Source organism: Campylobacter sp. MG1 (assembly GCF_026616895.1).
Lineage (GTDB): Bacteria > Campylobacterota > Campylobacteria > Campylobacterales > Campylobacteraceae > Campylobacter_E.
On record NZ_JANYME010000003.1, the window covers coordinates 173,015 to 230,685 of the forward strand.

Annotated in this window: 52 protein-coding genes, 2 pseudogenes and 1 riboswitch (2 of these 55 running past the window's edge); of the genes and pseudogenes, 9 read left to right on the forward strand and 45 right to left on the reverse strand. The window is 26.6% G+C overall.

Features of this window, described 5'->3' with window-relative positions:
* The 6 genes and pseudogenes from NY022_RS03855 to NY022_RS03880 all read right to left on the reverse strand — a co-directional run.
* Window positions 1–267, reverse strand: partial view of a tyrosine-type recombinase/integrase gene (locus NY022_RS03855; protein WP_267523669.1) — the start only. It extends 873 nt beyond the left edge of the window; 267 of the gene's 1,140 nt are visible here — the first part of the coding sequence; its start codon is at window positions 265–267; its stop codon lies off the left edge, out of view.
* Between the two features lie 134 nt (window positions 268–401).
* Window positions 402–806, reverse strand: a complete 405-nt coding sequence (locus tag NY022_RS03860) for an SDR family NAD(P)-dependent oxidoreductase (protein ID WP_267523671.1) — start codon at window positions 804–806, stop codon at window positions 402–404.
* A 9-nt stretch (window positions 807–815) separates the two neighbouring features.
* Window positions 816–2,075, reverse strand: a complete 1,260-nt coding sequence (locus tag NY022_RS03865; RefSeq protein WP_267523673.1) for an MFS transporter — start codon at window positions 2,073–2,075, stop codon at window positions 816–818.
* A 21-nt stretch (window positions 2,076–2,096) separates the two neighbouring features.
* The gene (locus NY022_RS03870; protein WP_336607079.1) at window positions 2,097–3,257 is read right to left on the reverse strand and encodes a UxaA family hydrolase; all 1,161 of its coding nucleotides are present in this window, start codon (window positions 3,255–3,257) and stop codon (window positions 2,097–2,099) included.
* Window positions 3,258–3,356: 99 nt separating this feature from the next.
* Window positions 3,357–3,614, reverse strand: a pseudogene (locus tag NY022_RS03875) (UxaA family hydrolase); the annotation flags it as partial.
* Entirely contained in the window at window positions 3,611–4,507 is an 897-nt protein-coding gene (locus tag NY022_RS03880) for a dihydrodipicolinate synthase family protein (RefSeq protein ID WP_267523675.1), read from the reverse strand. The gene NY022_RS03880 and the pseudogene NY022_RS03875, both read right to left, overlap by 4 nt.
* Before the next feature lie 228 nt (window positions 4,508–4,735).
* On the opposite strand from NY022_RS03880, the gene NY022_RS03885 reads away from it, so the two are divergent.
* A complete protein-coding gene (locus NY022_RS03885) occupies window positions 4,736–5,599 on the forward strand; it encodes a helix-turn-helix domain-containing protein (protein ID WP_239803594.1) in 864 nt (287 codons plus the stop codon).
* A gap of 62 nt (window positions 5,600–5,661) precedes the next feature.
* Window positions 5,662–6,492 (forward strand): ATP-binding protein, encoded by an 831-nt coding sequence (locus NY022_RS03890; RefSeq protein ID WP_214120273.1) that lies wholly within the window; start codon window positions 5,662–5,664, stop codon window positions 6,490–6,492.
* A gap of 49 nt (window positions 6,493–6,541) precedes the next feature.
* Here NY022_RS03890 and NY022_RS03895 read toward each other — a convergent pair whose 3' ends face one another.
* The 14 genes from NY022_RS03895 to NY022_RS03960 form a co-directional block, all read right to left on the reverse strand.
* Complete coding sequence (locus NY022_RS03895) at window positions 6,542–7,123, reverse strand: response regulator transcription factor (RefSeq protein WP_267523678.1); 582 nt, start codon at window positions 7,121–7,123, stop codon at window positions 6,542–6,544.
* Window positions 7,123–8,418 carry an HlyD family type I secretion periplasmic adaptor subunit gene (locus NY022_RS03900; RefSeq protein WP_267523681.1) on the reverse strand — a complete coding sequence of 432 codons (1,296 nt, stop codon included), beginning with the start codon at window positions 8,416–8,418 and terminating at the stop codon, window positions 7,123–7,125. The genes NY022_RS03895 and NY022_RS03900 overlap by 1 nt, the downstream gene beginning before the upstream one ends.
* The gene (locus tag NY022_RS03905; protein WP_267523683.1) at window positions 8,415–10,547 is read right to left on the reverse strand and encodes a type I secretion system permease/ATPase; all 2,133 of its coding nucleotides are present in this window, start codon (window positions 10,545–10,547) and stop codon (window positions 8,415–8,417) included. Before NY022_RS03905 ends, NY022_RS03900 begins: the two co-directional genes overlap by 4 nt.
* Before the next feature lie 4 nt (window positions 10,548–10,551).
* Entirely contained in the window at window positions 10,552–12,579 is a 2,028-nt protein-coding gene (locus NY022_RS03910; RefSeq protein ID WP_267523685.1) for an EAL domain-containing protein, read from the reverse strand.
* On the reverse strand, window positions 12,576–13,241 hold the full coding sequence (locus NY022_RS03915) for a transglutaminase-like cysteine peptidase (protein WP_267523687.1): 666 nt from the start codon (window positions 13,239–13,241) through the stop codon (window positions 12,576–12,578). The genes NY022_RS03910 and NY022_RS03915 overlap by 4 nt, the downstream gene beginning before the upstream one ends.
* Window positions 13,242–13,252: 11 nt before the next feature.
* On the reverse strand, window positions 13,253–15,055 hold the full coding sequence (locus NY022_RS03920) for a TolC family protein (RefSeq protein WP_267523689.1): 1,803 nt from the start codon (window positions 15,053–15,055) through the stop codon (window positions 13,253–13,255).
* A gap of 125 nt (window positions 15,056–15,180) precedes the next feature.
* A complete protein-coding gene (locus tag NY022_RS03925; RefSeq protein WP_267523691.1) occupies window positions 15,181–15,666 on the reverse strand; it encodes a hypothetical protein in 486 nt (161 codons plus the stop codon).
* Window positions 15,663–16,577 (reverse strand): type II secretion system protein, encoded by a 915-nt coding sequence (locus NY022_RS03930; protein ID WP_267523693.1) that lies wholly within the window; start codon window positions 16,575–16,577, stop codon window positions 15,663–15,665. The genes NY022_RS03925 and NY022_RS03930 overlap by 4 nt, the downstream gene beginning before the upstream one ends.
* An 11-nt stretch (window positions 16,578–16,588) precedes the next feature.
* Window positions 16,589–17,281 (reverse strand): type II secretion system protein, encoded by a 693-nt coding sequence (locus NY022_RS03935; protein WP_267523695.1) that lies wholly within the window; start codon window positions 17,279–17,281, stop codon window positions 16,589–16,591.
* On the reverse strand, window positions 17,278–18,354 hold the full coding sequence (gene serC, locus NY022_RS03940; protein ID WP_267523697.1) for a 3-phosphoserine/phosphohydroxythreonine transaminase: 1,077 nt from the start codon (window positions 18,352–18,354) through the stop codon (window positions 17,278–17,280). The genes NY022_RS03935 and serC overlap by 4 nt, the downstream gene beginning before the upstream one ends.
* On the reverse strand, window positions 18,354–19,877 hold the full coding sequence (xseA, locus tag NY022_RS03945; RefSeq protein ID WP_267523699.1) for an exodeoxyribonuclease VII large subunit: 1,524 nt from the start codon (window positions 19,875–19,877) through the stop codon (window positions 18,354–18,356). The genes serC and xseA overlap by 1 nt, the downstream gene beginning before the upstream one ends.
* Before the next feature lies 1 nt (window position 19,878).
* A complete protein-coding gene (gene ubiE, locus NY022_RS03950) occupies window positions 19,879–20,571 on the reverse strand; it encodes a bifunctional demethylmenaquinone methyltransferase/2-methoxy-6-polyprenyl-1,4-benzoquinol methylase UbiE (RefSeq protein WP_267523701.1) in 693 nt (230 codons plus the stop codon).
* A gap of 7 nt (window positions 20,572–20,578) precedes the next feature.
* Window positions 20,579–21,373 (reverse strand): hypothetical protein, encoded by a 795-nt coding sequence (locus tag NY022_RS03955; RefSeq protein WP_267523703.1) that lies wholly within the window; start codon window positions 21,371–21,373, stop codon window positions 20,579–20,581.
* Between the two features lie 35 nt (window positions 21,374–21,408).
* Entirely contained in the window at window positions 21,409–21,819 is a 411-nt protein-coding gene (locus NY022_RS03960) for a Fur family transcriptional regulator (protein WP_267523704.1), read from the reverse strand.
* A 165-nt stretch (window positions 21,820–21,984) separates the two neighbouring features.
* Here NY022_RS03960 and NY022_RS03965 point away from each other — a divergent pair.
* Window positions 21,985–22,194: pseudogene (locus NY022_RS03965) on the forward strand (Rdx family protein); the annotation flags it as partial.
* Window positions 22,195–22,204: 10 nt separating this feature from the next.
* On the opposite strand, the gene NY022_RS03970 reads toward NY022_RS03965, so the two are convergent.
* From NY022_RS03970 to NY022_RS03995, 6 genes are all read right to left on the reverse strand, one after another.
* Window positions 22,205–23,233, reverse strand: a complete 1,029-nt coding sequence (locus NY022_RS03970) for a cytochrome-c peroxidase (RefSeq protein ID WP_214117524.1) — start codon at window positions 23,231–23,233, stop codon at window positions 22,205–22,207.
* 212 nt (window positions 23,234–23,445) lie between these two features.
* Window positions 23,446–24,141, reverse strand: a complete 696-nt coding sequence (locus NY022_RS03975; RefSeq protein WP_267523707.1) for a transporter substrate-binding domain-containing protein — start codon at window positions 24,139–24,141, stop codon at window positions 23,446–23,448.
* Window positions 24,142–24,150: 9 nt separating this feature from the next.
* The gene (locus tag NY022_RS03980; RefSeq protein WP_267523709.1) at window positions 24,151–24,852 is read right to left on the reverse strand and encodes an ABC transporter substrate-binding protein; all 702 of its coding nucleotides are present in this window, start codon (window positions 24,850–24,852) and stop codon (window positions 24,151–24,153) included.
* A 283-nt stretch (window positions 24,853–25,135) separates the two neighbouring features.
* Window positions 25,136–25,600: an ankyrin repeat domain-containing protein gene (locus NY022_RS03985; RefSeq protein ID WP_214120329.1), complete on the reverse strand. Its 465-nt coding sequence runs from the start codon at window positions 25,598–25,600 to the stop codon at window positions 25,136–25,138.
* Between the two features lies 1 nt (window position 25,601).
* Window positions 25,602–27,029, reverse strand: coding sequence for a catalase (locus NY022_RS03990; RefSeq protein WP_267523712.1), 1,428 nt, complete (start codon window positions 27,027–27,029; stop codon window positions 25,602–25,604).
* 89 nt (window positions 27,030–27,118) lie between these two features.
* The gene (locus tag NY022_RS03995) at window positions 27,119–27,718 is read right to left on the reverse strand and encodes a YigZ family protein (RefSeq protein WP_267523713.1); all 600 of its coding nucleotides are present in this window, start codon (window positions 27,716–27,718) and stop codon (window positions 27,119–27,121) included.
* A 50-nt stretch (window positions 27,719–27,768) separates the two neighbouring features.
* Window positions 27,769–27,868: riboswitch (TPP riboswitch) on the forward strand.
* Here NY022_RS03995 and NY022_RS04000 point away from each other — a divergent pair.
* The 3 genes from NY022_RS04000 (at window position 27,856) to NY022_RS04010 (ending at window position 30,225) form a co-directional block, all read left to right on the forward strand.
* Complete coding sequence (locus NY022_RS04000) at window positions 27,856–28,590, forward strand: ABC transporter permease (RefSeq protein ID WP_267523715.1); 735 nt, start codon at window positions 27,856–27,858, stop codon at window positions 28,588–28,590. Its footprint overlaps the riboswitch before it by 13 nt.
* 2 nt (window positions 28,591–28,592) lie before the next feature.
* Window positions 28,593–29,564 (forward strand): ABC transporter substrate-binding protein, encoded by a 972-nt coding sequence (locus tag NY022_RS04005; RefSeq protein WP_267523717.1) that lies wholly within the window; start codon window positions 28,593–28,595, stop codon window positions 29,562–29,564.
* Window positions 29,548–30,225 carry an ATP-binding cassette domain-containing protein gene (locus NY022_RS04010; protein WP_267523719.1) on the forward strand — a complete coding sequence of 226 codons (678 nt, stop codon included), beginning with the start codon at window positions 29,548–29,550 and terminating at the stop codon, window positions 30,223–30,225. Before NY022_RS04005 ends, NY022_RS04010 begins: the two co-directional genes overlap by 17 nt.
* A gap of 16 nt (window positions 30,226–30,241) precedes the next feature.
* Here NY022_RS04010 and NY022_RS04015 read toward each other — a convergent pair whose 3' ends face one another.
* The 8 genes from NY022_RS04015 to rarD all read right to left on the reverse strand — a co-directional run bounded on the left by NY022_RS04015 (window position 30,242) and on the right by rarD (window position 39,854).
* Complete coding sequence (locus tag NY022_RS04015) at window positions 30,242–32,980, reverse strand: autotransporter outer membrane beta-barrel domain-containing protein (protein ID WP_267523721.1); 2,739 nt, start codon at window positions 32,978–32,980, stop codon at window positions 30,242–30,244.
* Between the two features lie 193 nt (window positions 32,981–33,173).
* Entirely contained in the window at window positions 33,174–34,973 is a 1,800-nt protein-coding gene (gene recG, locus NY022_RS04020) for an ATP-dependent DNA helicase RecG (protein ID WP_267523723.1), read from the reverse strand.
* The gene (locus NY022_RS04025; RefSeq protein WP_267523725.1) at window positions 34,966–36,096 is read right to left on the reverse strand and encodes a M16 family metallopeptidase; all 1,131 of its coding nucleotides are present in this window, start codon (window positions 36,094–36,096) and stop codon (window positions 34,966–34,968) included. Before NY022_RS04025 ends, recG begins: the two co-directional genes overlap by 8 nt.
* The gene (locus NY022_RS04030) at window positions 36,089–37,243 is read right to left on the reverse strand and encodes a dehypoxanthine futalosine cyclase (RefSeq protein ID WP_267523727.1); all 1,155 of its coding nucleotides are present in this window, start codon (window positions 37,241–37,243) and stop codon (window positions 36,089–36,091) included. Before NY022_RS04030 ends, NY022_RS04025 begins: the two co-directional genes overlap by 8 nt.
* 7 nt (window positions 37,244–37,250) lie before the next feature.
* Window positions 37,251–38,066, reverse strand: a complete 816-nt coding sequence (locus tag NY022_RS04035) for a fumarylacetoacetate hydrolase family protein (RefSeq protein ID WP_267523729.1) — start codon at window positions 38,064–38,066, stop codon at window positions 37,251–37,253.
* 1 nt (window position 38,067) lies between these two features.
* The gene (locus NY022_RS04040; RefSeq protein ID WP_267523731.1) at window positions 38,068–38,550 is read right to left on the reverse strand and encodes a hypothetical protein; all 483 of its coding nucleotides are present in this window, start codon (window positions 38,548–38,550) and stop codon (window positions 38,068–38,070) included.
* A 1-nt stretch (window position 38,551) separates the two neighbouring features.
* Window positions 38,552–38,995, reverse strand: a complete 444-nt coding sequence (locus NY022_RS04045; protein WP_267523733.1) for a hypothetical protein — start codon at window positions 38,993–38,995, stop codon at window positions 38,552–38,554.
* Window positions 38,988–39,854, reverse strand: coding sequence for an EamA family transporter RarD (gene rarD / locus NY022_RS04050; RefSeq protein ID WP_267523735.1), 867 nt, complete (start codon window positions 39,852–39,854; stop codon window positions 38,988–38,990). The genes NY022_RS04045 and rarD overlap by 8 nt, the downstream gene beginning before the upstream one ends.
* Window positions 39,855–39,916: 62 nt before the next feature.
* Between rarD and NY022_RS04055 the strand changes: the two genes are divergently transcribed.
* Both NY022_RS04055 and NY022_RS04060 read left to right on the forward strand, forming a co-directional pair.
* A complete protein-coding gene (locus tag NY022_RS04055) occupies window positions 39,917–41,248 on the forward strand; it encodes a class II 3-deoxy-7-phosphoheptulonate synthase (protein ID WP_267523737.1) in 1,332 nt (443 codons plus the stop codon).
* Window positions 41,248–41,778: a shikimate kinase gene (locus NY022_RS04060; protein ID WP_267523739.1), complete on the forward strand. Its 531-nt coding sequence runs from the start codon at window positions 41,248–41,250 to the stop codon at window positions 41,776–41,778. The genes NY022_RS04055 and NY022_RS04060 overlap by 1 nt, the downstream gene beginning before the upstream one ends.
* A 1,526-nt stretch (window positions 41,779–43,304) precedes the next feature.
* On the opposite strand, the gene hypD is transcribed toward NY022_RS04060, so the two are convergent.
* Genes hypD through hypB form a run of 3 tightly spaced genes read right to left on the reverse strand, consistent with a single transcriptional unit; the run spans window position 43,305 to window position 45,287 of the window.
* On the reverse strand, window positions 43,305–44,390 hold the full coding sequence (gene hypD, locus NY022_RS04065; protein WP_267523741.1) for a hydrogenase formation protein HypD: 1,086 nt from the start codon (window positions 44,388–44,390) through the stop codon (window positions 43,305–43,307).
* On the reverse strand, window positions 44,387–44,641 hold the full coding sequence (locus tag NY022_RS04070) for a HypC/HybG/HupF family hydrogenase formation chaperone (protein WP_214117952.1): 255 nt from the start codon (window positions 44,639–44,641) through the stop codon (window positions 44,387–44,389). Before NY022_RS04070 ends, hypD begins: the two co-directional genes overlap by 4 nt.
* 1 nt (window position 44,642) lies before the next feature.
* Complete coding sequence (gene hypB / locus NY022_RS04075) at window positions 44,643–45,287, reverse strand: hydrogenase nickel incorporation protein HypB (RefSeq protein WP_214117951.1); 645 nt, start codon at window positions 45,285–45,287, stop codon at window positions 44,643–44,645.
* A gap of 206 nt (window positions 45,288–45,493) precedes the next feature.
* On the opposite strand from hypB, the gene NY022_RS04080 reads away from it, so the two are divergent.
* Window positions 45,494–47,137: an anaerobic C4-dicarboxylate transporter gene (locus tag NY022_RS04080; protein ID WP_214120188.1), complete on the forward strand. Its 1,644-nt coding sequence runs from the start codon at window positions 45,494–45,496 to the stop codon at window positions 47,135–47,137.
* Window positions 47,138–47,227: 90 nt separating this feature from the next.
* Here NY022_RS04080 and NY022_RS04085 read toward each other — a convergent pair whose 3' ends face one another.
* From NY022_RS04085 to NY022_RS04120, 8 genes are all read right to left on the reverse strand, one after another.
* A complete protein-coding gene (locus tag NY022_RS04085; protein ID WP_267523744.1) occupies window positions 47,228–47,998 on the reverse strand; it encodes a hypothetical protein in 771 nt (256 codons plus the stop codon).
* Window positions 47,999–48,053: 55 nt separating this feature from the next.
* A complete protein-coding gene (locus NY022_RS04090) occupies window positions 48,054–50,843 on the reverse strand; it encodes a UvrD-helicase domain-containing protein (RefSeq protein ID WP_267523747.1) in 2,790 nt (929 codons plus the stop codon).
* Window positions 50,836–52,824 (reverse strand): PD-(D/E)XK nuclease family protein, encoded by a 1,989-nt coding sequence (locus NY022_RS04095; RefSeq protein ID WP_267523749.1) that lies wholly within the window; start codon window positions 52,822–52,824, stop codon window positions 50,836–50,838. The genes NY022_RS04090 and NY022_RS04095 overlap by 8 nt, the downstream gene beginning before the upstream one ends.
* The gene (locus tag NY022_RS04100) at window positions 52,817–53,323 is read right to left on the reverse strand and encodes a hypothetical protein (protein ID WP_267523751.1); all 507 of its coding nucleotides are present in this window, start codon (window positions 53,321–53,323) and stop codon (window positions 52,817–52,819) included. The genes NY022_RS04095 and NY022_RS04100 overlap by 8 nt, the downstream gene beginning before the upstream one ends.
* A 9-nt stretch (window positions 53,324–53,332) precedes the next feature.
* Window positions 53,333–54,772 (reverse strand): BspA family leucine-rich repeat surface protein, encoded by a 1,440-nt coding sequence (locus NY022_RS04105; protein WP_267523753.1) that lies wholly within the window; start codon window positions 54,770–54,772, stop codon window positions 53,333–53,335.
* A 47-nt stretch (window positions 54,773–54,819) separates the two neighbouring features.
* Entirely contained in the window at window positions 54,820–55,704 is an 885-nt protein-coding gene (locus NY022_RS04110; RefSeq protein WP_214117943.1) for a helix-turn-helix transcriptional regulator, read from the reverse strand.
* A gap of 2 nt (window positions 55,705–55,706) precedes the next feature.
* On the reverse strand, window positions 55,707–57,392 hold the full coding sequence (locus NY022_RS04115; protein WP_267523755.1) for a DUF262 domain-containing protein: 1,686 nt from the start codon (window positions 57,390–57,392) through the stop codon (window positions 55,707–55,709).
* A gap of 131 nt (window positions 57,393–57,523) precedes the next feature.
* On the reverse strand, window positions 57,524–57,671 hold the 3' end of the coding sequence (locus NY022_RS04120) for a BspA family leucine-rich repeat surface protein (RefSeq protein WP_267523756.1). It continues 1,574 nt past the right edge of the window; only the last 148 of its 1,722 coding nucleotides appear in the window; its start codon lies off the right edge, out of view — the gene reads right to left on this strand; the stop codon is at window positions 57,524–57,526.

Here is a 57,671-nt window from a genome sequence, read left to right on the forward strand (position 1 = left end):
ATCTATCAAATAATCAAATTTTTGTTTTATACCTACATTGCTTTTAGTATCAATACTTATTTGTTTCATTAATTCTCTTGCTTGTTTTAAGGAACATTCAGGGTAATTTGCTAAAAATTTTCTTTTCACTTTTTTATCACAATCTCTATATTCATAAACAAAATATTTCCTATTCTTCTCTACTATTATATAAAGACCATTACCATCACTTCTACGGATACGCTTGTTATCCGTTTTTAAATTTTTAATAATACTTTCTGTTAGCACTTTTATTCCTTAACCTTTCATAAAAATTGTCCGTATTTTTGTCCGTTTTTGTCAGTAAATTTAAAAAAAATAATTAATTTCTACAAAAAATATATATTAAAAATATTAATTTAAAGTGATGTATTAGTTTATTTTTACAGTATTTTTCCCTTTTTTGTAATAAAAATATACTTTATCATTTCATAATAATGAAATAAATTGCTCTCATAACTTTTAATAAGCTCTTCAGTTGTAGCACTTTCAATATGAAGATTATCATTCATACCTGCATTATTAACAAGTGCATAAATTAAGCCATATTTAGCCACAATTTGCTCTACAACTACACTAATATCTTGCCATTTTGATAAATCTAATTGATAAAAGCCGTAATTTGGACAAAGTGCTTTAATTTTGCTTTCAAAATCACTATCAAGCTTAGAGCGAGATATGATAACAGGAATTGCACCTTCATTAGCTAAACACATACTAATGCCACCACCAATACCTTTTCCACCACCTGTAACAACTACAACTTTTCCTTTTAATCCTAAATCCATAATTTCTCCTTATTTAATATTTGTGTAAGATTTTTTTAAATGTATTAACATAAGCACTCCTAAGAATGCGACCAAACATAAAGCAATTAAACCTGCATAAGAACTATTAAATTGACTTTCGGCATAATTTTTTAAATTAGGTGCTACAAAACCACCAAGATTGCCTAAAGCCCCAATCAATGCTATTCCTGCTGCTGCTCCTGTGCCTTTTAAGATTTGAGTTGGTAAATTCCAAAAAATAGGCTGAATCGCTATAAAACCAACAGCTGCTAAAGATATGAATAAAATAAATAAAGCTAAAGAATTTATAAATACAGATAAAAACATACTAACAACAGCTAACAATAATAATGCAATGCTAAAAGAACTCCAAGCTCTTAATTTATCAGCATAACTTGTAATAATAGGTAGAGCGATTAATACAACAGCCCAAGGAATTGCACTAATAATTCCAACCTTTAATCCAACATTTGTCCCTAAAAAATGTGAAACTTGAGTAGGTAAATAAAATAAAACCCCATAAACACTAAGCTGGATTGCAAAATAAACTAAAACGAATTTCCATACAATAATTGATGATAAAGCTTTGCTAGAATTTAATTCTTCTTTATTATTTTGTTCTTTTTCAAGTTCAGCAATTAAAATTGCTTTTTCTTCTTCGCTTAACCATTTAGCATCTTCAGGTTTACTTGCAAGTTTAAAATAAGCATAAAAACCAACTATAACAGTAATAGCACCTTGGATAATAAACATCCATTGCCAATTTTTAAACCAAATGCTAGGTGCATAATCTAATATAGCCCCTGTAATTACGCCACCAAGCATTAGTGCAAGCGGTGCTCCTAATTGATAAAAACCATAAGCTTTTGACCTATAAATAGTAGGGAAAAAATAACTAAGATATAAAATAACCCCTGGGCTAAATCCTGCTTCGCTAAGCCCTAATAAAAATCTTAGAATATAAAAACTTGTTTCATCTTTTATGTAAATCATAGCCATACATACAAGTCCCCAAGTTATCATAATTCTACTTAGCCAAATTTTTGCCCCTAATTTATGCAATAATAAATTTGATGGAATTTCAAATATCGCATAGCCTATAAAAAATATCCCTGCACCTAAAGCATATGCAGCTTTGCTAATACCAGCGTCTATTTCTATATAATCTTTTACATAAGCAATGTTTGATCTATCTAGCATTGCTAAACAAAACATTAAAAGTATTAAAGGCATTATCTTTAAATACATTTTATTAACTATTTTTTCCATAAATCCCCCTTTATTTAAGACTTAGCAAGTTGTTGCTAGTCGCCAAACGCTAAAATCATTTTGTTTATTGATTTCTGCTTTTGTTAATTTGCCTTCACTAATTTTTACGATTAGCTCTATTAATTCATCTCTAATATCTTCTTTACTCTTATTGCCATCTACGATTTCTCCTGCGTTTAAATCAATCACATCAGCCATATTTTTCGCACAAAAATTATTTGTACTTAGCTTAATCGTTGGAGTTACAGGGCTTCCTGTTGGAGTTCCACGACCTGTAGTAAATACAACTAAATTAGCCCCACCTGCAACCATAGCACTAAGCTGCTCTATATCATTTCCTGGAGTATCCATAAATGTAAGACCTTTTTTAGTAACTGGCATTGCATAATCAATCACATCTACAACTTTGCTTGTCCCTGCTTTATAAACACAACCAAGGCTTTTTTCTTCAATAGTAGTTAGCCCACCTGCTATATTTCCTGGGCTTGGATTTGCACCACGAATGTCTGAGCCACTATTTTTTACATTTTCTTCAAAGCCATAGATTTTTTCATATATCTTTTTCTCAACTTCAGCATTAATTGCACGCCTTGCTAAGATATTTTCAGCTCCTATTAGCTCGGTTGTTTCAGCTAAAATTACAGCTCCACCATTCTCTACTACATAATCACTTAAACTTCCTAGCGATGGATTTGCACTAAGCCCACTATAAGCATCACTTCCACCACATTCAGTGCCTAGGATAATATCGCTAAAATCACCTTCACTTAATTCACATTTACTAGCATTCTCAAGCATATCTTTAACTATTTTTATGCCTTCATTTGTTGTATTTGTAATACCACCTAGCTCTTGAATACTAATTGCTCTTATATCTTTATAAGGAGCTAAACTTTTTGCTAATTCTTTAACAGAATTTGAACTAATAGTCTCACAACCAAGTCCAACTACAAGTGCTGCATATACATTAGGATTTGCACAATTTCCAGCCATTAGCATTCTTGTTTGCTCTGCATCAAAATCAAGCTGACTACATCCGTGCTGATGAGTTACATATACAGCTTCAGGACACGCTTTAGCAATGTTTTCTACGACCTTATTAGCACATACAACGCTAGGAATTATTAAGACCTTATTTCTTAAGCCAAACTTGCCATCTTCTCTTCTATAGCCTTTCAAAATTACTTTTTCGTGTTTTGAATCTTGTGCGTTTAGGTTTTTCTTATTTGCACTCTCAATGCTTAATCTTAAAGCATTTTCTAATTTTGAACTATCACAGCTATCTCCCCTACCACGAACGCCTTCGGTGTTGGTTGTATGAACCCACTCGCCTTTTTTTATATCAATACTTGCTGCTCCTATTACTTCGCCGTATTTAATAATAAAATCACCTTTTTTAATATCAGTTAAAGCGAATTTATGTCCGCTTTTAATATCATTTAATAAGGTAACTTCATTAAAAACTTCGCCTTTATTTAAATCACTTATTGCAGTTGCAACATTGTCAATTTCACTAACTTTTAAAAATCTATTTTTCATAACACACTTTCTATATTTTTAACTAATTCTTTTGCATATTCGAATTTTTCATCAAGTGCTTTTAAGGTCTCTTCGCTTAGTGGGTGAATGCTTTTGTTTGCAAAAGCAAAACCACGAGCTTTCAGTAAAAGCGCAAAGCCCATAGGAAATGATAAGCTCATTCCAAATCTAATAGCAGGTAGCAAGGCTTTTTGAAGCTTGATTGCTCTTTCGTAATTTTTCTCATTATATGCTTTATAAATCGCACTCATAGCGTCAGGGAAAACACATCCTGCACTTGTCATTGAACCTTTTGCACCCATCATTAAAGCTCCAAAATAATGCTCTTCACGACCCACAAATACATCAAAATCACTTGGCACAACATCTAAAATATGATTTAGTAGTAATGCATCTCCACTGCTATCTTTAATACCTACAATATTCGGTAATTTGCTTAATTTTTCAATTAGATTTAAGCTCATTGCAGGTGCAAAAAGTGGAATATTGTAAATATAAAGTGGGAGTTTTACTTTTGCTTGTAAGTCTTTTACATAAGTATAAAGCGTATCATCGTTAAACTTATAATAATATGGCATCATAAGTAAAAGCGCATTAGCTCCTTTTATATAAGCTTCGTTTGCAAGGTCTAAGCTCTCTTTATAAATACAACTTCCTATCCCACAAATAACAGGCACTTTATTATTTGCAGCTTTAATTGAAAGCTCTAGCATTTTTACTTTCATATCATATGGCATTGCTTGTGAATCTCCCGCACTACCATTACAAAATAAACCATCAAGTCCTTTTTCAATGCCCCATTCGCACATCTTTAAAAACTCAACTTCGTTAATACTTCCATCATCTTTATATGGTGTATATAAAGCTGGTAAAGTTCCTTTTAAAATTCCCATAATTTCTCCTTAATTTTGTATATACAAAAAAATTAAATTTTATTTTTTGTATTTAAGAAAGAATATGCAAAAAATGATAAAAATTATGAAAAATAAATTAAATAAAATTAATTTTTTTGAAAAAGTGTTACTTTTTGTAAATTAAAATTTATATTTTGTATATACGAAAGAATTTTTATTAAATTTTTCTTTTGTAAAATATATAAATTTTAAAACTAAAGGCGAAAAATGATATATTTACCTAATGAATTAAGTAAAATCAGCAAAAATGTTATAAGTTCTAATTATCTTAATCTTTGTTTATATGAAACTAGAAAAAATGATGATTATTATGAAGTATTATTTGATGATTATGCTCTTGTTTTTATAAATGATGGATATAAAATGATACATACTAAAAAGCAAGATTTTACAATTAATAAAAACGAGATTTTGTTTTTTACAAAAGGCTCATATCTAATAAAAGACTGCGTAGAAAATAACTATTATAATTCAATTATAATTTGTTTTAAAGAAAGTATTTTAATAGAACTAATTTATAAATATAAAGCCCTTTTAAATAGTAATTTTACAACCGATGAGCATATTTTTAAGCTAAATTCTAATGAATTATTAAGCTCAATTTTTACATCATTTTTACCTTGTTTTAGTTATAAAACTAATGAAGATATTTTAAAATTAAAATTTGAAGAATTATTTTTAGCCCTACTTTATAGTAAAAATAATCAAAGTTTTTTATCATTTTTAAAGACCATAATCACCAATTTTAAACTATCTTTATATCAGATATTTTCATATTGCGAACAAGATTTTCAAAGCGTAAATGATATGGCAAAAATATCTAATATGTCCTTAACTACTTTTAGCAAAAACTTCAAACAAAGTTTTGGAATTAGCCCTAAAGAATGGCTTGATAATAAAAAATTTGAAAAGGCAAAATTCTTATTAGAATTTTCAAACAAAAACATTACAGAAATATGTTTAGAAGTAGGATTTAACTCACCTGCTTGGTTTATTTCACGCTATAAAAAAAGATATAATAAAACCCCAAAACAATTTCAAAAATCAAAAAACTTATATTTTTTACATTAAAACTATTAGAAATAAAATTCTTTTTTCCTTATAATTTTTCAAAAATTATTTAAGGAGAAAAGATGAAAAAATATATTTTAAGTTTAGCATTACTTGCTAGTATGAATGCAATGGAAGTTAAAGAAATCAATGCTTTTGCTTCGCCTGAGAGTGTTGTGGCAAATAAAGATTATGTATTTGTCTCAAATGTAGGTCAAAAAATTGAGCCTTTAAACAAGGATTTAGATGGTTATATAAATATAATCTCAAAAGCTGATGATAAAATCAATGTATTTGTAAAGAATTTAAATGCTCCGAAAGGTATGAAGATTATTAACAATACACTTTATGTTGTAGATATTGATACTTTATACGGCTTTGATATAACAAGCAAAAAAGAAGTATTTAAGCTAGAAATTAAAGGCTCGGTATTTTTAAATGCAATTGAGAGCTTAGACAATGATACTCTTTTAGTAAGTGATACTGGCACTTATACGATTTTTGAAATCAATTTAAAAGATAAAAACTATAAAACTTTTATGAATATTGACAAAAGTTATGGTGGTCCTAATGGCTTATTAATTGATAAAAATTCTTTATATGTTGTAGGGTATGATCCTAGTGAAAAAGATGGCGGAGCTATTTTAAAAATTGATTTAGCTAGTAAAAATGTAGAAAAACTAAGTGATAATTTAGAGCAATTTGATGGAATTGTTAAAATTAATGATGATATTTTAGTATCTAGCTGGGGTAAAGAGCTAAATGGTTATATTTATAAACTTAATCAAAATAAATTAGAAAAACTAGATTTAAAAGCACTTAAAGGACCTGCTGATATGTTTTATGATAACTCTACAAACACACTTTTAGTGCCTGAAATGGCTAATAATTCTTTATTAAAAATCAAATTATAATTAGAATTTACTATGAGAAAATCTCTCATAGTAAATTAATAAAAATAGTTTAGATATTTTTTAAAGCCATAACTAATTGAATTCTATTTTTTACTCCAACTTTTTGATATATGCTAGATGAAATGGATTTTATAGTTCTTTCACTTAAATTTAACATCTCAGCTATTGATGAATTACTCAACCCGTCTTTTATGTAATTAGCAACTATTTTTTCTCTTTCATCTAAAACATTAAAAATTGCAAAATTATCTTGTTTATAACTTTGATTTATTAAATTTACCATATTAGCAACTATGTCAGGTAGTAACCATACACCACCATTTTTAATACAATTTATAGCATCAACAAAATGTATTTTTTGCATTCTCGCATTTGCATATCCTCTAGCGCCTTTATTTAAAAAATTATGTGCTTCAACAAAATTTGGGTTTTTAGATAATACTAAGCATTTAAAATTATTTAAAGCCAATTCCTCTAAATCATCTATATTATCACATATAACAACATCTATTGATTTAAATTTATTAATTATTACTCCATTATATTCAGTAAAATATATATTAAAATCGCTTAAAATTTCCTCTAGATAATTCTTAATTTCCCTATCTTTTATATTAATTGCAATCTTCATTATCTCTCCCTTAAAGCATTTTGTTTAGTTTTAAATATAGGCTTTAATAAATAGTCTAGTATTGTTTTTTTGCCAGTAACAATATCAGCATTTACTATCATGCCCACTTTAATATTTAAAGGTTTTTCATCTGTTCCTAAGTGATTTTTGTCTGTTATAATCCTTACTAAATAAAAACTCTCTCCTTTATCATTAGTTTCGGTATCAGCACTAATTTGCATAACCTTTCCCTCAAGTCCGCCATAAATACTAAAATCATAAGCACTTACTTTAATAATAGCTCTTAAACCTTCTCTTAAAAATGCCACATCAGCAGGTTTAACCTTAACTTCAGCTATTAATTTATCGTCAAGTGGAACTATTTCAGCTATATTTTCACCTGGCTTAATTACTCCTGAAACAGTATGAACATTAAGCTTTGAAACTATACCATTTACAGGGCTTTTTACTAAAGTTCTATCAACCCTATCATCAAGACCTATTTGACTTTTATTAATTCTAGCAATTTCAGCATTTGTTTCGTTTAATTCTTTTTTAGAATCATTTTTAAAACCTAAAGTAATTTCTTTCAAAGCTGCTTCAGCCTTTGGTAATGATAATCTAGCTTGTGATAAATCACCTCTTACATCATTTAATTGTCTACTAACTTGTAAATATTCTACTTCGCTAACACTACCTTTTTTATATAAATTATATGTTAAATCATTTTGTTTAGAGATTAAGTTGTAACTAGTACCTAAATGTGCTATTCTTGATTTTAATTCTTTAACTTCACTTTCTTTTTGAGATATTTTCTCTCTTAATTGTGCTATATTACTCTTATATAAACTTTCTTCATTTTTGAGTGTAGCTGGAAAAATTTTATTAAGCTCATCTTCAGTTAGTATACTTGTATCAAAATTAGTATCATTAGCTTGTGCATTTAATCTTATTTTCTTTGCTAATAACTCACTAATTTTCACTTCACTCTCGCCTAAAGAACTCTCAAAACTTTTATTATCAATCTTAAGCAATACTTGACCTTTTTTTACAACATCACCTTCTCTTACTAATAATTCTTGAACAATACCACCTTCTAAATTTTGAACAACTTGATTTTGACCGCTTGGCACTACCTTACCTTGTCCTCTAGTAATCTCATCAATATCAGCAAAACCCATCCAGCATATAATTCCAATTACGCAAATTAATATTATATATAACATTGTCTTAGTTTTTTGAGAACTTTTTGCTAAAACTGCTTGAGATAAACTATTCATATAATTTAAATCATCTTGAGTATATTTTTGTTTCATTTTACTGCTCCAAGCTGTTTTAATACTTCATCTTTTTTTCCATCCATAACTATTTTCGAATTATCTATTACAATTATTCTATCAACCAACTTTAATAATGATTGTTTATGAGTTATAACAATTAAAGTTTTATTTTCACAAGCATTCTTAAGATTATTTATTATCTTATTTTCTGTTTGCGTATCTATTTGATTAGTAGGTTCATCAAGCAACATAATAGGCGTATTAGTTATAAATGCTCTAGCTATAGCAATAGCCTGTCTTTGACCACCGCTAATACCTTCCCCACGCTCATAAACTGGCATATCAAATCCTAATGGATGTAAATTTACAAATTCATTAACACATGCAATATTAGAAGCGCTAATTATCTCTTCATCACTCACATACGGTGCTTTAAAAATAATATTATCTCTTAGAGTTCCTTTAAAAAGCATAATATCTTGTGAAACATAACCTATATGCTCTCTTAAATCCACTGGGTCAATTTGTTCTGTGTCAATACCATCAATATGAATACTACCACTACTAGGCTCATAAAGTCCCATAATTAATTTTTCAATAGTTGTCTTTCCACTACCATTTTTACCTATTATTGCAACTTTTTCTCCTGGCTCTATTTTAAATGACACACCTGATAAAGATTCTTTTTTTGCATCTGGATAAGAAAAATGTACATTTTTAAATTCAATACCACCTAAAAATGCATTACGCCTTACAAATTTTCTACCATTTTCACGCTCAACAGGTAAATTCATGATATCATCTAAACTCTTATAGGCTGTTTTAGTTTGTTCATAATTTGATATTAAAGAAGCTACCTGACCCATAGGTGCTATAGCACGAGAACTAAGAATCACGCTAGCAATAAGCCCACCCATACTAAGCTCCATATCCTTAATCATATAAACACCCATAGCTATTATCGCAACTGTATTAAATTGAACTAAGAATCCTGTAACCATAGGAATTGAACTTGATAAAATTTTACTTTTTATACTTTTATTTGCTATTTCACCAGTAGCTTCTTCGTATATCCATTGTGAAGATGATGCTGCACTAAGTGTTTTAATAGTTTCTAAGGTATTAAGACTTTCAATTAATACACCATTTTTATAAGCACTTGCTTCGTATGTACTCTCAATTGATTTTTGTAAAGGCTTTCTAATTGAAAAAGTATATGCTAAAATCAAAAACATAACTACAATAGGCACTATTACTAAATGCCCTGCTAAAAAATAAATAGTAATTAGAAAAATTACACAAAATGGTAAATCTACTATAGCGGCTATACTAGCACTTGCAAAGAAGCTTTTTAATGTATCAAATTCCTTTAAATTTTGAGCAAAAGAACCAACACTTTTCGGTCTAGCACTAAGTTTAATATCTAAAACTCTTTCATAAATGATAGAACTCATAATAATATCACTTTTTTTAGAAGCTGTTTCTAAAAAATACGCTCTTACTAATTTTATTACCAAATCAATAATATAAACAACTAATACACCTAAAGCTAATACCCATAAAGTTTCAATAGCATTATTAGGAACCACTCTATCATACACATTCATAGTAAAAAGTGGTCCAGCTAATACAAATAAATTTATAATCAAAGATGCTAATAAAACATCTATATAAATAGGCTTGCTCTTTTTAAGAGTATCCCAAAACCAATGCTCATTAGGATTATTTTTAAGATTGTTTATTTCATTTTTAATTACAAATTCTTTTTTTAAATAAAAAGCATAACCTAAATATTCTTCTTCAATATCTTTAACATCAACTAATGTAGCAGCACCATCAAAACCTGGAAAAATTATGCTTAACTTATCATCATGAAAACCTTGTAATATACAAGCTTTTTGATTTTTTAATACTAAAATACAAGGTAAAACTAAATTTGGTATATCTTTTAATTCCTTTTTTACTAAAGTACTAGCAAAACCTGCCCTTTTTGCAGCTCTACTAAATAAAGATTTTTTACTATTTTTAGAAAAAAGCTCTATTCCTCCTAAATTTTTATCATACGGCAAACCAGCCGTTAATGCATCGGCACTATAAGGATTGTTATAAAGCTTAGTTAAAATTACTAAGCAATCTAATAATTCATCTGTTTTGGTATTATTCATTTATTTATCCCTGTCTAATTTCACTTAAAAATCTACCTTGAACTAAATTAATATTTAGTTTCTTAACTTTTTGTAAAGTCTCATCATTTTCTATACCTATTACAATTATATTAACGCCTTTTGAATTTAATATAATATCTAATGAATCTTTAGCTCTACTAGTATTAGCATCTTCTAATAAATCTAATAATAAATTACTTTGTATTTTTATATAACTTACATTTAATTCATTTAAAATATTTAAATTTTCCTTATTTAAAGCAAAATGGTCTAATCCTAAAATTATATTATAAGGTCTAATAAATTTAGCAAATGATAATAAACTTCTAAAATCTAAGTCTTTATTCATAGGTAATTCTAAATATATTTTATTGTCGTGCTTAATTTTAAATATCTTTTCTAATTCAGCATAATTTTCTTCTTTTATTATTTCATTTGAAATATTAATTGATATATCTTTACCAAAATTACTAGTTATAGCTTTATTTAAAACATATAAATCTAATTTTTTACCTAAATTAAGCTCATTTACCATAGGCATAAAATACCCTGCACTTTTTAATTCACCATTATAATTTAACCTAAGATATAATTCACTATGATAAACTTCATCATTATTTAAAACATCTTGCATAGCAAAACAAAATTCATCTTTTTCAATAGCATTATTAATAAAATCTCTATATTGTTCTTTTCCAAGGACTAAACTAGCATTACTATCTGATTTATTCAAAGAAAAATTCTTTTTATTTTTAATTAGAAGCAAGTCTAATTCCGATAAAATTTCGTTCATTTTCTTATTTTCATAAGAGCTTATAGATGAAATAATACTAAATTCATTACTATCTATATCATATTCTTTAAATAATAATTCTAAATCAATTAAAATTTTATAACATGAATTTTCAAACTCTTGTGATTTTTCACCTAATATAATAAAATCATTTTCATTTAATGAAAATATACATTCATTATCAAAAACATGATTATTTGTTTTTAATAATTCAGCAATTTTTTGTAGAAACTCTAATGATTTATTAAAACCTAACAACTTTTTAAAATTATAAGTTTCTTTTATGCTTAACAAAAAGCAATATCCCGAAGAACGTTCTTCTGTATTTAATAATTCAGTAAATTTATTAACAAAATATCTACGATTTAATAATTTAGTTCTTTCATCTTTATATAATAATTCATTATATTTATCTAATGTTTCACTTTCTTTTTCAAAAATATCCTTAACTTTACCAACCATAGAGTTCATAGCCATAACCATCTTTTTAATCTCTTGAGTGAAAGGTAATTTATTTTGTATAATAAATTGATGTTCTAATATAGCTTCTGCTTGTTCTCTTACTTTATTTAATGGCGCTAAAATAGTTTTTAAAGCAAAATAAATAATAACCATTGATAAAACACAAATAATAAATAAATTTATAAATAAAACTTTTAATGTAGTATATAATTGCGAGTATGCAAATACAGGACTAATTTGTACATAAACAGTCCCTACTTTATTCCAAGTAATAATTTCAAATGATGATTCAGGTGGAACTATATCAACAAGTTTTACAAACCAATCACTAATTCCAAAATAATCATCTTCTTGATAAGCTTCATAAACAACATTATCATTTACATCTTTAAAACTTATTCTTTTATAAAATCCACTATTAAATATACTATCTATCATTAATGAAACAGCCTCTTTATCAACTATATCACCAACATTACTTTCTGTATTATTACTAATAATATTAGTTTGTTTAATATCTTCTGATGTATTATTTTGATTATTTTCTTGAGCAACAATATCTTGAAGTGTTTGCTCATCGCTAATATCACTTTGAATAGGTTTTTTTAAATTAGTAGATATTGCTAATCCTAAAGATGTAGCTGTATGTTTAGCATTAACACTTAATTGATCTTGTATAAATTCATTAGTAGTTGAATAATTTTTAACACCCACAATAGCTAAAATTATTAATATAAAAACAATAGCTCCAAACATAATCTGTTTAAACAATGTCATAAGTCACCCTTTTTTAATTTTTCTAAATAATCTGACCAATCTTTAGTATATTTAGACGATTTAGCTGATAATTTACCACTTGATGCCTGTTTAGTTAAAAACAAATCTTTAGCATTAAATGTTAATACTGGCTTTAAATCATTCCTTTGATTAGCTCGTTTAATAGTCGTTGTATTACTATCTAAAATAAATGGTATATCACCTGGTTTTTCATAATAAGATAAAACCATATGAGAAATCCACTTTCCACCGAAATTTGCATATACATAGGTAAAAAATAATTTATTTTCACTAACACCTAAATTTAATAATGTTAAATACTTGGCAATAACAAAATCTTCACAATCGCCACGACCCTTGCCTAAAGATTCAAATCTATTAGCCCAATAATCTGTTTTTCCCCAAGTATCTTTATCATCTGCCCACCTTAAAATACTAGGATTATTAAAAAACTCATTAACTTTAACAAGTTTTACAGCCTCATTTTGTCCGCTTAAATCACTTATTAATTTATCTAATTTTTCTAGTTTTTTAACACCACTATCACCATAAGTGGAAGCCATACGCTTATATGTTTCTGATTTAATAAACGAAGAGCTAAATAAAGTAATACTAAAAATAAGAGCGACAAAAATCACTCTTATAAAAATACTATTATTCATATTTTCCTAAATTATTTTACATCATCTACTGAGCATGCAAAACTTATAAATTGTTTAGCATAGCCATTTACAAAACTCTCTGAAATAATACCCATATTATTTAACATTTTATATTCTGTTAATAGAATATTATTTTTATTATTTATTAATTCTCTAACAGCTGTAAAATACTCACTTTGAGCATCTAAAACATTAATCAAATCTCTTTTACCTATTTTAAATTCATCTTGGTATGTTAGCAACGTAGACTTAGCATAATCAACATAATCATTTAAATAATTTATTTTATCTTTACTAATATTGTATGAATTAAATGCAAATTCATTACTTTCTTCTAATTCTCTTAAAATAGAACTATGATCTAATTGACTTGATAATATATCAATCTTACCTTTTTCTACATTTAATTTATCATGTCCTTTATTAAATAAATTATATGAAAATCTTAAAAATGCTCCAGTTTCAGTATTTGTTGTTTTATCTTTAAATACTTTATCTTTTTCATATTTAGCACTTAGTTCTAAATCTAACTTAGGCAAATAATTACCCTTATTTACCTTATTTTTATACTCATATACATTTATATTTTCAGCTTTAACTTTTATGCTTGGATTACATCTTTTACTAATTTCATTTAATTCTTCTAAACTTGCTGGAATTTTACCTTTAAATTCAGGCATTACTAAAGAATTTATATCAACATTATTGCCAAATAATCTTTTAAATTTACTATTAGCATCTTCATAATCATTTGTAGCTGATAATAAATTATTTTTTGCTAATGCCAAACGGCTTCCAGCTTGTCTTTCTTCACTAGCTCTGGCAAAACCTGAACTTGTTCTATCTTTAATAAGAGAATAAATTTCCTCATGTGCTTCAACATTTCTATTAGCTATATCTAAAAGCAATTTTGTTCTAATTAATTCTAAATACGCTCTAGTACTTTCATACGCAACTTCATTAGAATTTTGAATTAATTTATAAGCGGTTGAATTTGTGATATGATTTTGCTCTTTTTTACCATTCATATCCTTGCCACCATTAAATAAATTCTCAGTTAAAACTATTGATGCATCATATTGCAAACCTTTCCCACTATTTTTAGAATCCGTATGAGTTTTAGTTGTTTTCTTAACTATTCCAGCATTAGCATATAAATTTAACATAGGATAATATACAGCACTAGCTATATCTAAATCTTTTAAAGATTTTAAATATTCTTGTTTACTTGAATTTACAGTAGGGTTAGTATCAAAAATATTTGAAATCATTTTATTTAAAGTAATTGATTTTTCATTTAATTCATTATTAAATTCTGGTATGTCTAAACTATTTTCACTTTTAGCAGCAAGACTATCTAGTAAACTTCCTGTTGAATCATCAGATTGTAGTGTATCTAATTGTGAATTTTCAACACTTTGAATCTCTTTTTTAGGTGCTACAGGTTCTTCATTTATAATTTCAGTTTTTGCAACACTTTTACCACCTTTTCTACTAGTAATATAAGCATCTTTATAACTACTATTATCACGAATATAATCTCTATATTCTATAGCTTTACTCATTGAAACATCATTAGTTTCAATAACAACAGTATGATAAAGACTATTAGCTGGATTCACTGGATTAGATGGTCTTGCTTTTACGATTAATTCATTAGCATATTTGCTTTCGTTTACTATTTTTTCAACATCAGCTTTTATTTTATTTAACATATTATAATCTTCTGCCTTAGAACTAGAGACAAAAATATTATACTCTGAAGCTTGTAAGCAAGAAGCTGCTATTACTGACATAAGTAAGATTTTTTTCATAAATTTTCCTTAACAATTATAATTTTTTGCGCTTTATTATATTTTTTTAACTTAATATAAACATAAAAAATCAAATTTTTTTAATAAAAAATTGATTTTTTTAATATTTATTAATATTTTAATAATTAATTACTAATTACAAAATCTCTAACAATTCTAATATCGGCTACCTCCTTTAAAATACCAGTAGTTTCAACCGATATTCTAGCCACTACTGTATCAATATCAAAAGCTAATAATTTATCTGTCTTGTTCCAACCACTTGATGGTGCAGGAGTTGACATATATCTTATAACTACCTCAAATTGTGGATTTTTTTCATCTGGAAAATAATATGTCTCATCAATATTACTTATATTAAGACCTAAAATATTTTTATATGTTGCACCATTAATTCTTTTATCAGAATCGGTATCAGACTTACTTTGCAATACCCTAACTGTAGCTAATGTCTTTGCACCCTCATAAACCATCTCGGCTTGTTCTTTTATATAGCTTCTTGTTGCAAATGACACAGTAGATTGACTTGTCTTAACAGTCATAACACAAATAACACCAACAATAATTATAAAAATAATAGCAGTAATCATTGAAAAAGCTTGTTTTTTCATATTATCACTCCTGTTTTGCATACTCTAATTGTAGTGCTTTTGTGTATGAAACTACCTGGAAGCCCAGCTCTTTCTAAACACAAATTTATTCTTGTAACACCACTATCATTATAAATAGCGAAATCACTAATTTCATCAACTAAGATAGATTTTGTTTTACCTATTGAAGAAAAATTAGTCTTTTCTCTAGTGCTCCAATCATAGCTATAAAATTCTAATTTTTTATCTTTATAAACTAAACCTTCAATTTTATCAACCAAAACATAAGCATTACTCATAGAAAAATTCTTCTTACTTAAGTCAAAATATATTATTCCTTTTTCTAAGTTATATAAATCATTTTCCATAAATGCCGTTGAATTTGCTATATTATCACCTAAGAAATATATACCATAATTTCCAGTTATATTATAATTATATTCAACAGGACTTGCAGCTGATTTAATATCGCAATCACTGCCTGTAAAACATGAAAATTGACCTGCTACTTTGTAACAATTTGTATTTAATACTTTATTAACAACACATTTCGTTTGATTAATACCATCCCATTTACCAAGTCTTTTATCCTTAATAGCAATTCTAGCCCATTCAAAAATTTTAAAATTACCTACAGTTACTGAATTCTTAGCAATAGTTTCGCTAGTATTAAATACAAATTTACAATTTGTAGTAGCACTACAATCTGAATCTTCTTCTCTTTTAAGTCTATAACTATTCTTAACACCATTGTTTAGATGAACACTTATAAAATCCATAGCTACTTGCGATTTAATCTCAAGCTCATTTAAAGCTCTACTTCTTTGCTCATTATCATAAGAAAATTTAACAATATTAATAGCAACTCCTGATACTATACCAAGAACTACTATAACCATCACTAATTCTATCATAGTAAATGCTTTTTTCATATCTACCTCATTTACATATTACTAAATGCTCTTAATTTATTTTCAATCTCTGTTTCCCAACCACTATTTGATTTTAATAAATACTGGCTAAATACACTATTTACCCTACCAGTATTAGAAAAAAATACATAAAATCCTGTTTGAAACTGAGAATTTTTTAACAATAATTGATATGTTTTTAATTCTGGAAAAATCGCTGACCTTGTCTTTAAATCTTTATCGGTAATCTCTTTTAAAGTGATTGTTGAACTTTTATCAACCTTAGCATTATAACCACCTAACTCATACTTATATTTATCTCCAACTACTGGAATTATTGTTAAATCTTTTATATCTGGCTTTGAAGATATATCTATTATATTGCTACTACCACCTGACCTATCAGCTATATTTCTACCATTTTGATGGCGTGAATTTAGATTAAGCAAACTTAAGTCAGGTTTGCTAGGATAATTAGTCCCATTAAAACAATATTGTGCTAATAAACTATTACTTTTATAATCATCATAACATATATTATTAGCACTCAATGGTAAATTTTTAATCATTCCATATAATTCTTTAAGCTCATAAAAATATTCTTGTCTATACCCTATCTCATCACTTTTTAAGCTAACTTCTACAACTCTAGGAACAGCCGATAAACACAGTCCTATTACTACAATAGAAAATATTAGCTCAATTAGTGAAAAAGCTTTTTTCATCTATTAGCCCTTTCAAATTCTTTCATATATTCACCTAAAATTTTAACCTTATTTAAATAAGCACTATTGTATATACTAGCCCTTAATCCACCTAATTTCTTATGTCCTTTAAGACCTAGCATTCCGTGATTTTTCGCTGCTTCTTGCCAAAATTTAGTATCTAATTCTAAATTACCAGTAGTAAAACATACATTCATTAAAGACCTATCATCATTATTCACATAAGTTTTATAAAAGCTACTATTATCTATTAAATCATATAAATATTTCGCTTTTTCTTCATTTAGTTTATTTATCACATCTAAACCACCTTTTGCCTTAAGCCAAGTCATAATTTTAGCAAAAATATAAATAGCAAATGTAGGTGGGGTATTATATAAAGAATTATTTTCTGCATGAGTGTTATAATTAAACATCATAGGCATTTTTTTATCTTTGCTACGTTCTAACATATCCTTTCTAATTATAAGACAAGCAAAACCTGAAATTCCGGCATTTTTTTGAACACCACCATATAAAACACCTATATTAGAAAAATCTAATTTTTTTGAGAAAAAATCTGAACTAGCATCAATTATTAAAGGCGATTTTGAATTTGGTAATGTTTTATATTGAGTCCCATGCACTGTATTATTATGACAAATATATGTGTATGAACTATCATCATTTAATTCAACTTTAGGAATATAACTATATTTATCATCTTTTGAACTAGCCACAATTCTAGCATTAATACCTGCTAAAGTAGCTTCGGTATATGCCTTACTTGTCCAAACATCAGTATCTATATAATCACAAGGCTTATTATTAACAGCAAAATTCATAGCTAATAAACTAAATTGTAATGTAGCCCCACCTTGCATAAACACAACATCATAATCATCGCCTATTCCATAAAGTTCTTTCACATCAGCTATAGCTTGATTATTAATTTCTTCATAATAAGCTGAACGATGACTTATCTCCATTATTGAAAAACCATTATTTTTATAACTTAATAATTCATCTTGTACTTCTTTCAAAACTTCAATAGGTAATTCAGATGGACCTGCACTAAAATTATATTTTCTCATTAACTCTCCTTAATTATTCTAGCAGTTTTAACACAATCAAAACTCACTAATTCTATTTCATCTCCAATTTTTAATTCTTTTAATTGAACGCCAATATTATTCTTTTTCAATCTAGCGTATTCTTTAATACTTTCTAAAAACGCTTTATTAGTTTTAAGAATATTATGATAATTGCTAATTGTTACATATTTTTCTTTAATTTTTCTTTTAAAATTAATATTTAACAAATCTTTTTTATTATTTAAATCATTTTGAAATATTTTAAATTTATATTCAACTGTATTTTTGCTATTTTCAAATTTTAATAATATTTTCTTTTTTTCATTAATTGCATTACTAAATTTAATATTATATATCTTATTAAATTGTTCTAATTTTCCATTGATAAGACTAATTCTATTATAATAATTATTTTTATTTATATAATTACTATATACATTTAAATTATTCTTTTTATTTAAAATATTATTTTTTAATTTTGCTTTTATTTCTAATAAATTTATTTTTTTATTATTAGTTAATAAATAATAATCTAATCTTTGCTTCATTGCTTTTTCTTGATTAATTAAAATATTTTTAAAAAAATTAAATTTATTTAATGCATCTCTTTTAGAAAATTTACTGCTCATAAATAAAAAATCTTGCTCAATTAATTTAATTTTTGTTTTAATCAATTTACTAAATTTATCATATAACTCATCCAAATATAATTCTCTATCTTCTTTGTTATAACAAATAGCATCCATTGCTGCAGTAGGAGTAGCATAATATTTACTAGCAGCTAAATCACTTAAATGAACATCTACTTCATGACCTAATCCAGTTATAATAGGTATATTATAATCAGCAATCTTTCTTACTAATTTTTCATCATTAAAACAAAATAAATCCTCTTTACTACCACCACCTCTAGCAATCAATATTAAATCGTAATCATTACTACTAATATTATCTAATATATTTATAATAGATTTGGCTGCATTTTCTCCTTGCATTAAACTATCATAGAATTTCAACTTAATTAAATAAGATTTTTTATTGTGATATACTCTTAAAATATCATTCATAGCAGCTGAATTGTTTGCTGTTATAATTGCTAAACTTTTAATACATTTAGGTAAAATTTTGTTCTTATTAAATACACCTTCATCATTTAATTTTTTATATAATTCATTAAATTTAGCCTGTAACATACCTAATTTATCAGAAATTTCTAAATTTGTTACATTTAATTGGTATCTACCTGAATTTTGATAAATGGTTAATTTTCCCATCAATAGCACTCTATTACCAACGCTAGGTGTATTACATAATTTATTAAAACTAGAAAACATAACGCAATCTATACAAGCATTATCATCTTTAATCGTAAAATACCAATGTCCTGAACTATGGATAGTTATTTTGCTAATTTCACCCATAACAAATATATTTGAAAAATTATTTTCTAAAACATTTTTTGCTAAATTATTTATCTCACTAACTGATAATGGTTTTAAATTTTCTTGGATATCTAATAACATTTTAAACCTTTCTTGCTATAAACAACGAGCAAACACCATATGAAAAACTCTTAAAAAATTCTAATTTAAAACTTTTTTCATTAAGTTTATGTTTAAATTCATCATTTGAATAAAATTCATCAATAGAATTTGGTAAATATTCATATGCTGCTTTATTTTTACTTAAAATTCCACCTATAATAGGTAGTATTTTTTTAAGATAAAAATCACGACATTTAGCTATAAAACCATTATTTTCTCTTCTAAAAAATTCTAAAATTAATAAATTAGCATTAGGTTTTAAAACACGATAAAATTCTTTTAAAGCTTCATCTTTTTCAACTACATTTCTAAAACCATAGCTAATAGTTATTAAATCAATACTACAATCCTCAAACGGTAATTTATTCGCATAGCCAACTTTAAATTCAACATCATTAAAACGTTTTTTTGCTATATCTAACATACCTACGCTAGGATCTACACCAATTACCTTAGCATTAGAAATTTCTTTTAATAAATAACACATATCACCTGTGCCACAAGCTACATCAACTACTTTTAACTCATTATTAAAATTTAAATATTCTTTTATTTTATCTACTGAAAATTTACGCCACTGGGAGTCTATCCCAAAACTTAAAATTTTATTTGCTTTATCGTAACTAGGTGCAATTTCATTAAACATTTGCACTATTTTTTCTTGTTTTTGCATACCCAACCTAATAATATTTTTTTGCAATTTTACTAATTTTTCTTGCTATTTTTTTAATATTCTTACTTTTTAATAATTTTTCTTTTAAATCTAATTTTTTATGAATTTTAAAAAAAGATAAAAAATCTAATAATATTAATAATTTATCTAATTTTTCATTATATCTTCTAACTTTAATAGTATATAATCTTAATGTTTTTATATAAATTTTATTAAAGCTATCATTAGCATTACAATTTACATAAAAACCATAATTATCCAAAATTAAACTCATTAAATCTAAAATATTGTTTTTATCAATAATATTTTTAGCAATATCATCATTAAAAATATTAGAAAATATATTAATTAACTCCGATATTTCATAAATTTTAGATTGATTCATTAAAAATAACAAATAAATCCTTAAAGCAAGACCTATACTTATACCATATTCTTTTGATTTTAAACCATATAGCAAAGTTATTTTTAGTCTTTCGTATTCTAGTAATTCTAACTTACTTAAATTTATTTCATCGCTATATTTTGTAATAATATAAAAATTTTTAAATTTATCAATTATATTATCATCTAACATACTTCTTTTAAATTTTAAAGTTTTATGATCAAAATCATTAAATTTAAAATGCTCTTGTTTATAAGATAAATCAACTAATTTTTCAGCTTTTAAAAAATTTATTTCATTATTAATTACATCAATTTTATACAAATAATTATCATAAACATAAAAATTCTCTTCAACCTTTTTATAGTCTAAATTAATATATTCATTAAAAGAAAGAAAGTGTATCAATCTAGCCACTTTAAACCTCCTTTTTGTTATAATTTTACATCAAATTATTTGCAATTTGAACACTCTTCTAAAAAAACAGTCATTTTGATATTACTAATTTTAAATGAAATATTATTTTGTAATTTTTTTTGATAATCATTAATATATGCTTTATCATAATCTAAATCATAAACACTATTACATTTATTACAAACTAAATGTATATGCTCATATTCATAAATATCATATTTTGATTTTGAATTTGGCAATGCTAACTCTATTACTAAACCTTCATCTATCATAGTTCCTAAATTTTTATAAACTGTAGCAAGAGATATAGCAGGATATTCTTCCTTAATTTGTTCATAAAGCTCATCAATATTTGGATGCTCATGCTTTGAAAGAGCTTTTAGAATACTCATTCTTTGTGGTGTAGCTTTTAAATTTTTAGCTTTTAATAATTCTAAACAATTCATATAAACCTTTACTATATAATATTTTTTATCATTTACTAAATAATACTACAAAAAATTAAATATATTTAATCATTAATAAAAATATTCTAAATTTAAGAAAAACAAATTAAGGAATACAATATGAAAGCACAAATTATTTATTGTAATGTTTGAAATTATAGACCACAAGCTGCAAGGATTGCAGATGAACTAATGGAAAATTTTCAAAATATAAGTGTAGAATTTTTAATAGGCAAAAAAGGCGACTTTATAGTCAGTATAAATGATAAAATTTTATACTCAAAAAACGACTTAATAGGTTGTGATAACAATCGCTTTCCACATGAAAATGAGATAACATCATTAATTAAAACATATATAATTCCCCTAAAATAAGGGGAATGTTTTAATATTCTAAATCAGGTTTGATTGTTTTAGAAGTTGAAGCAGGTAAGCTAGGATATGTAATATCAGGCATTTTACCTGTTAGTGATTTTAAGAATGTAATTATTAATTGTGATTCTTCATCATTTATTTCTATTCCTAATTGGATTTTTCCCATTAATTTAACAGCTTCATCTAATTCCCAAATAGCACCATTATGATAATAAGGTGCGGTTAATTCAATGTTTCTTAATGTAGGAGCTTTAATTAAACCATCGCTATCTCCTTTAAAATCACCTATATTTGCATATTTATATTTATTAGCTACTTCAAATGCTTGTAGTGTCCCACCAAGATTAATACCTGTATGACAAGCAGTGCAACCTTTATCTATAAATAGTTTTAATCCTTGTTTTTCTTCTTTACTTAAAGCTTTTTCATTACCATTTAAAAATTCATCAAATCTTGATGGAGTTATTAAGGTTCTTTCAAAAATACCAATACTTGTAGCAATTAAATCAAAATCAATTTTTTTATCTCCATAAGCTTTTTTAAAATCATTAACATATTCTGGAATTGAAGTAATTTTACTCACAACTTCACTTGGTATAGCTGCCATTTCTACTGATGATTGAATAGGCCCTTTTGCTTGGTCTTGTAAATGACCTGAACGACCATCCCAAAATTGTGAAGAATTAAATACAGAATTATAAACCGTTGGAGAGTTTAGATGATGTGGATTAGGAGACCATTTGTGTCCTGTACTTGCTGGAACCCCATCAGTTCCACCTAAACCTAAATTATGACAGGTATTACAAGATATAATTCCACTTTTTGAAATTCTTGGGTCAAAATATAGTTTTTTACCAAGTTCAACTCTTTCTTTAGTGGTAGGATATTCTACATAATCAGGTGCATATTGTTTAATTAATTCTTCTAATTTGGCTTTATCGCTAGGTATAGCAACCAAACCTGCTTCTTTTGCTTCATCAATTAAACTAGCAGCATTTAAACCTACTAATAAACTTAAAGATAACATAATTTTTTTCATTACTTACTCCTTTTTATATAATTTGCAAGTAAATTATAATATTATTTAGATAATAAAAAATATTATTTATAAAATTTTTTTATTTATATTAATTTATCAAAAATAATAATATATAAAAGGATATTTATAAGATAATTAACAATTTTATAAAAATACATTTTGTTAATTTTATAAAAAAATATATAAAATTAATAAAAACTTAAAAATTTATATTACATATTATATTTATTTAATAATTTGTTATAAATACCATTTTCTTTTAGAATTCTCAAACCTTCATTAAATTTATCTCTTAATTTAATATTACCTTTAGCAAATGCAAAGCTAGTGCCACCTTTTTCTTGTATATCTTTAAATATTTCAATTTCTTTATAGGTATTTAAGTATCCTCTAGCTACTAATTTATCAACTATAACAGCATCTATTTTGCCATTTACTAATGCTAGGATTAGATTTGAAATTTCAGAATTTAAAAATGGTTTTGCCGAAGGAATTTCATTAAGCATTGCAGCTTGAATTGAACCTAATTGCACTCCTACTACTAAATTATTTAAATCTTTAATATCAGTTCTTGATTTTAATCTTAAAAAACAATTTGAACCAGTGTAATAAATATCACTAAACTCAACATTTTTTGCCCTTGCAGGAGTATTGCTAAGTCCTGAAGCTATCACATCAATTTTGCCTAATTTAACAGCACCCATTAAAGCATCAAAATCCATAGGAACAAATTCCACTTTAATATCCAACACTTTAGCTATTTCATTTACTAAATCTATATCAAAGCCAACGATTTTTTCATCTTTTATATATCCAAACGGAGCAAAACCAGGCGACATACCAACTTTAATTAAATCTTGTGCGAAAATTTGCATTACAAATGCTAGTAAAATAATTAATTTTTTCATAATTTTTCCTTACTCCATATCATATTTTTTTATTAAATTATCATAAATTCCACTATCTTTTATAATTTTAAGTGCCCTATTAAATTCATCTCTTAACTTTGTATTTCCTTTAGCAAAAGCAAAACTTAGACCATCAGTTTTTTCTTCAGTTTTCTTAAATACAACTAAATTTTTATAATTTCTTAAATATCCTTTGGCTACAGTTTTATCTACTAAAACAGAATCAATTTTGCCACCAACTAATGCTAAGATTAAATTTGAAGTATCAGCATTTAAAAATATTTTTACATCTTTAAATCTAGCTAATATATCAGCTTGAATTGAGCCTAATTGTGCTCCTATAGTAAGTCCATTAATTTCAATAATATCAGTTCTTGAAGATTGTTTTAAAAAATAATTACTACTTATGTAGTAAAAATCACTGAACTCAACACTTTTAGCTCTTTCTGGTGTATTTCTAAGCCCTGAAGCTATCATATCAATTTTTTTAAGTTTTAAACTACTTATTAAACCATCAAAATCCATAGGAACAAATTCCACTTTAATATCCAATATTTTAGCCATTTCATTTACTAAATCTATATCAAATCCATATGCTTTACCATCTTTCATATATCCAAATGGTGCATATGCTGGGTCAATTCCAACTTTAATCAAATCTTGTGCGAAAATTTGCATTACAAATGCTAATAAAATAATAAATTTTTTCATAATTTTTCCTTTAAAAACAATAAAACAAATTTATTTTCAAGCAAATAAAATAAAGCTATAAAGCCTAAAATGCTAAAAATAAAAAACTAAAAAATAAACAATAATAAAAATTTGGGAAATTAAAAAATAAGAGTAAGGGTCAATGGGCTTTAGTTAATAATACAAAAGAATTTAGATTGTTACAATTTAACATTTTATCTCCTTTAAAATTTTTTGCAAAAATATATCATAAAATAGCAAATAATATTAATTATTTATAAAAAATATTATTTGCTTTTAAATTTTATACTTTTTTGAAGAGTTTTAAGAGTTTTAACGTTAATTTTTTTAATATACTAGATTTTTGCGAAGCTAAATATTCAGCAATTTCAGTTCTTCCAAACATTAAGGCAAATGTATAAGGAGTCATTCCTAAACCATTGTTTTCATCAATATTTGCTCCATTTTCTACTAGTAGTTTTACGATATTTAAATAACCTTTAAAGCAAACTCCAGCTAGTGGAGTTTGACCTTTATCATTTTTCATATCAACACTTGCACCATTGCTAATAAGCATTTGAGCGCATTCGTAAGAGCCGTTATAACAAGCCAACATTAAAAGTGTGTTTCCACGATGGTCTTTAAAATCAACATTAAATCCTGCCTTTATCATGTTAAGGAGAGTGTTGTAATCATTATTTCTTGCAAAATCCAACGCCATTTTACATAATTCATCGTATCTTGCTAATTCGGCACTACTTAATTGCATTTTATTTTCCTAAAGCTTTTCTTACGCCATTTGCATATTCAGGGCTAATTTTTTCAAAATGTGCTAGAGCTTTTGCAATGATTTCATCTTTTACACCATCAAAACTTGCTGCTAGATTTTTATATAGTCTTTCTTTTTCATCAGCAGGTAAGATATTAAATAGATTTCTTGGTTGTGTATAAAAATCATTATCAAGCGGAGCATATCTAGCTGCACTATTACCTATTGCCAAATCAGGCTCAAGATATTTAGCATTTTCACTTGCACCATCTAAAGTATTTGGCTCATAATAAGCACCATTAGCTAAATTATCACCTATACCAAAATTCATAGCACCTGCAACATTATATGTGCTAACTTCATTTCTAGCTCTATTTACAGGTAATTGATGATAGTTTGCACCAATTCTGTATCTTTGTGCGTCAGGATAGCTAAAAATTCTAGCTTGAAGCATTTTATCAGGGCTAAAGCTTATACCTGGAACAATATTACTTGGGCTAAATGCAGCTTGCTCTACTTCATTAAAGTAATTTTGTGGATTGCGATTTAATATCATTTCTCCAACTTCAATTAATGGAACAATGCTATGAGGCCATACTTTTGTTAAATCAAATGGATTAAATCCAAGTTTTTCAACTTCGTTTTCTGCAAGGATTTGAACTTTTACACTCCAAACAGGGAAATTTCCTTTTTCAATATTCTCATATAAATCTCTTTGATGAGATTCTCTATCTTTTGCTATGATTTTTTCTGCTTCTTCATTTGTTAAGCACTTAATTCCTTGTTTGGTTTTAAAGTGAAATTTAACCCAAAATCTTTCATTTTTATCATTAATAAACGAATAAGTATGAGAACCATATCCATTCATATGACGATATGATGCAGGAATTCCTCTATCACTCATAAGAATTGTTACTTGATGTAGTGCTTCAGGAGTTAAAGTCCAAAAATCCCACGCAGCATTATTGCTTCTTAAATGAGTTCTTGGGTCTCTTTTTTGAGTATGAATAAAATCAGGGAATTTATAAGCATCTCTTAAGAAAAATGTAGGGGTATTATTACCTACTAAATCCCAAATACCTTCTTTTGTATAAAACTTAATTGCAAAACCACGAACATCTCTTTCAGCATCAGCTGCACCTGCTTCACCTGCAACTGTTGAAAAGCGTAAGAAAAGTGGAGTAACTTCACCCTTAGCAAAAACTTTTGCTTTTGTATATTTGCTAATATCTTGTGTTATTCTTAATTCTCCATAAGCTCCACTTCCTTTTGCATGAACTGCACGCTCTGGAATTCTTTCTCTATTTTGATGAGCAAGTTTTTCAATCAATTGATAATCTTGCATTAAAAGCGGTCCCATTGCACCTGCACTAAGTGAGTTTTGATTTGAACCTATTGGGTTACCAAAATCCGTTGTTAATTGTTTCATTATATCTCCTTTTAAAAATTATAATAGAATAATATTTTTAAAAGGATAATAGATAGTAAATAATAAAAATTACTATTTAAAAATTATTTCTATATTTTTACTAATTCAATTCTTAAATCTTTAATTTTAAATTCTAATAATTTTAATTCATCTTCGCTCAAATGTAATGTAAAAAACACATTATGCAAAAACTCTTTATCATAAGATATATTAAGATTATCAAGTATATAACTAAATTTATTGACCATTGCATAATCAATTTCTACTAAATAATCATCTTTTTTTATATATATAGATAAATAATTATTTTTTATAGCTTCATTTATTCCCAAATTTACACTTAAAGAATAAGCTCTAACAAGTCCACCTACTCCAAGTAAAGTTCCACCAAAATATCTAACAATATAACAAACACAATTAATAATATCAGCACCTCTTAAAACATTAAGTGCTGGTGTGCCACTACTTCCTTTAGGTTCACCATCATCACTTTGATTTTCAACAATTTGTCCAAATTCATTCAATACCCTAGAAGCATATACAACATGAACACATTTAAAATGAATTTCTCTTAATTCCTCTTGCCTAATTCTTACATTCTGATCTATACTAAACGGTTCAAAATAAGTTAAAAATTTAGAACCTTTTATTTCGTGAATTGCTGTTACATTGTTTGTTAATATTTTCATTTTAAACCCTTAAAATTGCTTTACATTATTCATTATATTATAAAATGATAATTAGTTTTTAGGGGAGCTTAATTGCTGAGAGTGGGTTTAGCCCTTACCCTTAGAACCTGATTGGATAATTCCAGCGAAGGGAAAAAATGAAAAAATATTCTAGTATAATTTTTTGGCTATGTTTTTTAATAATATGGCAAATTACTAAAGATTTTAATATACTACCTCAGTATATAATTCCGTCACCTAAAGAAATATTCTTAGCGTTTATAAAAAACTATAGTAATTTAATTTTTCATACAAAAATTACCTTAATTGAAACATTTTTAGGATTATTTTTTGGAATAATAATCGCTTGTATTTTAGCTTTTGTAATGAATAAATTTGAATTAATTTATAAGATAATATATCCATTTTTCATTGTCTTGCAAACAATTCCGACTATTGCTATAGCACCAATTTTAGTATTATGGCTAGGATATAATATGTTACCGAAAATAGTTTTAATAACTATAACAACAATATTTCCTATATTAATAAATGTATTAGATGGATTAAAAAATATTGATAAAGACTATATAACTTTATTAAAAACAATGAATGCAAATGATAGGCAAATTTTATGGCATTATAAAATTCCTTGCACACTTCCTTATTTTTTTTCAGGACTTAGAGTAAGTGTTAGTTACTCTTATATTAGTGCTGTTGTTAGTGAGTGGCTTGGTGGATTTGAAGGGCTTGGAGTATATATGATTCAATCTAAAAAATTATTTATGTATGATAATATGTTTGCTATTATTGTTTTAATTTCTACACTTAGCTTAATTAGTATAAAAATCACAAAAATTATTGAAAAATTAATATGTAAATGGAGGGAGTAAATATGAAAAAAATTTTATCGTTTTTGGTTTTAATATTATTTATTGCTTGTTCTAAAAATAATGAAAATAATTTAGAACAAGTAGATTTTATACTTGATTGGGTTCCTAATACTAATCATACAGGACTTTTTGTAGCTATAGAAAAAGGTTATTTTAAAGATGAAAATATAGAACTAAACATAAAATCATCGCCTGAAGATAGCACAAGTGATTTGATTATAAATAATAAGGCTCCTTTTGGAATTTATTATCAAGACTCTATGGCTTCAAAGCTTTCAAAAGGTGCAAATATAACAGCAGTTGCAGCAATAATAGAGCATAATACCTCAGGTTTATTATCACTAAAAGAAAATAATATTGTTTTGCCTAAAGATATGATAAACAAAAAATATGGTAGCTGGAATGACCCAGTTGAAATAGCTATGATAAAACATATTTTAAGCAAAAATAATATAAATTCAAATGATATTGTTTTTATCCCTAATGTAGATAGTAATTCAATATCAAGTCTTCAAAATAAATTATTTGACTTTTGCTGGGTATTTTATGGTTGGGATGTTGTTTTGGCAAATATAATGGGTGTTAAAACAAATTTTTATTATATGAAAGATTTTGATGAAAAACTTGATTACTATTCGCCAATAATAATAGCTAATAATGATTATTTAAAAAATAATAAAGAACAAGCAAAAAAAGTATTAAAAGCTATAAAAAAAGGCTATATTTATGCTATTAATAATCCTAAGGAATCTGCTGAAATTTTAATAAAATACGCACCCGAATTAAAAGCAAAAAAAGAATTTATACTATTATCTCAAAGTTATTTATCAAAACAATATGCAAGTAATCCTTTTAAATGGGGAGAATTTGATGCTAATAGATGGAATAAGTTTTACGAATGGTTAAATGAAACTAAAATATTACAAAATACTATTCCTTTAAATTTAGGATTTAGCAATGAATATATTAAATAAATTAATTATTCAAAATCTTAATTTTTCATATAAAGATAAAGAAATTTTAAAAAATATAAATTTAGAATTAAAAAAAGGCGAAATAGTAAGTATTTTAGGAGAAAGTGGATGTGGCAAAACAACTATGTTTAACCTAATAGCTGGAATTTTACCTAACAATAATGCAATAATAATCAACCAAGAAAATGATGAGCTTATAAAAATAGGATATATGCAACAAAAAGACTTATTATTAGAACATAAAAATATAGAAGAAAATATAATGTTGCCTATGATAATTAACAATTTTAACAAACAAGAAGCACTAAAAAGGGCTAATGAAATTTTAGCCGAATTTAATATGCTAGATTGTAAAAACAAATACCCTAAAGAGCTAAGCGGTGGGATGAAACAAAGAATAGCTTTTATTAGAACAATGGTAATTAAGGCAAGTATTTATCTACTAGATGAACCGTTTAATGCACTTGATACAATTACAAAAATTCAAATACATAAGTGGTTTAAAACTATACAAAAAAAATATAAACTAAGCACTCTAATAATCACACATGATATTGATGAAGCCTTAAATTTAAGCGATAAAATATACTTATTAAAAGATAAAAAATTAATACAAAATATAAAAACAAAGGATGAAATTTTAAATTATCTTAATGGCTAGTTAAACTAGCCATTTTTTAGAAAGAATATCTAATATTTGCATTTAATTGATAATCAATTCCTAATTTACTTCCTATTGATTTTTCAAATTCTATATTAGCTCTAATATTTTTACCAAATTCTAAATTGGTTCCTATATTAACAAAATATCTTTTATCTCTTCCATTATTAGCAATATTATCAACTTTAAAGCAATCATCAGCTACACTAAATATACTTGATTTTCTTAAATCAAACACACCACCAAATCCTGTTCTAATACTTATATTATCATTAATTTTAGCTCCTGCAAATAAAGCAAATTTACTAGCTATCATAAATTTAGAATCTGATTTTATGAAAACATTGTCATTTGATAAATTTGTAGCTGGAACATAATGACCAATTAGCTCAAAACTAGGCTCTAAATAATAATCAGTCCCAAATCTTTTACCAATTTCCGCACTTATAATAAATCCAGTTCCACTATCATTTAATTCACCTAATACCTCATCTTTAAATTTGTTTTTATAATGATGAATCTTAGCTGTAGTATCCACAAACAAACCATCATTAGATAAAAAGCTTGCATAAACACCAAAACCATATTGATTAAGGCTAGAATCAATATTACTCATATAACTATGCCCAATTTCTGCAAGAACTCCAGTATATAAATCTAACCCATTAAAATCAGTTTTTTTATCAGCACCAAAAATAAATGCATTAGCCTTTATACCAGAATTATTAGCTGTTGCTTTAGCTGTATATGCTCTACTCCAAAAACCTATTGAATTTTCATTATTTCTTAAATCACCCAAACGCTTATTAAGATTATTGTAATCTAGCACCTGAGAATAATAAATATGATTAACTAAATTTCTAGCTGAATTAATAGCATTATCATTAACAAACATTACATTTGATGAAATTTTATTTATACTAGCATTACCTAAATCAGAAACTTCTTTTTTAAGCTCTATATTATCTTTTACATCAATATCATTTTCACTTGCTTTTGTATTATTTGCATCCTTATCAAGTGAATATGTAATTACTCCATTTTCTTCATTAGATACTAAATATTCTTTAGGTAGCATAATAGCACTTATTCCTTTATAAGCTACTAAAGAATTAATAAAGCTATCTTTTTTAGCATCGCCATCACCTACTACTAATTTAGCAAGTAATAAATTCTTATCTAATAATGATTTATCAAAAGCATTATCCTTTATAACACCAACTAAACCTATAGTATTATTCATACCACTTGTGCTAACGGTTGATTGAATAGCACCATTATATGTCGCACTTGTTCCACCAAGTATGAATGTAGTGTGTTTTGCATTTAATTTATCTACTTTAAATCCACCTACTATTCTAGAACATTCAGCTCTTAAATTTTTAATATTTTTAAGACCACCTGTTAATGTAGAACATTTAACAAATAATTCTTTTTCTCCGTTATCACCATCTATGTTTTGATTAAGTATAGAATAACTTATAGTTCCAAGTTCTTTTGCTTTAATAGTCCCTTCGCCTACTTTTGTATTTGTCTTATCATCTATTGTGCTAGTTACCCTATTAAAATTAATAGCATTTTTTGCCTCATACACAATTCCATTTTCTGAATAAATTGTAGAATCACTTAAATTTAAATTATCAGCTAAAGCACCTTTTTTAAATGTAGTATTATTTGCATTTATATCTCCTCTATGATTTGTAACACTATCACTAGCTATTACCTTGTCTAATGTAACTGCTCTTTTATCATCATCGGTGTAAGGTTTAGAAGGTTTAGAAGAGCCATTAACTAATCTTTCAATTTCAGAATTAATTATATTTACTGCACCCTCACTAGCAATTTGACCTTTTAAATTAGAGTTAAAAATATTTAAATTACCTAATGTTGTTATTGAATTTTTAATCCCTCCAGCTATTGCTTTATCTAATGGAATTTGAGTTAAATTTACATTATCTAATACTAATGTTCCTTTACCATTACTTAAATATCCACCTATATAGGCATTTTCTATATTTGTAATTTCATTAGCTAAAACATTTACATTACCACTAATAGCAAAATTTTTAGCATTATTTAAAGTATTTGTACGAATATCACCTTTAATGTATAAATTTTCTTTATCTTCTGCATAAAAACTATTAGCATCACTAGATTTTGCATTAAATGTATTATCTTCTCCAAAAATAGCTAATTTATTATCATTAATATTACCCTTTATTATACTATTACCATATATTCCAGTACTTCCTGAACTATATAAAGCATAACCTTTATCATTTTTATTCTCTATATTTACATCATTAAGATACAAAATACCACCAAGATTTTGAATAGACCTGTCGTTATTTGTAACAATTTTTGAACCTAATAATTCTACACGAGGTGCTGTTTTTAAATCATTATCCATAAATGTTCTACCAATACTTAAAGCTATTGAATTATTTGTATCAAAAATAGAACCATTATCTTTAAAATAAGATACGAATATGTTATTATTGTCCTTATGCGTAATAACCTTAACGGTATTTTTAAATGTAAATTTAGCATCATCACTTGATTTTACTTCAGCTGATCCTATAAGCTGTATCAAAGATTTAATCTCATAATTTTCATTAGCTGTAATAGAACTCTCACCAAGTATAAGAACTGGTTTTGCTTCATCTAATTTTTGATTTTCAAAACCACCTGTAGCTACATAAGGAGCTGCACTAAGAGAACTTACTAAACTAAAAAGGGCAATCCCCCCCCCCAATTAATGAATTTTTATTCATCATCTTCCTTTTTAAAAAATTTATTTTTAAATTTATAAGTTGTATAGTAAATTTGCAATCTAATGAAAGGGGTATATTAATACCCCCCCCAGTAAGAATAATCCAATGACTATAACAAACTGTTTTAAGAATAATTTAAAAATAGGCAAAAATTATATTTAAAAAAAATAAAATTTAATTTAAATTATTAATATAGTTTTTAGCTTTGTTTAATATATCAAAATCAGCACTTTCATCAAAATACTTAAAGCTAATTCCGTGCTGAACATCTCCATCTATTAAATCCCCGCTTTTGCGGTTTTCTAAGTCAATTTCGGCTATTTTAAATCCATCTAAGGTATTAGCAAATTTAATCAATCTATCACTAAATTCAAACTTACTAAGCAAATAACAATAGCTCTTAACCCCATTTCTTCCTACTCTTCCACGAAGTTGATGAAGTGTAGATAAGCCGTATCGCTCTGGTGCAACGATTACAATTATGCTTAATCTTGGCAGTGAAATTCCAACTTCTACGATAGTAGTGCTTAATAATACATTTCCATTTTCAGCAAATTGCAATAATATATTATCCTTTTCTTTATCCTTGCCGTGCGTATAATAAACTTTATCAAAATTCTTCTCATAAAAGCTAATAACACTCTCAAGTGGTTTATAAGATGAGCTTTTACTCTCTTCTATTAAAGGATAAACTATTATTGCTTGATGGTTTTGTTTATTTTCGCTTTTTATGTGATTAAATAATTCATTGCTATTTGCTATTGTGATTAGTTTTGTTTCTATTTCTTTTTTAAATGGTAGTTCTTTTATGAAAGAATAGCTGTAAATATCACTATGAATTAATGCGGTTGTTCTTGGTATTGGTGTAGCTGAAAACTCTATATAATGCGGATTTTCTTTATCATTTGTAGCTAAATCTTTAAGCTTCATTCTTTGCTTAGCCCCAAATCTTTGTTGCTCATCAACCATAACTAAAGTAGCATCGTCTAAACTAGCCCATAAAAGTGCGTGAGTGCCTATTACAAAATTTGCTTCTTTTAATTCATCTTGCATTAATTTAGTCTTGCTTGATACAAAATGCAATATCTTTAAAAACCCTGGCAAAAGTCTTTTAGCTTCATTATAAAGTTGTTGGGCTAAAACACTTGTTGGTGCCATTAAAACCACTTTTTTAGGATAACACATAAGCGCTGCTGCAAAAATCACTAAGCTTTTTCCACAACCAACATCTCCCATTACTATTCTAATTTTATGATGAATACTTTCAAGGTCATTTTTAATATCATTTATCGCATTTATCTGGTCGTTTGTCGGCTTAAAAGGTAGAGATTTTAGCCATTTGTTTATATCAAAAGTTTTAATTTTTTTATATAAAGTATCGTTTTTATAAGTTTCGTTAAGTCTTTTTATATGATGATAAATCTCAACGAATTTTAAGCATTCGTTTAATTCTTTTGAATTAAGCAATTTCATTGCTTCTTGGCTATTTTCTTTCATAATTAATAGCAATTTTATATGCTCATCTAATAAATTAAATTCTTTTAAAGCTTCGTAAGTTAAATATTTATTTTTTATCTTACAAATCTCTTTATCACTTACACCTTTTATCAAATAATTAGCAGTGATTTCTCCACTATCTTTAATGATTTTTGGATTAATAAATTGCAAAAGCCCTGCAAAATCGCCTAATTTCCCATAAATAATCAGCTCTTTATTTATAGCAAAAAGTGCATTATGAAAAGGTCTTAGATTAAATATAGTAATAGTGCATTCACACTCCCAATTATATGAATACGCAATTATACTAAGCCTTTTGCCTGGTAGTTGTTTTTTAGATTTTATTATAACTTTTGTGCAATTTAGCTCGTTTAATACAGGCTCATTATTTAATCTTAAATCATCAAATTTTTTAGGCATTAAAAGAGCTAATTCAACTATATCTTTACAAGATAATTTTTCTAAATCCTTATTCATTATTACCTATTACATAAAAACTAAGCTCGGTAATACTTTTTTGATTTTTTAAAAAATCATTACAAGTTTTAAGCTCTAAATCTTTAATTATCTTTGTAATTTCTCTTAATTCGCCTTGTTTTAAATCACTAAAACACTCGCTACTTGCAATGCTATGACGATTTTGAGTGGTTGAGTATTTTAAAATCTCACTACCTACTAAAAAATCTTTAGCCTTTTTAAACTCATCTTCGCTTATTCCAAATTCTACTAATCTTTTGAACTCTTCTTGAACTATTTTTATAGCTTCTTTTTTGCTTTCATTTTTTGTTTGTAAATAGCCTGAAATAAGATAATTTTTCTTAAACGCTACTAAAAACGCAAAAGCCGAATAAGCTAAGCCCCTTTTTACTCTGATTTCTTCGGTAATTCTTGAGCCAAATCCACCGCCTAAAACATAAATAGCAAGACTTATAATAGCTCTTTCATAAATGCTTTTAATCTCTACGCTGCTTATAAACCTAACAAAAGCTTGTGATATTTCTTTGCTTTCTTCTTTATAAAAACTCTCATTTATTTTTAATTTTTCATAAGAACTTTGCTTATTGTTTAAAAGTTTTTTAACTTTACTAATATCATCTAAATTTGCACTAATTACTATCTTATTTGCTTGATTTTTAAGGTTTAAAATATAATTTTTAAATTCTTTTTCATCTAAAGCTTCAAAATCGCCAAATTTATCATTTTTAAAATCATTTTTAAAATAATTCTCATATAATTTCATCTTTGCTAAATTATCGTAATCTTGAATATGGATTAAAAAATAATTTTTTATTTTGTTTTTGATTAATTCAAAATTAGTAATTTCGGTATTTAAAAGCATATTATTAAAAGCATTTAAGCAATTATCAAGCTCTTTTTTAAGACAAACTATATCAAATGTAAAATCAAAATAATTAGCACTAGCACTAATATTAATTGCACTTTGCTCTAATTTTATATAAAACTCATCATCTAAACTCTCATTGTAAAAAAACTCAGCTGCCATAGCATTAGCATTATGAAAAATCCTTCCATAATTAGGATAGCTAATACTAATATATACTAAATCATCATTAGTTTTTAAATGCACAAAATTATTCATTGTAGTATTCCAAAATATTATATGCTGTATCTCTTTTAGCTGGATTTTCGCCTAAATCACGGATTAATTCTATCATTTGCTGTTCATTCATTCTATATTTTGCACCTGCAGCTGCAACAACATTTTCTTCCATCATAGTTGAACCTAAGTCATTTGCACCAAATTTTAATGCGAGTTGCCCTACTGCACTTCCTTGAGTAACCCAAGAGCTTTGAATGTTTGCAAAATTATCTAAATATATTCTAGAAATTGCTAATAATCTTAAATATCTATTAGAACTTGCATTCATTAAATGTGGATTTTCAGCCTTTAATCTAGTGTTTTTACCTTGAAAACTCCATAAAATAAATGCTCTAAAGCCACCTGTTATATCTTGAAGATTTCTTAAATAGTCTAAATGCTCAATTATTTCTTCATCGCTTTCAACATGCCCAAACATCATAGTTGCACTGCTAAGTAAGCCTAATTCATGAGCTTCTTTATGAATTCTTAACCAAGTAGCAGTATCGCATTTACTAGGTGCTACCATATCTCTTACTCTATCGCTTAAAATCTCTGCACCTGCTCCAGGGATAGAAAATAGCCCACAATCGCTCATTCTTTTTAATACTTCTTTAGTGCTAATTTTGCTAATTTTTGCAATATATTCAATCTCAACTGCACTAAAGCCGTGAATTGTAATACTAGGATAATTTGTGCTTATATATCTTAATAAATCTTCATACCAAGTAATATCAAGTTTTGGATGCACTCCACCTTGAAATAATATTTGAGTGCCACCAATTGCTAATAATTCTTCAATCTTTTGTCCGATTTGCTCGTATGTTAAAATATAACTATCACTATCCTTTGCGTGGCGATAAAAAGCACAGAATTTACAATCAACTAAACAAATATTTGTGTAATTAATATTTCTATCTACTACAAAAGTAGTAAGTTTAGTTGGATGAAGCTTATTTTTTACCGCATAAGCAATCTGACCTAAAGTAGCTAAATCAGAATTTCTTAATAAATTAAGCGCTTGTTCTTTAGTAATTCTTGGGACTATTCCTTTTGGTGCATAAGGATTTTCCCAATCTTTATGGATATTAAATGCTGAAGTTTTATAATTTGTATTTATTTTTTTACTTAATAATGCTGCGTTCATATTGTTCTTACTTTATATAATTTATTAATGAGCCAAGACGCTCTATTCTACATTCAATCTTATCACCACTTTTTAAAAATTTAGGCGGATTAAAGCCCATTCCAACACCACTTGGAGTGCCTGTGCTAATGATAGTTCCAGCCTTTAAACAGGTGTAATTTGATAATTCTTTTAAGATATAAGGAATATCAAAAATAAGCATATTTGTATTAGAACTTTGTCTTAATTCATCATTTACAAAGCATTCTACTTTTAAATTACTTGCGTCTTTTATACTAAGACCTGTATTAATAAAACTACCAAATGGACAAGAATTAGCTAAACTTTTTCCCATATACCATTGCTTATGTTTGTTTTGAATTGCCCTATCGCTAACATCATTTAAAATAGTATATCCTAAAATATAATCATCAAAATCACTTGTATCATCTAATTTATAAGCATCTTTTCTAAGTACAAATGCAAGTTCACATTCATAATCTAATTTTTCGCCACTAATATCTAAAATATCAAATGGATTAGAAAACTCATTTACTCTTTTTGCAAAATAAACAGCTTCTTCTCTTTTGCCATCAAACTCAATTCCTTTAAATTTATAGCTTTCTTTTGCATGTTCTAAATAATTTATTCCTAAGCATATTACATCTTGATAAGGAGATTTGATTGGAGATAATAACTTAACTTCACTAAGCATAAAAGCATCTTCAATCAATTCTAATCTATCAAAATAAGAAGAATAATTTTTAAAATAACCCACCTTATTATTATCGCCTAAATTCCCATGATAAACTACATTATCTTTCATAAATCTAATCAATTTCATACTAACCCCTTTTTACTAGATTTTCTAAAATATATTGCTCTAATTTTGTCTTAGGTATGCTAAGTTCATTTGCTTTATTATAAATTTCAACAACAATTGAGTTGTATTTTTCATATTCAAAATGCGATAAATGTATTTGCCACGCTGCTTTTATTTGTCTAAGACTTGCTATTTTTCTTGTATAAATCTTAAAAATATCAAAACATATAAAAATAGCAGAAGTTACAAATACAGCACTAATTAAACTAAAATGAAAGTCAATTTTTTCAAATAAAAAATGAGTAGCAATAGTTAATGGTGTAAGCACGATTAAGCACAATATAAAATATATAAAATAAGTATTAAAATAATTAAACTTAAAATGTAATTTCGCTGGGTCAATTAGCATTCCTTCATTATAAAGGCTATTTGCTTCTATTAAATCTAAAAATTTTACAGGCTCGTTTGAGAATTTAAAAAGCTTATTAATTAGTAATTCTTTCATTTCAATCCTTAAAAATTTCATTATATTTTAACGCTGCTAAATCAAAAAATTCTTTAGCTTTTTCATCTCCTAAAGCTTTTTGAACGCACTCTTCAAATTCTGGTAAAAGTTTTAATAATTTATCTTTTAATTCATCACTAGGTAAAGTCTTTATGGTATTTAAAACAGATACTAAAGCTAAGGCTTTTTCTTTATCACTTTCAGGCATTAAACTTGCGTATTTATTAAATATTTCTTCTAAATTATCGCACAATAATGCACATTTTTCGTTTTCATTATGAATTAGGCTTAAAACTTCTTCTTGAGTAAAATTAGCTGTATTCTTTTCTTCTTTTCTTACAAAATCTCCGTGTTTATCAAGCTCTAAAAAAACTTTCTTTAAAATCGCTGCAAAAACTACAACTATTATAATTATACCAGCTAAGTAAATTGAAAATTCATTCATTTTTTAACCCTTTTTTAAAAACATTATCATAAACACTTAAAGCTACTGCTACAAAAATTATAGCAAAAGATAACATTTTATGAAAATTTATACTCTCATTGTATAAAAAAATAGCAACTAAAAAAGAAATTATCGGGCAAATATATTGCATATATGAAAGTAATGTTAAGCTTAATTTTTGTGTAGCATAATTGTATCCTAACATAGGTAGCAAGGTTACAAGCCCACTAAGTGCAAGTAATACTCCTAAATAATCAATATCAAAATGAGCTAAATTCGTTGGGATAGAAAATAAAAATATTAAAGCAAAAGGAGTGATTAATAATGTTTCTAAGAAAAACCCATAAACGCTACTTACATAAACTTTTTTACGAATAATAGTATAAAAATTAACTAAGAGCGCTAAAGTAATTGATAATATAGGTAAAGCTCCTAAAGTAATTACTTCAAATAAACACGCAAAAATCACTAAACTAACACTAATAATTCCTAATTTACTCATATTTTCCTTTAAAAATACTTTTGCAAAAATTATCCCAAATAATGGGCTTAAAAAATATCCTAAAGAAGTTTCTAAGATTAAATTCTTATTAACCATATAAATATAAAGACCCCAATCTCCACTAATTAAAGCACCACAAATAAAAAGATTAAAAGCCATTTTTAAAGATTTTAATTCTTGTAAAGCTTTTTTAAATTGCCCTATAATTATTAAAAATATTGCTAAAAATATAACCGACCAAACTATCCTATGCGACATTACTACAAAGGCATCTAATGTATCAAGTTGCTTGTAAAAAATAGGCACTAAACCCCAAAATACAAAAACAATAAAAGCTACAAAAAATCCATAATTCATAATATTCCTTGATTAACATAAAATTATATATAATAGTTTAAAAACATTAAAAGGACAATATAATGCAATGGAATATTGATAGTTACAAAAATTACAAAGCACTTCAACAACCAATATACGAAGATGAAAATAAATTTAATGAAATCGTAAATGAACTAAAAACATATCCACCACTTATATTTGCAATGGAAGCAAGAGAATTAAAAAACGAACTAGCTAAGGCTTGTACTGGAGAAGCATTTTTACTTCAAGGTGGAGATTGTGCTGAAAGTTTTGATGAATTTAATGCTAATAATATCCGTGATATGTTTAAATTATTTTTGCAAATGGCACTAATATTACAATTTGGTGGGTCAAAAAAAGTTGTAAAAGTAGCTCGTATGGCTGGACAATTTGCAAAACCAAGATCAAGTGATTATGAAGAAAAAAATGGCATAAAGTTACCTAGCTATCGTGGAGATATCATTAATTCTTATGAATTTAGTGAAAGTGCTAGAAAGGCTGATCCTATAAGAATGCTAAAAGCATATACTCAAAGCTCATCTACTTTAAACCTACTACGTGCATTTAGTGTAGGTGGTTTAGCTGATTTAAAACAAGTTCATAAATGGAATTTAGGTTTTGTTAGACGCCCTGATATAGATAATAGATATGCTGATTTGACAGCTAGAGTAACACAAGCTATTGATTTTCTTGAATGTTGTGGAATCACCAGTGAAAACGATGCTAGACTTAAAGAAAGTAAAATTTATACAAGTCATGAAGCCCTACTTTTACCTTATGAAGCAGCACTTACTAGGGTTGATAGCTTAAGTGGAGATTATTATGATTGCTCAGCTCATATGCTATGGATAGGTGAGAGAACTCGTGGGCTTGATGATGCTCATGTGCATTTTTTAAGTGGGGTTAAAAATCCTATAGGTGTAAAAATAAGTTCAAACGCAAATGCTAGTGATATATTAGCCTTAGCTGATAAGCTAAATCCACAAGATGAAGCGGGACGATTGAATATAATTATTAGAATGGGTGCTGAAAAAATTAGTAATCTTGATAAAATTTTTAAAGAACTAGCTAAAGAAAATAGAAAAATAGTCTATAGCATAGACCCAATGCACGGTAATACTCAAAGCGTAAATGGTTATAAGACTAGAAAATTTGATGATATTTTAGATGAAGTTAAAAATTTCTGGCATATTGCAAGAGCTAATAATATCATTCCTGGTGGGGTTCATTTTGAAATGACAGGACAAAATGTAACCGAATGTTTAGGTGGTAGTGTTGGAGTTAGCGAAAGCGATTTAGCAAGACGCTATGAGACCCAATGCGACCCTAGATTAAATGCAGACCAAGCATTAGAGCTTGCATTTTTAATAGCTGAATTAATGAAACAATAATGAAAAATATAGTTTTAATAGGATTTATGGGCTGTGGTAAAAGTACCACAGCTAAAAAATTAGCAAAATTAACAAAAAAACAAGTAATAGATACTGACAAAGAAATTGAAAAAAGATGTAATAAAAGTATCAAAGAAATTTTTGCTGAATTTGGAGAAGAATATTTTAGAAAACTTGAATGTGATTTAAGAGATGAATTAGCTACTAAAAGCGATTTAATAATATCTTGTGGTGGTGGTTTTGCAAATTTAAAAGATATTAAAAAAATGGGTTTTGTAGTATTTTTAGATCTTAGTTTTTATAAAATAGCGGCTAGGCTTAAAAATGATACTAAACGCCCATTATTTGATGAAAAGGCGAAACTACTCTATGATAAAAGAATGCCACTTTACAATAATTCCTGCGATATAAAACTAAAAATTACAAATTTTAAAGCAAGGGAGATTGTTAAAATTTTAGAGATTTTCTTAGGTGATATTAGTTTAAATAAAGCTAGAAAAAATCATATAAAACCTAAAATTAGCTTTTAGATACATTAGAATAAAATTATTCTAATGTATCTATATTGTTTTATTTTAAAAACAATAATATTTTAATATTTTTTAATTGTTTTGTTCCCAATATCAAATTCTATATCTACATGTAAATATAATTTAATTATATTCTTAAAAATCAACTTTAACTTCAAATAAAATCATATCAATTAATTTATATAGCTAAAAATCTATATTGTGCTTAAATTTTAATTTAAAATTAACATTAAATAAATTAATTATAAATATAACATAGAGTCTTAATTATACTTTAATAATAATAAACTAAAAGCCATGCAAAAACATAGCTTTTATTCATATCATTTTTAAACAATTCAATAAAATATAATTTTTATTTTTATTAAGTTATTTTTATAATTATTTTTATTCTTAAATATAATTTATTATCTTGTTAATATATACCTTTAATTTTATTGTTTATAAAATAATTAAAGGCTAAATTCTGTCGTTATAATCTAAGTTAATTGCTATTGATTTTTTAAATTAATACTTTAGAAATTTATCATAAATGTTTTTTCTAATAGCTATTTTTATAATTTAAATTTCTAAAATTTTATATTCTATAATCACCAATACGCTAACTATAATGCTTATTGTCATTAAATACTTCCATAACTTTTGTATTGTTTAGCATTTTAAGATTTTCTCATTTTTTTCTAATTCTTTATAAAAGTTCTTATTTTAATCATTGCTTTTAAATTTCCTTTTTGAATTTTAGCTATTTTTTTATCAGCTAATTTTTTGATAATTATTTCATACATTAAATACTCATTTAGCTTTTATTTCAACGATTATCGTTTCTTGCTCATCTTGTGAAAGTTTTTCAAATTCCTTATCTAGTTTTTTATTATTAATACTTCTAATATAGATGTTTCATATATTTTTTTACTTTTGACTTTTAAAAAATCTATCAATGATTTTCTAATTCATTTTTCATCTTTTCAATTTTTTTCAACATTCAATAAATCTGTAAAAATTTGTCTTTTATTAATATACTCGTATTTATCATAAACAAATAAATTAATTTTTACTCCTTTGATATATTTTTTGCATAAGATTATAATAAACTTATAAGTAATCAAACAAAAAAACACACTTACTTGATTTAATTTTTATACTTTAATTTTTATTTATGAAATAATAATAAAAGTTTTTAAGCTAGGTAAATTTGTTTGAATATAGATTTTTATTTTTATGAGTATTTCTGTGTATTTATATTATTTTATGAAAAAAGATATTACAAGCCATACAACTATGATTAAAATTTTAACTTTATTTCAAATTTTATTAAATTTATGTATAATATCAAGCAAGTTTTCTTTTTATGTTGCGAAAACATAACGAAACTCCGATAAAAAAAGGTTTTAAGCCGTGCTATAACACGGCTATTCTCATTTTATCGCTACAAAAAATATAGTTCATAAATAATTTTATATTTTTATTTAATATATAATTATTTTTATAAAAATATTTTATAAATCATTTAATTTATATTAATAAATTTAACTCTTATTGTATTTATAATAAGCAGCACAAGCACCTTCACTACTTACCATACAACTTCCTATTGGATTATTAGGCGTGCATAAATTACCAAAAACTTTGCAATCAGTTGGCTTTGCAAGTCCTTTTAAAATCTTAGGGCATAGACAGGCTTTGTTTTCTGCTTTTGTATTTGTTTTTATATCAAATACTTTTTTTGCGTTTATATAATCATATTCATCTTTTAGCTCCAAACCGCCATTACTAATAACACCTAAGCCACGGAATTCAAAATCATCACGCCTAAAGTATTTTTCAATTAATTCTTTAGCTTTTTCATTACCATTTTTACTAACTAATCTTGAATATTCATTATAAACATTATGAGTTTTATTCTTAAATTGTAAGCTTAAATTTAATAGCGAGTGCATTAAATCAACAGGCTCAAAACCACTTATAGCAAATGGTTTTTTATAAGTATTAGCCATATTTAAATATGCGTTTTCTCCTATTATCACGCTTACATGTGATGGGGCTAAAAAGCCATCAATATTACAATCTTTATCATTTAATAAGGCTTCAACAGGCTCAGGAACTCTTACATGATTTATATGAAAAAATACATTTTTAAGTCCCATTTCAAGCACTTTTTCAATCAAAACCGCACTCATAGGAGTAGTAGTTTCAAAACCTATTGCAAAAAATATAATCTTTTTATCTTTATTTTCATTTGCGATTTTTAATACTTCTAGTGGGCTATAAAGCGCTCTAATATCCTTGCCTTGTGCTCTTAATTTTTCTAAACTCGTATTACTAGCAGGAACTTTAATCAAATCAGCAAGCGTGCAAAAAATAGCACCTTCCATACTTGCTAAAAAAATAGCTTCATCAAGCCTACTTTTTGGCATTACACAAACAGGACAACCTGGCCCATGAATAAAGTTAATATTAGGCAAAAGTGAAGGGATTGAGTATTTTATAAGCGAATGTGTGTGCCCGCCACAAATCTCCATTACATTATAAACCCTATCAAGCTTAACATTATTAATTAGTTTTTTTAAATTATTAATAATATTTGCGTCTTTATATTCTTTTATGTAATTCATAAAAACCTACTTTCAATCTCTTCGCTACCTATCTCATCTGCAATTTGCTTATATAATTCTAAGCTTTCTTTAGCAGCTGCTTCATCAATTTTTTGCATAGCAAAACCAACATGAATTAATACAAAATCTCCCACATTAACCTGCTCAGGTATCAAATCAAGGCTAACCCCACGCTTAATGCCTAAAGTATCAACCTGTGCAAAATTATTTTCATCAACACTTAAAACTTTTGATGGTATAGATAAACACATATTAACTCCTTAAAGATTTAAAATATTCACAAAGCTCGGCAATTCCTTCGCCTGTAGTGCTACTTACACAAAAAATTTTTACATTTGGATTTAATTTTTTTGCTTCTTGTGTGATAGTTTCTAGGCTAAAATCAAAATATTTTGCTATATCCATTTTAGTTAATACTATCACATCAGCTCTTTTAAACATAACAGGATATTTTGCTACTTTATCACTTCCTTCAGGACTTGATAAAAGCACAACATTTAAATTCTCGCCCAATTTATATGATGCAGGGCATACTAAGTTGCCTATATTTTCTATTACACAAAACTCTGAATTACTAATATCAAGATTTTTTAGAGCTAAATCTATCATTTTTGCGTCTAAATGGCAGCTTTGACCTGTGCTTATTTGATATGCTTTAGCACCTGCTTTGATAATCCTATCAGCGTCCTTATTAGTCTCTAAATCCCCTTCAATTACGCATAATTTTAATAAATTATTTTTTATAATATACTCAAGTAGAGTGGTTTTACCACTACCAGGAGAGCTCATAAAATTAAGGCAATATAAATTAGATTTTTTAAAAAACTCTTGATTGATTTTTGCTTGATTTTCGTTTTCAGCCATAATTTTTGCTTTTGCTTCAATGATTACTTTCATTACCTACTCCTTAAATTTTTCACATTTTACTAAGTAAAAGTATTTACAATGGCAACAAAAATCATTTTATAAATAATAGACCAAATTCCAAGTAAAAAATTTAATACTAATATTTAAATTAATTAAAACTTAATTTTTAAAATTAATTTAAATATTTAACTTTTAAATATAAAATTTATCAATTTTTTTTAATTAAAGGATAAAAAATGGATATTCTTATGAATTTACCTAATTCTTTACAATTTGCTATACAACTAGCTATTGTATGTATTTGCCTATTTTATGGCTCAAAAAAAGGTGGAATTACTCTTGGAATGTTAGGTGGCGTTGGGCTTATTGTGATGATTTTTGGCTTTGGTGTAAAACCAGGAAAACCAGCAATTGATGTTATGCTAACTATTTTAGCAGTTGTTGTGGCTAGCGCAACACTTCAAACCAGTGGTGGTCTTGATGTAATGCTTCAAATAGCTGAAAAAATTCTTAGAAAAAATCCAAAATATATTAGTATTTTAGCTCCAATTACGACTTGCACCCTAACAATTCTTTGTGGCACAGGGCATGTTGTTTATACAATTTTACCTATTGTATATGACATAGCCATTAAAAACAATATTAGACCTGAAAGACCGATGGCAGCAAGTAGTGTTTCAGCACAACTTGGAATAATTGCTAGCCCAGTATCAGTGGCTGTAGTAACTCTAACAGCATTTATTATTAATAGTAATCATCACTTAGCAGGATTTGATGGATATTTGGACTTACTTAAAATTACAATACCATCAACTTATTTAGGAGTGCTTTGCGTTGGAATATTTAGCTGGTTTAGGGGTAAAGATTTAGATAAAGATAGTGAATTTCAAGAAAAAATTAAAGATGAAGAATTTAAAAAATATGTTTATGGTGGTGGGTGCAAATCATTAATAGGTGAAAAATTACCTAATAGTGCTTGGTTATCAATGTGGATATTTTTAGGCGCTATTGCCTTAGTTGCTATTTTAGGATATTTTTCAAATCTACGACCTGCATTTAATACAAAAGTTGATTCAGCAAGTATTTTAATCGTAGATAATAATGCTAAAACAATGAAAGAAATACCTATTAAGAATTCAAATCTCATAATTACTTATAATGAATTAAATAAAACTATTAAAGATGGTAAAGTAAAAAGCACGAAAGAAAATATAAAAGCAATTAGCATTGATAATAATCTACAAATAACACAAGAAAATAACTATGTAATTATTAATAATGAAAAATTTGAAAATGCAAAAATTATTTTTAGCGATAAAAAAGAACAAGCAAAACCTTTAGGAATGGTTGAAGTAATTCAAATTTTTATGCTTTTGGCAGGTTCATTAATAATAATCTTTACAAAAACTAATGCAAATAATATTTCAAAAAGTGAGATATTTAAATCTGGAATGGTTGCTCTTGTGGCTGTATTTGGAATCTCTTGGATGGCTGATAGTATGGTTGCAACACATACTCAAATGATAAAAGATAGCTTAGGAAATATATTAAGCGAATATCCTTGGACTTACGCAATAGTTTTAATAATAATTTCTAAATTAGTAAATTCTCAAGCAGCCGCACTTGTAGCGTTTGTGCCACTAGCTTTAAATATAGGAGTTAATCCAGCAATTATTTTAGCATTCGCACCAGCTTGTTATGGCTATTTTATTTTGCCAACATATCCAAGTGATTTAGCAGCTATTCAATTTGATAGAAGTGGAACAACTCGTATAGGAAGATTTGTAATAAATCATAGTTTTATTATTCCTGGTTTTATAGGTGTTATTACTTCAAGTATTTTTGGATATTTTCTTGCGAGTTTTTATGGTTATTTATAAATTTTGCCCTATTTTAGGGCAAAATTAAGATTTTAATTTTGCCAATATTTAACTAGAATTTAAAATATTATTTTCCAATAAAACTATAATTTAAAACCTAGAAACTATAATCTCAATTATCTTATCATCTTCTAATTCAAGCCTAATGCTAACACTTTTGCCCAAAAGTATTTTAGTAAAATAAAAATATTCATTTTTCATTTTAAATTCTAACTGGCTTAAAGTCTTTTGTATCTCATCATAGCTTTTGCCTTTTATATCATTATTTATATCATCTAATACACTTTTATCAAGCACAAGGCAAACTCTTTCAAGGTTACTACACTTTAGGTCTGATTTTAAAATCCTTGTTATGAGCTCATTGGGTTGTTTTAAAAAATCATCATAATACCACCAAGCACAAAGCATAGCCAAAGTTAAAGCTAAGTATTTTTTAAAATAAACATTATAGTTTTTTCTAGCAGTATATAAATATACAAAGCCAAATATCGCAAATAGCACGAGATTTTTAAGAGTATCAATGCTCTTATAAACGCTTTTATCATAAAGACAAAAATTATAAATAATCTTAGCAAGACAAACACACAATATAAAAAGCGAAATATGTCTTAAAAGCAAATAAAACTTATCTTGCAAGATTATCTTACTATCCAAATCATCTTGAGATAGTAAAAGATAAATCCTAGAAAAAAGAAAAGCAAATATAAAGCAAGGAATATAACTAAAATCTCCTATATAAAATGGTATAAAAAACAAAAACCAAGCTAGATAAAAAAGCGTATTTTTAAAAACCATATTAGCTTTTGCTAAAAAACCTTTTAAATCCATTTTGTTATCCTTATACCATACCTCATTTTGCATCAAAGCTTAAACACCTAGCTTTTTTAAAAGTTCACTTGATTTTGCTAAGTTATTATTAATCATTTTTATTTTCTAACCAAAAAATCTCAGTTTTTGCTATTTTATATCCTTCATTTTCTATCATTAATTTATAAAATTCTAGCTGTTTTTGATAGGCATTTTCTTTTTCTTGGGATTTTTTGCCTGTTTTAAAATCTACTATTACATAAGCACCACAATCGTTATCGTAATAAATTAAATCACAAATCCCTGTTTTATCAGGTGTGTTGATTTCTAATTCATAGTGTTTGTTAGGTGATTGTGCCACTTTTTTTGCAAGGTTTGAATTGATATAATTATTAAACAAACCAATAATCTTATCTTTGTATTCACTAAGTTCACATTCATTTATAAAACCCATCAAAATCTCATTTGTAGAATGCTCGTGAAATTTCTCTATCATTTTATGAACGCAACTTCCTATTTTTGTATTAAGATTTTCAACGCTATTTGTATTTGTGGCTGTAGTGATATGCTTATCTATTTTTAATTTATTTAGCTTTATTGTTTCTTGCTTAGGGCTAGTTTGCTTACAAGGGCTAATTTCATCTAGTAATAATTTTTCTCCTAAATCCTTTAAATCCTTGCAAATCATACTTTCATCTTTATATAGTTCATCAAGCATAGCTAAAAAAGAATTATCATTTGGCTTAGTTTTTGATAAAGTATAAGATAAAACTATATGCTTAATAGCCCTAGTTATCGCTACATACAATAGTCTTTTATTTTCATCAATATCTTGCTTTTTAGCTTGATTTTTGCTTAGCTCATAGCTTAGACTTGGCTCATCGCCTATTTTAAATCCTATATAATTCTCGCTAATTTTAAGAGAAGAATTATTCACTCCTAAAGCCTTGTTTACATTCATCAAAACGACCATTTCATACTCCAATCCTTTAGTTGAATGAATTGTACATAGGTTGATTTTATAATTATTTACAAATTTTGCTTGGGATTTTGTGCTAGTTTGTTTTCGTTTTTTTAGCTCTTTTATTATGTTTTCTTTGCTTTTTTTACTCTCAAGCTTGATTATCTCATCTAAAAACTCATCTAAATTAGCCCTTGATTTTTCATCGCTAAATACATCATAAAAGCCTTTTTCGTAGTATAAATGTACTAAAAATTCTGATAAACTCAAGCTTTCAAACCAACTTTTAAACTCGCTAAAAACACTAAAATCATTAGATTTTATAAGCCTAAGTCTATCATCATCGTTTAGATTAAAAATATCATTAAAAAGTGCTAGTTTTTCATAGTTTGTGTATTTTTCATCTTCTTTTTTATTTTTTATATTATATAGTGCAAAAATAAGGTTTAAAATATGATTTATTTCTGTTCTTTCATAAAATTTAGTATTATCATCAACACAATATTTCACACCAAATTCATCTAGTTTTTTAGCTAGATTATTCATTTGTGCTCTTGTATCAAACATCACCGCTATTTTATCATCTTTGTTTAGTTTATAAATATCATCTACTTGAACTAAAAATTTCGCCGTATTTTCATATCTTTCATCGCTATTTTCTACAATATAACTAATACTTCCACCTTTTAAATTATCATTTTTAGCGTTTAAGTCCGTATCTTTTAAATGTGAAAAAAGCTTTCTTGTGATTTGATTTATTATATTTAAGATTTCTTTGCTACTTCTATAATTATCATTCATAAAAACTTGCTCTAAATCTTTTATGGCATTTTTATATACATTTACATTTGCTCCTGCAAAAGCATAGATTGATTGTTTGATATCCCCAACACTAAAAATATTTACATTATTTAGCTTATTTATTATGCTATATTGCTCTTCATTAGTGTCTTGAAACTCATCAAACATAATGTAATTTATATCTTTTAGCTCATCAATTTCTTTTATGAATTTATTAATAAGCATATCAAAATCCATAAATTTCTCATTTTTAGCTAATTGCTCGTAATTTTGCCTAAGCTCATTTGCTAGTTTTAGCATAATTTCAAAAAGCTTAACAAACTCATCTTGGACATTTAAAGCTCTTTTATAACATACAAATTCTTTTAGTTTTTCTATATATTCTTTTTGTTCCATTGTGCCTGATTTTCGTGGTATTACATCACTTACGCCGTCTAATACACCTAAAGCCAAGTCCTTTTTATCCCCTAAAATATCGATGTTTTGGTATAGATAGTCTATATCAATTTTTTTAAGCTCTAAATACTCATATTCAATTTCATCAAGCTTAAAATTTTTGCAAATTTGTCTAAACCTATCATCAAATATATACGCCTTACAAAACTCATTTAAAGTATTTAAGTCCAGCTCTTTTACTAATTTTTCATTGTTACTAAGTAACTCAAAATAAAGCTCATTAAAACATTTATTTTTAAGCTCATCATCCAATAACTCAAAGCTTAAAAAAGGATTTTGCTCTTTTAAAAGCTTTGTAGCAAAAGAATGAAAAGTGCAAATATTTACTTTATGTATATTTTTTATGGCTGTTTTTAGGGTTTGTTTTATGTAATTTGAATTCTTAACCTTCTCAAATCTAGCCTTATCAATCCCACTTAATCTATCATCTAAAATATCTTGCATTAGTGTAAAAATACGGCTTTTCATCTCATTTGCCGCTGCATTTGTATAAGTTAGCGTTAGGATATTTTCTACATTTTTACTATTTTGTTCTGTATAAAAAAACTCATCATCTACACTACTAGCAAACAAATCAAACCCTAAAATAGCATTTATATATCTTCTACTAAGAGTGTAGGTTTTGCCAGTTCCTGCACCTGCATTTATAGTAAAGCTTTTTTGTATGCTGTATTTATTCATCATTTGTTCCTTTATCGCAAATATTGTTTATAGGACAATATTTACAATTATCGTTTTCTTTAGCTTTAAACTCGCCTTTTTGTATAAACTCATCAAGCTTTTTTATCTCTTGCTCTAAACCCTTTAAATACTCTTGGCTGTATTCTAAAAAAGCAAATTCCGTTTTCAAATTCTTTGTGTTAAATGTGAGTAAAGATGCTTTATAGTACTTCATATTTGGATATTTTTTACTTGCGTATAACAAATATAAACCTAGTTGAAAATCTTCATAAGACTTTATTTGTTCCATTCTTTTTTCATCTATTTTGTCCTTTTTACTGCTTTTATAATCAACGATATTTATAAAATCATCTCCTATGTCAAGTCTATCAATAAAGCCTTTTATATAATAATTATTCTCGTCACTAGGGTTTAAATCTTTATCTAGGAAAAACTCAAATTCAGTTTTTGTATCATTAATATTATTTTCACTTCTATAATCTTCGTAATATTTCAAAAACTTAGCCACCGCACTAGGCTCATCATCGTTGCTAACACCCTTTAAAAGCTTGTTTTTATATATTTTCATATAAATATTTAGCTCTTTTAGTCCATTTTTTTCTTTTTTTAAAAAATCATCAAATGCTAAATCAATGCTATTTTTTGCTAGGTTTTGTTTATTAAAACTATCACCCCAACCTTTTACAATATGCTCAAAACAACTATGCATTATAGTGCCTTTTTCGTTTGGCTCTAAATCGCTTTGTTCTAATTCATCATTTTTTATCCCTAAAGCACTTTCATACAAAAATCTTTTAGGACAAAGCCTTAGAGTATTATATTTACTAGCACTCATTTTACATTCTAGCTTCACGGGTTTAGCTACTTTAGGACTAAAAGCAAAACAATCTTTTAAAACACGCTTTTTTAAAAACTTGGCCTTAGTAAAATCATCTTTACAAATTATAGACTTAGCTACACTTTTAGCGTTTAGATAATCAGTACTTAGTAGGTATAATTCTTTTGTATTTTGCTTTAGATTTTCATAAACAGCTTTAGAAAACTCATAAGAATTATATTTATAGATATCCTTTTTTAAAAACACATTATCGCTTGAATTAATAGGGAAATTTTCAAAATCTAGTCCTAGTAAAATAACTCTTTCATTTAGCTCATTTGAACCTATAAATTCGCTTAATTCTTCTAATCTTATGCCATTTTTTGGATAGTCTTTGCTTAGCTTTTTGCTTAGGTATTCTTTAATAAAATCTTTATTTAAATTAGAAAAATATTTTTCGTATTTTTTCATATAAGCATTTGTTTTTTGCTCTAGCAAGTCATTATCAATTACTATGCTTTTATGATAAGAATACACATCAATTTTTGCCATGGTTTTATAAAGCTCAAAATATCTAGAATAAATACTCAAAGAAGTAGCAACAAGCCTAAAGCTAAACTTATTTTGTATAAATTCTCTTGCTAGGCTTAAGGCTAGTTTTACTTCTTCGTGTATGCTTGTGATTTTATCTTTGTAGGTGTAGATTTTAGGGATTTGATTATTTTTAGGGAATTTTTTTAGGGCTTTTGCGTTTAGATTGTTTATAAAATCTTCTTCAAATTTGTTGTTATATAAACATATATTATCCACATAAAACTCATCCACATAAATATCGTTAAAATCGCTGACATCAGCAAATCCACACTTTAGATTAAATCTTTTTCTAAGCTCATCACAGGCTTTTTTTACCTTTAAAAAGCTATCTTTATATTCATCTTTTATATCTAAATCTTGCCTGTAAGCGTATATAAAATCACTACATTCTACATCGCCTAATTCTTGCTTTATGATATAAGTTAGCATAAATTCATCTAATTCATCAGTGTATAAACTCTCAAGCGTAACACACTTAGTAAAGGCATTTAAACCAAAATCTTTTAAATGCCTTTTAACAAACTCTGCCTTAGCATAAGAATAAGTTATCACTAAATCTTTTTTAATCATAATCTACCTTTATATAATAAGCATTTGTGCCTACTTTAGCATAATATTCTATTATCTCACATCCTCTTATAATACCGTTTTTTTCTTTATAATGCTCTTTTGCTAGAGCTTTTAGCTTTTGTTCAGTTGCATTAGTGTCTAAAAACATAAAATCATCTTTATTTAGCTTTACTTTAGTTTCTAAACCATATCCTAAAGCATTACTCCAACTAGTTACTTTATAATCTGTGATTGCGTGGCAATAACAAACACTTAGCCTTTGAATTTCATCTTTTAATTTATCGTATTCATTTAATTTATCATCAATATTCATCCCTAAAAGCTCATAAGCTAAAACCAAAAACGACCTATTGCTAGTGCAACCATCCCAAGTAGCTCTATCTAAAAACTCTTCATCGCTATTACATTCTAAATATATTTGCACCTTTTTATCAAATTTTGCCTTTGTGTTATAGCCAAATTCTTTATAATCTAAATCTTTTATCTGTTCTTTTATCATAAAAACTCCTTAGTTTGCTTTAATTTCGTTTGTTTGTATGCTTATATTTTTTAATTTTTCACAACCCTTAAAAGTATCTTCGTATTCAAGCACTTTTGGTGTGATTAAAGATAAATTTACACAATCTTTTAAAGATATATCTTTTTCTTCACAATCAAGAGTTCTTACAAAGTGGATATTTTTTGCTAGATTTATACAGCCATTAAAGGTATTTTTCACATTATATAAACAATCGTTTTTGACAATAAACTCTTGATTAAAACTAATACAATCCCTAAACATCTCCCTAATATTTTCAAGCGAGCAAGTATTAAAATCTAGCCTTTGATTAAACTTAACGCAGTTTCTAAACATCTCAGCCATATTATGCACCTTATGTGTATCTAGCATCACCTTACTATCAAAACTCTTGCACCCACTAAACATAGAGCAGGTTGCAAGAAGCTCTTTAGAATTACTCGCATTTATTTCTTGATTAAAGCTAACGCAGTCTTTAAACATATCGCAAGTTGCAATTACATTAGAAAAATCAAAATTGATTTTTTGATTAAACTTAGTGCAACCATCAAACATACCTTCAAAATATTTTGCATTCTGGGTATTAAAATTCACTTCTTGATTGAAATTCCCACAATCACTAAACATATATGTAAAGTCTTCTACATTACTTGTATCAAAGCTAAGCTTTTCGTTAAAATCACCACACCCACTAAACATACTTCGCATAGATTTGATACGAGAAGTATCCCACTCATTTATCCCACCAAAATCACTCCTTTTGCTATTTAAAAAAGCACATTCAAGGCTAGTAGTATTTGATATATCAATATCTTTTAAATTTATACTTTCATTTAAACATAGCGACATCACTTCATAATTATTGCTTGGATAATATTTATTATCTTTATATTCTATAGTGTTACAAATCTTGCTTGTATCAACCCTATATATAGCACCATTAGTATGCAAAACATAAAGCTCATAGATATTTTTAGGGATAAATTGCTCATATTTATACTCTATATCTTTTATAACTTCTCTATCTTTCCAAGATCCTAAACCAAGCTTTGATAAATCCACCCTACCACTATCAAACATAGCCAAAATCTCATCTAATTTATCGGCATTTAAAGAAAAATTATTTTCTTTTTTACGAAGAAGTCCCCAAGGAACTAGTTTAAAAAGTCCGTAGATATTAGGATGGTGTGGGTAAAGGTTTTGAATTTTTCTAAGCCTTTTAGAGCCTAACTTTTTATATAGTCTTCTTTGGCTATCTTTTATGGTTCTTTTAGAAGAATAATCATCTTTTATAAAAAATATATCTTTTTTACTAAGATACTCAATCTGTTTTTGCTCTTTTTTGCTCCACCTTTGATATGTGTGGATTTTAAAACCTTTTGCTATGGTTTTTGCATAGTTTTTTCTTAATTTTTTTCTAGCTGTTTTCATAAAATCTCCTTAAAACAAAAAAGATTTTACCACATCAGCTAGACATCCTAAGTCTTTAAATACCATAAATATTCTTTTATGGTATTTTCGTTTTTAAGAGCTAGTTCTTTTGGGGCTAGTATTTTTACATAAGGGATAAATTGCCATATAGTGCTAAGCAATTCTTCATCTAAAGATATTTTTGTGCTTAGGATTAACTTATCTTTGTCTTTTGAGATGATTTCTTGATTTGCTAGTATTTTTCTATACAAAAAATACTCTCTAGCAAAGCCATTTACTTCTAAAACAACTTCTTTTTCTTCTAAGCTAGTAGCAAAAAAATGCTTTTGTTCTTTTATGTTTTTTAAAACATTTTCATCTGGGATAAACTTTTCATTAGTTACTACTATAGCCTTTAGCTTATACATTGTAAATGTTCTAATTTCATCATTATAAGTAGCTAGTAAATACCAAACGCCTAGATGATTTATGAGTTTATATGGCTTTAAAACTCTAGCTTTTTCGTTGTGAATAGCTTTTATGATTTTTTGCTCCATTATGGCTTTGCTAAGGATTTCAAAACTATCAAGGTTGCAAACTGCTTCATAATTTTGAGATTTTAAAGGACTTATGGGTGAGCTTAAAAGCATATTTATAAAATCATCACTAAGTTTAGTAGGAAATGAGCTTAAGCCAAAAAGTGCTGCGAGTTTATTTAAATCATCTTTTGAAGTTTTAAGTAAATTTGTATCTTTTAAATAATACCTTCCAAGCTCATCTTTAGCGATAGGCAAACTCTCAAGCCTTTGCATAATATCACGCTGAATTGTTCGCTCACTTACTCCGTATTCAAGTGCTAGTTCTGCTTTACTTAAATGCTCTTTATTATAAAGTCTAATTAGGATTTGCATAACCCTAACTACCAAAAAATCTCCTACGCTTGGTGTTCTCATGCTTAGGCTTTAAACCTTTCTTTTAACTTCTTTTTTAACTCTTTTTTTCTATCTTCTATAAATTCTTTGATACCTTCGATATCATCTTTAGAAACAAGCTTATTTTCTGTTATTAAATTTCCTTTAATTATTTTATTTTTTTCATATTCTTTTAGCTTTTTCATCCATTCTAAAGGACATTCATCTGATTTTTTTCTATTGTCTCTAAAAAACAACAACTGGGTATTACCTAAAGAATTTATTAGTTTTTTAAGCTCAGAATTGTTTTTAGATATAGACTTAGGATAAATATGGTCTATATCGTATTGTGCGGCTGTGATGTCTATCTGTGGATTTAACAAGCTTAATATATAAAACATTTGATTTTTATGACTTTGGACTGTGTATTGATATTTGTCTAAAATGTCATCTATTTTACTATCCCTTAAAATCGCTTTTTTATTGTCACTTAAAACACTATTTATATTATCTATACTTATAGTGTAATTATCGTTTTTAATAACATCTCTAATTTGCCCTAAAGTAGTATCTGAACTACCACTATAAGTCCCTACAATAATACTTATTTGAATGAAACTAATCAAATCTTCTCTTAATTTTGCATAACTTGGCTCACTTGAGTCTATTAATTTATCCATATTTTTTTGATGATACATGACAAAAGCAACCAAAACTATAGGATAAAAAGATAAGCCTTTTAAATCCCCATAACCACAATATCTATCTAAAAATTTAACACTTGATTTTAAAGAATTCTCAATACTTTTAAAATTATTTTCAATCTGTTCTATAATATCAGTCTCTCTAAATGTCTTTAAGTCATATTTAACTGAATTTGCAAAAATACACAAACAAGTCCTTAAAAATACATCTTTGTCTAAAGAATTTAAGCTACTTGACTTGTTTTTGTACTCATCATTGATATCGCTTAAAAGCTCTTCTATCTTTGATTTTAGATTTTGAGTTTCACTAATAAGTAAAGAAAAAAGTAAATCGGATTTTTCTAGCTTTCTACCACCACTATTTACTCTCACAAAAATATCTAAAGCTTTATTTGAATTGTCTTTTGTGATAGTGTGTTCGGGTATATCTTTTTTTGCAAATCTATCTCTTAATCTATCACAATTTTTATATTCTTTATTTTTTAAATTTAACTCTTCACCTAATTTCTCTAGCTCATTTTCACTAATATCTAACATATAACTTACTTTTACCCAAACATTATCACAATCATCTTTATATACAAAAGCAAAATCATTATGATTACCATCTTTTAGGATGGTGTATTTGCCTAACTCTTCTTTTGATTTAAAATCAAACTCATAAACATTTTCTTCGCTTTCTTCATCTTTATAACTGGCGTTAAAATAAAGCTTTTTGCCATTGTAATCACCATAAGTAGCAAGATATAAAGAAGTAAGCCTTTGCTGTCCATCTAAAACAGCTTTTAGGTCGGTTGAACCACCATCGTATTGTTTTTTCTTGTCGTTTGTGCTTTCTAAAAATGTATAAAAACCTTGTACATCTCCATCTAATTCCCACAATAAAATCATACCCAAAGGATAATCTTGCATAATAGAATCAAATAGGTTTATAATCTGCTCTTCTTTCCATACATAATCACGCTGTATATCAGGTAGTAGATATGATTTATTTTTAATATTTTTGATTAAATTTGCAATTGTCATCTTTTATCCTTATAAATTTTTGTTTGATTGTCAGATTCTTATTTTAATTTCTTTAAGTTAAAAAGAATTTAAAATAGGAATTTCGTTTGTTTGAAATACTAGAAAATACTCAAACAAACGAAATTTAGTGATTATTTGCCTAGCTTATCGCAACCTTCAAACATATCTTCTTGCTCTTTTACATTACTCATATCAAAATTAGGTTTATGCGTTAAGCTAGAGCAATCATAAAACATAGAGCTCATATCGGCTACATTTTTGGTATCAAAGTTTAAAGGT

Excerpts from the sequence above, each read along its gene's own strand:
- NY022_RS03860 (WP_267523671.1), bottom strand. The coding sequence starts at position 806 with ATGGATTTAGGATTAAAAGGAAAAGTTGTAGTTGTTACAGGTGGTGGA.
- NY022_RS03865 (WP_267523673.1), bottom strand. The coding sequence starts at position 2,075 with ATGGAAAAAATAGTTAATAAAATGTATTTAAAGATAATGCCTTTAATA.
- NY022_RS03880 (WP_267523675.1), bottom strand. The coding sequence starts at position 4,507 with ATGGGAATTTTAAAAGGAACTTTACCAGCTTTATATACACCATATAAA.
- NY022_RS03885 (WP_239803594.1), top strand. The coding sequence starts at position 4,736 with ATGATATATTTACCTAATGAATTAAGTAAAATCAGCAAAAATGTTATA.
- NY022_RS03890 (WP_214120273.1), top strand. The coding sequence starts at position 5,662 with ATGAAAAAATATATTTTAAGTTTAGCATTACTTGCTAGTATGAATGCA.
- NY022_RS03895 (WP_267523678.1), bottom strand. The coding sequence starts at position 7,123 with ATGAAGATTGCAATTAATATAAAAGATAGGGAAATTAAGAATTATCTA.
- NY022_RS03900 (WP_267523681.1), bottom strand. The coding sequence starts at position 8,418 with ATGAAACAAAAATATACTCAAGATGATTTAAATTATATGAATAGTTTA.
- NY022_RS03905 (WP_267523683.1), bottom strand. The coding sequence starts at position 10,547 with ATGAATAATACCAAAACAGATGAATTATTAGATTGCTTAGTAATTTTA.
- NY022_RS03910 (WP_267523685.1), bottom strand. The coding sequence starts at position 12,579 with ATGACATTGTTTAAACAGATTATGTTTGGAGCTATTGTTTTTATATTA.
- NY022_RS03915 (WP_267523687.1), bottom strand. The coding sequence starts at position 13,241 with ATGAATAATAGTATTTTTATAAGAGTGATTTTTGTCGCTCTTATTTTT.
- NY022_RS03920 (WP_267523689.1), bottom strand. The coding sequence starts at position 15,055 with ATGAAAAAAATCTTACTTATGTCAGTAATAGCAGCTTCTTGCTTACAA.
- NY022_RS03925 (WP_267523691.1), bottom strand. The coding sequence starts at position 15,666 with ATGAAAAAACAAGCTTTTTCAATGATTACTGCTATTATTTTTATAATT.
- NY022_RS03930 (WP_267523693.1), bottom strand. The coding sequence starts at position 16,577 with ATGAAAAAAGCATTTACTATGATAGAATTAGTGATGGTTATAGTAGTT.
- NY022_RS03935 (WP_267523695.1), bottom strand. The coding sequence starts at position 17,281 with ATGAAAAAAGCTTTTTCACTAATTGAGCTAATATTTTCTATTGTAGTA.
- serC (WP_267523697.1), bottom strand. The coding sequence starts at position 18,354 with ATGAGAAAATATAATTTTAGTGCAGGTCCATCTGAATTACCTATTGAA.
- xseA (WP_267523699.1), bottom strand. The coding sequence starts at position 19,877 with ATGTTATTAGATATCCAAGAAAATTTAAAACCATTATCAGTTAGTGAG.
- ubiE (WP_267523701.1), bottom strand. The coding sequence starts at position 20,571 with ATGCAAAAACAAGAAAAAATAGTGCAAATGTTTAATGAAATTGCACCT.
- NY022_RS03960 (WP_267523704.1), bottom strand. The coding sequence starts at position 21,819 with ATGAATTGTTTAGAATTATTAAAAGCTAAAAATTTAAAAGCTACACCA.
- NY022_RS03970 (WP_214117524.1), bottom strand. The coding sequence starts at position 23,233 with ATGAAAAAAATTATGTTATCTTTAAGTTTATTAGTAGGTTTAAATGCT.
- NY022_RS03975 (WP_267523707.1), bottom strand. The coding sequence starts at position 24,141 with ATGAAAAAATTAATTATTTTACTAGCATTTGTAATGCAAATTTTCGCA.
- NY022_RS03980 (WP_267523709.1), bottom strand. The coding sequence starts at position 24,852 with ATGAAAAAATTTATTATTTTATTAGCATTTGTAATGCAAATTTTCGCA.
- NY022_RS03985 (WP_214120329.1), bottom strand. The coding sequence starts at position 25,600 with ATGCAATTAAGTAGTGCCGAATTAGCAAGATACGATGAATTATGTAAA.
- NY022_RS03990 (WP_267523712.1), bottom strand. The coding sequence starts at position 27,029 with ATGAAACAATTAACAACGGATTTTGGTAACCCAATAGGTTCAAATCAA.
- NY022_RS03995 (WP_267523713.1), bottom strand. The coding sequence starts at position 27,718 with ATGAAAATATTAACAAACAATGTAACAGCAATTCACGAAATAAAAGGT.
- NY022_RS04000 (WP_267523715.1), top strand. The coding sequence starts at position 27,856 with ATGAAAAAATATTCTAGTATAATTTTTTGGCTATGTTTTTTAATAATA.
- NY022_RS04005 (WP_267523717.1), top strand. The coding sequence starts at position 28,593 with ATGAAAAAAATTTTATCGTTTTTGGTTTTAATATTATTTATTGCTTGT.
- NY022_RS04010 (WP_267523719.1), top strand. The coding sequence starts at position 29,548 with ATGAATATATTAAATAAATTAATTATTCAAAATCTTAATTTTTCATAT.
- recG (WP_267523723.1), bottom strand. The coding sequence starts at position 34,973 with ATGAATAAGGATTTAGAAAAATTATCTTGTAAAGATATAGTTGAATTA.
- NY022_RS04025 (WP_267523725.1), bottom strand. The coding sequence starts at position 36,096 with ATGAATAATTTTGTGCATTTAAAAACTAATGATGATTTAGTATATATT.
- NY022_RS04030 (WP_267523727.1), bottom strand. The coding sequence starts at position 37,243 with ATGAACGCAGCATTATTAAGTAAAAAAATAAATACAAATTATAAAACT.
- NY022_RS04035 (WP_267523729.1), bottom strand. The coding sequence starts at position 38,066 with ATGAAATTGATTAGATTTATGAAAGATAATGTAGTTTATCATGGGAAT.
- NY022_RS04040 (WP_267523731.1), bottom strand. The coding sequence starts at position 38,550 with ATGAAAGAATTACTAATTAATAAGCTTTTTAAATTCTCAAACGAGCCT.
- NY022_RS04045 (WP_267523733.1), bottom strand. The coding sequence starts at position 38,995 with ATGAATGAATTTTCAATTTACTTAGCTGGTATAATTATAATAGTTGTA.
- rarD (WP_267523735.1), bottom strand. The coding sequence starts at position 39,854 with ATGAATTATGGATTTTTTGTAGCTTTTATTGTTTTTGTATTTTGGGGT.
- NY022_RS04055 (WP_267523737.1), top strand. The coding sequence starts at position 39,917 with ATGCAATGGAATATTGATAGTTACAAAAATTACAAAGCACTTCAACAA.
- NY022_RS04060 (WP_267523739.1), top strand. The coding sequence starts at position 41,248 with ATGAAAAATATAGTTTTAATAGGATTTATGGGCTGTGGTAAAAGTACC.
- hypD (WP_267523741.1), bottom strand. The coding sequence starts at position 44,390 with ATGAATTACATAAAAGAATATAAAGACGCAAATATTATTAATAATTTA.
- NY022_RS04070 (WP_214117952.1), bottom strand. The coding sequence starts at position 44,641 with ATGTGTTTATCTATACCATCAAAAGTTTTAAGTGTTGATGAAAATAAT.
- hypB (WP_214117951.1), bottom strand. The coding sequence starts at position 45,287 with ATGAAAGTAATCATTGAAGCAAAAGCAAAAATTATGGCTGAAAACGAA.
- NY022_RS04080 (WP_214120188.1), top strand. The coding sequence starts at position 45,494 with ATGGATATTCTTATGAATTTACCTAATTCTTTACAATTTGCTATACAA.
- NY022_RS04085 (WP_267523744.1), bottom strand. The coding sequence starts at position 47,998 with ATGCAAAATGAGGTATGGTATAAGGATAACAAAATGGATTTAAAAGGT.
- NY022_RS04090 (WP_267523747.1), bottom strand. The coding sequence starts at position 50,843 with ATGAATAAATACAGCATACAAAAAAGCTTTACTATAAATGCAGGTGCA.
- NY022_RS04095 (WP_267523749.1), bottom strand. The coding sequence starts at position 52,824 with ATGATTAAAAAAGATTTAGTGATAACTTATTCTTATGCTAAGGCAGAG.
- NY022_RS04100 (WP_267523751.1), bottom strand. The coding sequence starts at position 53,323 with ATGATAAAAGAACAGATAAAAGATTTAGATTATAAAGAATTTGGCTAT.
- NY022_RS04105 (WP_267523753.1), bottom strand. The coding sequence starts at position 54,772 with ATGAAAACAGCTAGAAAAAAATTAAGAAAAAACTATGCAAAAACCATA.
- NY022_RS04110 (WP_214117943.1), bottom strand. The coding sequence starts at position 55,704 with ATGAGAACACCAAGCGTAGGAGATTTTTTGGTAGTTAGGGTTATGCAA.
- NY022_RS04115 (WP_267523755.1), bottom strand. The coding sequence starts at position 57,392 with ATGACAATTGCAAATTTAATCAAAAATATTAAAAATAAATCATATCTA.